Genomic DNA, 55,555 nt, shown 5'->3' on the forward strand with positions numbered 1-55,555 from the left:
GGGGGGGGGGAGGGGGGCGGGAGAGGAGCGGAGAGGGGGGCGGCGCGGGCCGGGGGGGGCCGGCCAGCGGCGCGGGGGGGGGGGCCGGGGGGGGGGGGGGGGCGGTGAGGCCCCAATCAGCCCCAGGGAATCGGCGGAGGGCGGCCCGCCGGTACGCCGGGCCGTCCTCGCCATGGATGTCGTCAGTCCGCGGTCTGCGCCGGATCGGCCGTCACTCTGCGCAGCAGGGGCCGGCTGCCGCTGATGGCGGCGAACATGGCCAGCGCTCCGACGGCCACGCACACGATCAGCTGGATGAGGCCCGACGTGTTGATCGTGGCCCCGACCAGCTTGTTGAGCTGATACGAGCCGTACATGCCCATCGCGGTGGTGCCGCCGGCCAGCACGACCAGGGGCAGCACCGTCTCGCGGACCCGGGCCCGGTCCAGCACCTTCAGCGGCGTGCCCGCCAGGCGCAGCAGGCCGTAGACGCGGCGCCGGTCCAGGACGTTCGCGGCGGCGGTGAGACCGGCGGAGGCGGTCGCCAGGACGAAGCTCATGGCCAGTGTCGCGGTGCTGACCTGGGCGATGCGGTCGGTGATCGTGCGGTCGCTCGCCGTCGCGTAGTCCTTGGTGTACGGCAGGTGGCCCGAGCCGAGGGAGGACAGGACGGTGACGGCGGTGTCCATCCGCTCCGTGCCGCCGGAGACATGGGCGACCACGCCGGGGCTGCCACCCAGCAGGCTGTCATAGTCGTCGGCGCTGACGACCGTGACCTTCGCGGTGACGCCCGCACGGTCCAGCAGAGTGCGGGCCTCGACGGCGGTGTGCCGGGACTCGGTGGCGTTCGCGGTGATCACGGCCACCTGGTCGCCGTAGTTCGCGTCGCCGAAGCTCAGCATGCTGACGGAGAAGAACCCGGCCGCGAAGCCGGCCAGCACCAGACCGCTGACGGTGCGCCAGGCGCCCCGCGGGTCGTCACTGAGCCTGCGGGCGGCCAGCAGGGTGGCCGGACGGCGGGCGAAGCGGCCCGCGAGCCGGCCCAGCTGGTCCACGACCCAGGGGCCGAACAGCCAGAACGCGCCGTAGAAGACGAGCAGCATGACCAGCAGCTGTCGGCTGGTGACCTCGCCTCCCGTGGACACCCAGATGTAGCCCAGGGCAGCCACGAAGGCGACCAGGCGGATCAGCCGGGTCCGCCGGGGGTTCGCCTGCTGGGCGACCCCCAGGGGTGAGGTCGCCACCTGACGCAGCATCGACACGGCACTGACCGTGATGAGTGCGGTGACCGCCAGCACGACCGCCGCGAACCACCCCGGTCCGACCCAGAGTTGGCCTGTGTACCAGCTGCCGACGCCGTACGGGATCTCGGCGAGGGCGGGCAGCAGGGCGACGTAGGCGAGCGCGCCCGTCAGCGCTCCGAGCGCACCGACGCCGGCCGCCTCCACGGCGGTCATGCCGATGATCTGCCGTGGGGTCGCCCCGGCCAGTCGCAGGGCGGCGAGCCGCTGTTCGCGCCGGGCCGCGCCCAGTCGTCCGGCCGCCGCGGAGAGCACCACCACGGGCATCGCCAGCAGAACCACGCCGAGCAGCGCGGTCGTCCTGTCCCCGATCGTGAAGAAGGTGGCCTTGATCCCGGAGAACCCGGAGATCACGGCCCGCCCGGCCTGGTCCTCGTCCCACCAGCTCGCGCCCTCCGCGGCGGCCTGCGACATCGCGCGGTCGGACGGCGCCCGGCCGACCACGGCGACCAGCTCGTCCGGCGAGGCGAGACCGGCGGCGCCGATCGTGCCGTAGGACTTCACCTCGGGGAAACGGTCGGCCAGTTGGTTCGCGGGCAGCTTGTGCAGCAGTTCGGCGAGGGTGGGGGAGACATACACCTCGCCCTGCTTCGGGAAGGTGTCGAGACCGGGCGGGGCCGGGGTCGCGGGGCGGCCGGGCAGCTGGGCGAGCGACACGACGGCGAGGGGTTCGCCGCGGACGTACGTCGTGGCGAGCGCCTGGACGGCCGTGCCGTTCCTGGCGGGCTCGGGGGTGCGCCAGGTGGTGTGGTCGGCGCGGGTGCCGGAGCCGACGGTGGCGGCGATCATCACCAGCATCACGAAGGCGCCGACGGCGGCGGCCCCGGCGGCCAGCAGATGGCTCTGCAGGCCGCGGCGACCGGAAGCCTTGGCCAGATGGAAGGTCAAGGGCAGGACGGGGGAACGCATTTCGGCATCTCCGCTGAGAAGAGAAGAGAAGAGAAGAGGGGGATCAGGCGACCGTGTACTGGCTGTGGCCGCTGACGCGGCCGTCGCGGACCTGGAGGACGCGGTCGCAGTGGGCGGCGACCTCGGCATCGTGCGTGACCATGACCAGGGCGGCGCCCTGGGCCCGGGTGACCGAGGTGAGCAGCTGGATGACCTCCGTGCTGGTCGCCTGGTCCAGGGCGCCGGTCGGCTCGTCGGCGAAGACCACGTCCGGTTCGACGGCCAACGCCCGGGCGATGGCGACCCGCTGGGCCTGACCGCCCGACAGCTGTCCGGGCCGGCGCTCTTCCAGACCGTCCAGGCCCAGCGGCGCGAACCAGCGCCGGGCCCGCTCGACGGCCTCCTTGCGCGGGGTGCCCTCCAGCATCAGGGGCAGGGCGACGTTCTCCTGGGCGGGCAGCTCCGGGAGCAGCTGGCCGAACTGGAACACGAAGCCGAACCGCTTGCGGCGCAGCTCACTGAGACGGTTCTCGCCCAGCTGGTCGATGCGCTCCCCACGCAGCAGCACCTGTCCGCCGTCGGGACGGACGATCCCCGCGAGGACATGCAGCAGCGTGGACTTGCCGGACCCGGACGGCCCCATGATCGCCAGCGAATCACGCTCGCCGACCTGAACGTCCACACCCGCGAGCGCGGTCGTGGCACCGTACTTCTTGACGAGGCCGTGCCCGGCCAGAACGGTTTTCATGATGTGAGTGGCTCCTCTGTTGTCGATCATCTGCGGCGCCGTCGTGGCTGGTCGCGCAGTTCCCCGCGCCCCTTCGGGGCGCTTCAGCGCTCGAACTTCCACGTGACGGAGTCCCCCGTGGCCCTGACCACGGAGACCGGTATCTCGACGGACGAGCCGTCCGACTTCTTCCCGGAGCAAGTGACCGTCGCGCCCGCCACCGCCTTCAGCCCGGTCGCACACCGCACGTCGTGGACCTTCACGCCGATGAGCGGAATCGGGTGGTACTTGCTCTGCACCCGGCCCGCGACGATGTTCGAGGACAGGGCCTTCTGCCCGTCCACCTGCACGGTGTTGTAGGTGTCCAGCGCGGTGGTCGACTCGGTGCCGGAGAGCGCGTACACACCGACACCGGCGACACCGAGCACGGCGGACGCGCCGCCGACGACACCGATGATGAACTTGCGCTGCATGAGAACTCCTGGGAGCTGAAGGGGAGGAAGTGGCTCCACCCTCGCCCGCGCACCCGGCCCCGCGCCTCGGCCATAAGGTCGGCGTCCGCGATGGCCCCCTCGGCCGATCGGCCGATGTCGTGCCGCGGGGGCACGCCCCACCGTGATCGGCAAGAAGGCACCCGGCAGGCCGCCCTGGCGTCACTCCCACTCACGGCTGTTCAATGAGGCTGCACATACGCCACCGGGAGAGGAGCCCTCAGTGTCACCAGCAGCCGCTCCGCCCGTCGGCGCCCGTATCCGGCAGGTGCGTCTGGAGCGCGGGATGAGCCTGCGGTCGCTGGCCCGCGAGATCGGGGTCTCGGCGAGCCTGGTGTCGCAGATCGAGACGGGCAAGAGCCAGCCGTCCGTCAGCACGCTGTACGCGATCACGACAGCGCTCGGCATCACCGTCGAGTCCCTCTTCGAGGCACGGGAGTCCGTGCCGCACATCGCGGCGGGCGCCGCCCCCGGCACCGTCCTGCACGCCCTCGCCGCCTTCGCCGCCGACCCGGGCCGGCGCATCGGCCCGCTGGTCACGCCCGGCGAGCGGGAGACGTTGGAGCTGGACTCGGGGGTCGTCTGGGAGCGTCTCGGCCATGTGCCCGGCACGGACGTGGACTTCCTGCTGGTGACCTACCGGCCCGGTGGCTCCTCCTCCGGCTCCGGCGGTCTGATGCGGCACACGGGCACCGAGTACGGCTTTCTCACCTCGGGTGAACTCGTCCTCACCCTGGGTTTCGACGAGTACCCGCTGCGCCCCGGCGACGCCGTCTGCTTCGAGTCGACGACACCGCACCGCTACCGCAACGATGGAGAGGAACCAGCCGTCGGCGTATGGTGTGTGTTCAGTAGCACTTGACACTTCCGGCGGGTGGTCGTTCACTCCGAATCGGGGGTGGTCGCCATGGCGATCCGCACTTTCGGACCCAATGCCGTCGACTGGGAAGAGCGCGTCGACCTGGACCGGCTGCGCAAGCAGCGCCTGGCCCGGCTCAACGAACAGCTGAACCGCTCCGAGCTGGGCGCGCTGCTCAGCTTCGACTTCGCCAACATCCGCTATATGACGGCCACGCACATCGGCACCTGGGCGATGGACAAGCTGATCCGCTTCGCCCTGCTGACCCGCGGCGGCGAGCCGGTCGTCTGGGACTTCGGCTCCGCGGCCCGCCACCACCAGCTCTACAACCCGTGGCTCGACTACAGCGACGGCAAGGGCGGCCCGCCCACCGGCGCCCGCGCCGGCATCTCCACCCTCCGCGGCGCCTTCCACCCGGACGCGGGCATAGCCGAGGACGTCGCCCGGAAGATCGCCGCCGAGCTGCGCGAGCACGGCCTGGCCCAGGAACCCCTCGGCATCGACGTCGCCGAGATGCCCATCCTCGCCGCCCTGCGCGCCGAAGGCATCGACGTCGTCGACGGCCAGCAGGTCTTCCTGGAGGCCCGCCGCATCAAGACCGGCGACGAGATCTCCCTGCTCACCCAGGCCTGCGCGATGGTCGACGCGGCCTACGAGGAGTTGTACGGCTATCTGCGCCCCGGCGTGCGCGAGAACGAGTGCGTCGGCGTCGTCAGCAAGGTCCTGTACGACCTCGGCAGCGAGTACGTCGAAGGCGTCAACGCCATCTCCGGCGAACGCTGTTCACCGCACCCGCACGTCTACAGCGACCGCCTGATCCGTCCCGGCGACCCCGCCTTCTTCGACATCCTGCACAGCCACCTCGGCTACCGCACCTGCTACTACCGCACCTTCGCCGTCGGCAGCGCCTCCCGCGCCCAGCGCGACGCCTACGTCCGCTGCCGGGAGTACATGGACGAGGCGATCTCCCTGGTCCGGCCCGGCGCCACCACCGCCGACATCGTCCAAGTGTGGCCGCGCGCCGAGGAGTTCGGCTTCGCCGACGAGACAGCGGCCTTCGCCCTGCAGTACGGCCATGGCGTCGGCCTGTCCATCTGGGAGAAGCCGATCTTCAGCCGGCTGGTCTCGCTCGACCATCCCGAAGTCCTCGAAGAGGGCATGGTGTTCGCGCTGGAGACGTACTGGCCCGCCGCCGACGGCTGGTCCGCCGCCCGCATCGAGGAGGAACTGGTCGTCACCGCCGACGGCTGCGAGGTCATCACCAAGTTCCCGGCGGAGGAACTGCTGGTGGCGGGACGCAAGTACTGGACGGTGGGCGGCGAGCTCAACACGCGCCGTGAGGCACAGTCCCACCTGAACACGGGGACGGCCGATGGACGGCACTGAACTCCTCGCCCGGTACGAGCAGATGGCCGTCATCCGCCGTACGGAGAAGGCCGCCCACGACCTGTTCCTGCACGGCCTGGTCAAGGGCACCACCCACCTCGCCGCCGGACACGAGGCGATCGCCGTCGGCGCGAGCGCCGCCCTGCACGCCGACGACTACGTGTTCGCCACCTACCGCGGTCACCACCACGCCCTGGCCCGCGGCGCCACCCCCGAGGAGTGCCTCGCCGAACTCATGAGCCGGGCCACCGGGCTGTGCAAGGCCAAGGGCGGCTCGATGCACCTCACAAAGGCGGCCACCGGCATGCTCGGCTCGTACGCCATCGTCGGCGCCCATCTGCCGATGGCGGTCGGCGCGGCCTGGTCGGCCCGGTTGCGCGGTACCGACCAGATCGCGGTGGCCTTCTTCGGCGACGGCGCGACCAACATCGGCGCCTTCCACGAGGCGCTGAACCTGGCGGCCGTATGGAAGCTGCCGGTGCTGTTCGTGTGCGAGAACAACCTGTACATGGAGTACACGCCGATCGCCGACGTCACGGCGGTGGCACGCCCCGCCGCCGACCGGGCGCCCGCGTACGGCATCCCCGGCGAGGTCGTCGACGGCAATGACGTCGTCGCCGTCCAGGAGATGGTCGAGCGTTTCGCCCGGCGGGCCCGGGCCGGAGACGGGCCCGCCCTCATCGAGGCGCAGACCTACCGTCACTTCGGGCACAGCCGCGCCGACCCGGCGACCTACCGTCCGGCCGAGGAGGTCGAACGCTGGCTCAAGCACGACCCGCTGGACCTCGCCCGCGGCAGGCTCATCGAACTGGGAGTGGCGCCGGAGACGGTCACCGCGGCGGACGAGCGCGCACGAGATGTCGTAGCGAAGGCGGTCGAGGCGGCGAAGGCCGCTCCCGGGCCCGATCCGGGTGAGGCGCTGACCGATGTGTGGGCCGACGGAGGTGCCGCATGGCGGACGTGACAGCCGAACGGGCCGCCGGCGCACGGGAGATCAGCTACCGGGAGGCGGTCGCCGAGGGCATCGCGCGGGAGATGCGGCGCGATCCGGCGGTGGTGTGCCTGGGCGAGGACATCGGTGAGGCAGGCGGGGTCTTCAAGACGACCGTCGGACTGCTCAAGGAGTTCGGGCCGGAGCGGGTGTGGGACACGCCCATCTCCGAACAGGCCATCGTGGGCGCGGCGATGGGCGCCGCGATGACCGGGATACGACCCGTCGCGGAGATCATGTTCTCCGACTTCCTGGCCTGCTGCTGGGACTACCTCGCCAACGAGATACCCAAGGTCCGCTATATGACGGGCGGTCAGGTGACCGTGCCCCTCGTCGTGCGCACGGCCAACGGCGGCGGACTCGGCTTCGGCGCCCAGCACTCCCAGGCCACCGAGAACTGGGCGCTCACGATCCCCGGCCTGAAGATCGCGGCACCGTCGACGCCCGCCGACGTGATCGGCATGATGGCGGCGGCGATCCGCAGCGACGACCCCGTCGTCTTCTTCGAGCACAAGGGCCTGCTGGCGAGCAAGGGCACGCCTCCGCCGCCCGGTCATGTGGTCGACCTGGGAAGCGCCACCGTCGTACGCGAAGGCGCCGACGTGACGCTCGTGGCGCTCGCCTCGATGGTGCCGGTGGCGCTGAAGGCCGCCGAACTGCTGGCGGCGGAAGGCATCCACGCGGAGGTCGTCGACCTGCGCTGCCTCGTCCCGCTGGACGTCGCCACCGTCCTCGCCTCGCTCGCCCGGACCTCGCGGCTCCTGACGGTCGAGGAGAACCCCTACCAGGGCGGCTGGGGCGCCACCCTCGTGTCGGTCGTCGCCGACGAAGGATTCGGTCTGCTGGACGCGCCCGTGCGCCGGGTGGCGGGGGAGTGCGTTCCGCTGCCGTTCGCCGACGCGCTGGAGGAGCAGGTCATCCCCACCGTAGAGAAGGTCGTGGCGGCGGTCCGCAGCCTCGCCGCGTATTGAACACCCCATGGGAGGAAGCACGATGACCGATCGGACACTCCTGCGCGCCGGGCACATCATCTCGATGGACCCCGCCATCGGAGACCTGCCCAAGGGGGACGTCCTCATCGAGGACGGCCGGATCGCGGCGGTGCGGCCGGAGATCGACGCGGACGCCGAGATCCTCGACATGACCGGCCGCATCGTGATCCCCGGCTTCGTGGACACCCACCGCCACACCTGGGAGGCGTCGATCCGCAACGTCGCCCCCGACGCCACCCTCGACGACTACTTCGTCGACATCCTCGACACCTTCGCACCCCTCTACACCCCCGAGGACGTGTACGCCGCCAACCTCGCGGGATCACTGGAGTGCCTGAACGCCGGCATCACGACCCTCGTCGACTGGTCCCACATCAACAACACACCCGCCCACCCGGACGCCGCGATCCAGGCCCTCACGGAGACCGGCATCCGCGCCCAGTACGCGTACGGCAGCGCCAACACCTCGCTCGCCGACTACTGGTTCGACAGCAAGATCGCGGTGCCGGGCGACGACGTACGCCGGATCCGCAGCACCTACTTCGCCTCCGACGACAGCCTGTTGACCATGGCCCTGGCCACCCGCGGCCCCGGCTTCTGCACCAACGACGTCGTCACCGCCGAGTGGGCCCTCGCCCGCGACCTCGGCATCCCGATCACCGTGCATGTGGCGATGGGCCGGCTGGCGGGCCGCTTCGGCATGGTCAAGCAACTGCACGACCTGGGGCTCCTGGGCGCCGACACCACCTACGTCCACTGCTGCTACTTCAGCGAGGAGGAGTGGCAGCTGGTCGCCGACAGCGGCGGTACGGTCTCGATCGCGCCGCAGGTCGAGGTGCAGATGGGGCACGGGTGGCCGCCTGTGATGAAGGCCATCGAGTTCGGGCTGCGGCCGTCCCTGAGCATCGACGTCGTCACCACCGTGCCCGGCGACATGTTCACCCAGATCCGCGCGGCCTTCGGCGCCGAGCGCGCCCGCGTCAACGCCGACTGCTGGAAGGCCAACCTCCCCGTGCCCGACACCATGTTGACGGCACGTCAGATGCTGGAGATCGCGACCCGCAACGGCGCCCACGTCGCGGGCGTCGAGGACCGCACCGGCTCCCTGACCCCCGGCAAGCGCGCCGACATCGTCGCGATCGACGCCACCGCGCTGAACGTCGCCCCGGTGCACGACGCGGCGGCCGCGGTGACGCTGTCGGCGGACGTCTCCAACGTCGACACGGTCATCGTCGACGGCGTGATCCGCAAGCGCGACGGCCGCCTCGTGGCCGACGTCGACCGGGCCCGCCGACTGGTCCAGGAGTCCCGCGACCGGCTCCTGGCCGCCAAGGAGGCGAAGAGCGCGGCATGACCATGCACCTGGTGCGCCGGGCCGCCGACGTCCCCGAGCCGCCGTACGACGAACTCGGCCATCGGCGGCGGACGTTGGTCGGTGAGGACGACGGCAGCGTGCACACCGGCTTCGGCCTCTGCGAGATACGGCCGGACGGCCGGGTCGCCGCCCATGTGCACTCGTACGAGGAGAGCTTCCACGTGCTCGACGGCACCGTGATCCTCGACGTGCCCGAGGGGTCCTGCCTCCTCGAAGAGGGCGACTACGGCCTCCTCCCCGCCGGCGTCCCGCACGCCTGGCGCGGCGCCGGGGACACGGGTGGACGCTGGGCCGACATGCTCGCCCCGGTGCCGCGGGCCCGCTACGGCTACGACACCCAGGCGGTGCCCGCGCTGCCGGCACGCGATCCCGTCCGCATCGACGTCCGTGACCCGCGCACCCGGTCGCTCGGACACTTCGAGCCCGGGCAGATGGACCCGGGAAAGCAGTCCCAGGACCTGCTCGCGGTCTCGGCGAGCATGCGCACCGCACTCCTCGTCTACAGCGGCATCACCGTGAAGATGATGGTCGACAGCGACCTGGGCGCGGTCGCCTCGACGATGTTCATGGTGCAATACGCGCCCGACGGCGTCGCGGGCAGCCACGACCACCCCTTCGAGGAGACGTATCTGATCCTCGAAGGCGTCGTGGACGCGACGTTCGACGGTCTGCGGTATCGGCTGGTTCCAGGCGACTGCGCCTGGGCAGGCGCAGGATGTGTGCACGGATTCTCCAACGCCGGTACGGGACCCGTGCGTTGGCTGGAGACGCAGGCACCGCAGCCGCCGGTGCGCCACTCCTACCGGTTCACGCGGGACTGGGACTATCTGAGGGAGGTATTGGGGTCATGAACAGCGTCCTCGTCGTCGGCGGTACGTCAGGCATCGGCCGCGAGTTCGCGCGGATGCGCGCGGAACGCGGGGACGAGGTCGTGATCACCGGCCGCGACGCCCACCGTTCCGACACGCTGGCCAAGGAGATCGGCGCGGCTCGCGGCCTCGCCCTGGACCTGTCGCGGCCGGGCGAGATCGCCGCGGCGCTGGCCGACGTCGGCCGCGTCGACCATCTGGTGCTCGCCGGGGTCACCCGCGACGACAACCTGGTGGACGAGTACGACATCGATGCCGCACTGAACCTGGTCACGCTGAAGCTGGTCGGCTACACGGAGGTCGTGCACGTCCTGCGGGGACGGCTGCACGACGACAGCGCCATCGTGCTGTTCGGCGGACAGGCCAAGGAACGCCCTTATCCGGGGGCCACGACGGTGGCGGCCGTCAACGCCGGGATGACCGGCCTGATGCGCGCCCTCGCGGTCCAGCTCGCCCCCGTCCGCGTCAACACCGTCCATCCCGGCGTGGTGGGCGACAGCCCGTACTGGCTGGCCAAGCCGGAGAAGGTGTTGGCGGCCCTGCGCACCGAGACACCCACCGGACGGCTCGCCACGATGGCGGACGTGGCGGACGCCGTGGACTTCCTGCTGCGCAACCGGTCCGTCAACGCCGCGGAGTTGAGCGTGGACGGGGGCTGGCTGCTGGGCTGAGGGTGACTGCCCTGCTCATGCCTTCAGCGGGTCGTGGCCGACGGACATCAGCCGATGCCGACGGCGGGTCTCCTCCGGCTCCGGCTCGTTCTCGAGATCCGCCTGCGTGTTCACCGTGTCCACCACCTCGTACATCACCTGGATGTCGTCGTCGGTGAGGTCGGTGCGGCGCTTCTGCAGGATCGCCAGCACATGCTGCCCGGTCGGTGAACCGGCGTGTTCGGGAAGCGGTTCGCTCTCCTCGGCGGCGTCACTGACCCGGAGCCAGGCGGCCAGTTCCTGCGAGGTCATGTTCACCACGCGGTGGAACTCGTCCCACAGCGTGTCGAGTTCAAGGGCGTCAGTCATCATGCGCCTCTTCCTTGCGTGCTCTCTCGCCCGTCTCTCGCCCGTCAGTCGCGCGGCCAGTTCTCGGCGTCGAACATCCACCGCTGCTTCTCCAGCTCGCGGGTGATGCCGATCAGTAGATCCTGGGTGACCGGATCCGCCTTCTCGGTCGCGTCGATACGCTCGCGCAGCCGTCCGATGGCGGACTCCAGCGCGTCGACGAGCAGTTGGACGACGTCCGTGTCCCGCAGCCAGCCGTCCTTCGGGCCGGGCAGCGTGAACGCCGAGGCGATCGTCTCGGGCCGGCCGTCCGGCGGCAGACCGAGCGCCGCGGCCCGCTCGGCGACCGTGTCGGCGTAGCCGCGTGCCGCCGTCACCACCTCGTCGAGCTGAAGATGGATCGAACGGAACCGTGGGCCGACGACGTTCCAGTGCGCCTGCTTCCCGATCAGTGAGAGCCCGAGCAGATCCACGAGCGTGCTCTGCAGCGCCTCCCCGGCGATCCCGCGGGCCGGTTCGGGCAGCGTGCTCTTCACGACGGTCATGACGTGCTCCTCCTTGCGGCGTGGCGTCTGCTTCTACGGAGCAGTCGACGGCGTTCGTCCTCACCGGTGCCGCCCCAGACGCCCGAGGTCTGGCCGTTGTCCAGCGCCCACGTCAGGCACTCCTCGGACACCGGACAGCGAGCACAGACGCGTTTGGCCTCCGCGACGTCCCGCAGCGCCGGTCCGGACGTGCCCACCGGGAAGAACAGCTCAGGGTCCTCTCCCGCACAGGCTGCATTGCCCAACCACTCCATGCGGGCGCGGGTGCCCAGGGCGAACTGGTGCAAAACACAAGGCCCGGTCTCCCGTGAGTTCGTGCTCGCCGGGACCATAAGGCGAGACGGTCCTTACGGCACCGGTTAGCTGCAACTAGCATCGGCCTCCGCATGGACACGATGACGCTCTGGCACATAACCGGCTGGGAGTTCGCCGCCCTCGCCGCCGCGGCCCTCCTCGTCGGCTTCTCGAAGACCGCGGTGAGCGGCGCCAACACGGTCAGCCTCGCGATCTTCGCGGCGGTGCTGCCGGCCCGCGCCTCCACCGGCGTACTGCTGCCGGTCCTGATCGCCGGCGATGTGCTCGCCGTCCTCACCTACCGGCGGCACGCCCACTGGCCCACGCTGTGGCGGCTGTTCCCCGCGGTCGCCGCGGGTGTCGTCGGCGGCACGCTGTTCCTGATGTGGGCGGACGACGGGATCGTCCGGACCTCGATCGGGGCGATCCTGCTGATGATGGCCGCGGTGACGGTGTGGCGGCGGCGCAAGGCCGACGCGGAGGCGGAACTGCCGGACTCGGTCGTCACCCGCTCCGGCCGGATCAAGGCCCGCTCGTACGGCGTCCTCGGCGGCTTCACCACGATGGTCGCCAACGCGGGCGGCCCGGTGATGTCGATGTACCTCCTCTCCGCGGGCTTCCGCAAACTCGGCTTCCTGGGCACCTCCGCTTTCTTCTTCCTGATCGTCAACGTGTCCAAGGTCCCCTTCAGCGTCGGCCTCGGCCTGATCGACGCCCACTCGCTGCTCCTCGACGCCGCACTCGTCGCGTTCGTCGTGCCCGGCGCGTTCATCGGCAAATGGGCGGTGGACCGCATCAACCAACGGCTCTTCGAGCAGCTGGTGATCGCGGCGACAGTACTGGGCGGCCTGCAACTGCTGCTGCGCTGAGCGCCCCGTAAGGGGCGCGGGGAACTGCGCGACCAGCCCCCACCGGCCCGCGGATTTGTCACCGTTCTTCCAGCGGAGCGCCCAGCACCCCCGTGAGCCCGGCCCGCTGCGCCGCCAGTACGTCGGACTCGATGTCGTCGCCGATCATCAGCGCCTCGCCCGCACCCGCCCCCAGCCCCGCCAGCGCCGACGCGAAGAACGCGGCCGACGGCTTCCCGGTCACCTCGGCCTCGACCCGCGCGGCCTTCTCCAGGCCGACCAGGAAGGCCCCCGCGTCCAACTGCAGCCCGCCCTCGGTGCGCCAGTACAGATTGCGGTGTATGGCGACCAGCCGCGCCCCGCGCTGGACGTACCCGAAGGCCCGGTTCAGCGCCGCATAGCCGAACTCGGGACCGGCGCCGCCGACGACATCCGGGACGGTGTCCGTGTCCGCCTCGTCCAGCACCTCCACACCTCCGAGGTCCTCCCGGATGTCCCCGCTGTTGAGCAGCGCGCACCGTGCCCCCGGACAGTGCTCGGCGAGATACGCGGCGGTGACCGCGGGCGCGGTCAGGATGTCGTCGGCGGACACCGGAAACCCGGCCTCCACCAGCGTCCCCGCGATCGACGCCCGGGTCCTGGACGTCGTATTGGTGACCAGCGCGACCGGCAGACCCGCCGCCCGGATCTCCCGCAGCGCCTCGACCGTCCCCGGCAGCGGCTGCCAGGAGACGGTGAGGACTCCGTCGATGTCGATGAGCACGGCGCGTACGGATGCCATGTCCGTGACGATAGCGATCGAGCCGCCGGGCGCATCTCAGGGAGCGATCCCGACACCCTCGACCTTGCTCCAGGCATTCTCCCGCGCGGCCGTCATAGCGGGCCAGCGCAGCCCGCCGGGCCGGGGCTCGACTCGTGAGGCGTACGGCGAGGGGCGGAAGTCCGGATCGTAGAAACAGCCGGTGCCATACGTCCGGTCGAACGCGGCGCACGTCGCCGACACCGACCCCGGGCTCGGCTTCCGCCCCGAACGCACCCAAGTATCCAGCACGGCAAGGGAGTTGGCGTACTCCGCGGCACTCAGCTCGCTGTGCTCCTGCTCCCGCGTGAACGTCTGCACCAGATAGCGGTCCCGGCCGGCGCCCTGAAGCGTCGCCCGGTACGCCGCCTCGTGCTCGACGAACGCCGTCGGGTCGTCGATCGCGTGCAGCGTCAGCACGGGGATCGTGACCTTGCCGGTGAGGTCGCTGTCGTACGACAGATCGCGTACGGCGGTCGGGTCGGCGCCGAACCGCTCGACTCCGGCGTTCAGCGCCACGTCGTCATGCGACCCGGAGTACCGCACCCCCCGGTTGCCGAACGGGTTCCGGCCGCCGAGACGGTCGTGCACGATGTCGCGGAAGGTGAAGGTCGCGAACCGCAGATGCGACTCCAGGGCGCGCTCCGGGATCTTCGTGACGCCCAGGATGTCGTCGAGATTGCGCTGCTGCTCCGGGGTCCGGTCGGGCGGGGCGGAGGCGTAGCCGGTGCACTCCTGCAACCGCGCCCGCAGCCCCGCGGCCGTCATGGCCGAGTCGGCGCGCAGCCCCTGCCACAGCGGATACCCGGGTTCGCTGGGGCGCGGATGGTTGCGGCAGTAGTACTGGTAGACCACGCGCAGGTCGACGCGGTAGTCGTAGCCGCGGGAGCCGCCCGCGAGAACGCCGTTGGTGAGCAGCGCACCGTCGTACGGCCCGCGCCGGGTGCCGTACGTCTCCACCACCTTGGCGGCCACGTTCCCGCCCCACGACTGACCGTGCACATACGTCCGCCGCGGCTCGCCGAACTCCCCGACGAACAGCCGCCGTACGTTCTCGGTGTCGGCGGCGGCCATCCGGGTGCCGTAGCCGCCGCGGCGGTACGACGACCCCGCCCACGCGTACCCCTCGTCGACCAGCACCGACCAGCGGCCCAGGTCGTCGAGGCTGCGGGCGGGGTCGGAGCCGGTGCCGAGGTCCGGGCCGCCGTGGGAGTGGACGACGAGCGAGCCGTTCCAGTCGTCGGGGACGGCGATGGCGTAGTGGGCGCCTTGGGTGTCCTGGCCGCTGTAGCAACGCGCCCGGTCGGCGAGGCCGTCCGGGCAGGCGACGGCGGCCGGGCGGGGCGGGCCCGCCTGGGCGGACGGGGCGGCGGTGAGCGTGCCGGCGGCGACCAGCGCCAGACAGGCGGTGAGTCCCGCCCCTACACAGGACCAGCGGCTGCACGTTCTCGACCTGTACAAGGCACGGCTCCTTGTCCTAGCCGGCGCATCGTCGCGCCGTGCGCCGAGATGCTAGGAAGGCGAGCGGAGCAGGAGAACGGTCCGATCGGTTCTGTTCATAGTGTTCGCACAGGAAGTGGAGTCAGGACGGGAGTTACAAGTGGAGTCAGGACGGGAGTTACGGGGGGCGCGGCCTCGACCGTCCTCGACCGTAGGCTCACCCCATGTCCCCGCACATTCTCGTCCTCGGCGGCACGACAGAGGCCCGCCACCTGGCCGCTGACCTGGCGGCACGACCCGGCGTCCGCGTCACCACGTCGCTCGCGGGGCGCGTGTCGAAGCCGGGCGCGGTCGAAGGGGACGTACGCATCGGGGGTTTCGGCGGCGCGGCCGGCCTGGCCGACTGGCTGCGCGCACACCACGTGGACGCCCTCGTCGACGCCACACACCCGTTCGCCGAGTCGATCACGGCGAACGCGGCGGAGGCGGCAACGGCGACCGGGCTGCCGCTGCTAGTCCTGCGCCGCCCGGGCTGGCAGCAGGGCCCGGAGGACCGCTGGCACCAGGTCACTTCGTCGGCCGCGGCGGCCGACCTGCTGCCCCGCCTCGGCCACCGCGTCTTCCTCACCACCGGCCGACTCGGCCTGGCGGCCTTCGCCCACCTCGCCGACCTGCACTTCGTCGTACGGTCGGTGGACCCGCCCGAGCCACCCATGCCCCCGGACACCGAAGTCCTGCTGTCCCGCGGCCCGTTCACGGTCCCCGACGAGAAAGCCCTGCTGCACGCCCACCGCATCGACGTCCTCGTCACCAAGGACAGCGGCGGGCAGGCCACCGCGGCAAAACTCACGGCCGCCCGCGAACTAGCCCTGCCGGTCGTGGTCGTACGACGCCCGCCCTTGCCGCGTGGCGTGGATGCGGTGCGCGATGTGGCGGGGGTGTTGGAGCGGTTGGGTTTGGGCGGGGGGTGACGGAGGTCGGGAGAGGTGCTGTTGGAGTGGGGGCTGATGGAGTGGGGCCGCGTCTTCTCAGCGCGCCGTTGGGGTGGCTGGGGCTTCGGGAGGTTGCCGGCCCGGCCCGGTCAGGCCCGGCCCGGTCAGGCCCGGCCCGGGCCGGTCAGGCCCGGTCAGGCCCGGTCAGGCCCGGCCCGGCCCGGTCAGGCCCGGCCCGGCCCGGTCAGGCCCGGCCCGGCCCGGCCCGGTCCGGCCCGGTCAGGCCGTCCCCGCTCGGCGTTTGCCGTTTGCCGTTCTCCGTGTGCCGTTCGCCCTACGACTCCTTCGGTCCCCGGCGCCGCAGCAGATACGTGTCCATGATCCAGCCCTTGCGCTCCCTGGCCTCGGCACGCAGCCGCTCGATGCGGGGGGCGGCCTCGGCGATCGGGCCGGAGGCGAGGATCTCGTCGGGTGTGCCTATGTAGGCGCCCCAGTAGATGTCCATGTCCTGGTCGGCGTACTGCCGGAAGACCTGGTGGGCGTCGAGCATCACGACCACGTCGTCCACGCCGTCCGGGAAGCCCTCGGCGAGCCGCCGCCCGGTGGTGATCTGCACGGGCCGCGCCACCCGGTTCAGCCCCGTCCGGTGCCGGGCGACGAGCGCCGAGACGCTGCTGATGCCCGGCACGACGTCGTACTCGAAGGCCACCGCGCCCCGCTCCAGCACCTCCTCGAGAATCCCGAGCGTGCTGTCGTACAGCGCGGGGTCGCCCCACACCAGGAACGCGCCGCTCTCGTCCTCGCCCAGGTCCTCGACGATCATCCGCTCGTAGATGTCGGAGCGGGCGCTGCGCCAGTCACCGACGGCGGGGGAGTACGCCGACCCGCCCGCGGACCGGTCCCGCTCCGGGTCGCGCGCCGCCACCACCCGATACGTCCCCTCGGGCACATGTGCGTCGAGTATGTCCCGGCGGAGCTGGACCAGGTCGGACTTCACCTCGCCCTTGTCCAGGACGAAGAACACGTCCGTGCTCCGCAGCGCCTTGACGGCCTGCAGGGTCAGCTGGTCGGGGTCGCCAGCGCCGATACCGATGACATGAATCTTTCGCACGCCCCCGAGTCTGCCGCACGCCACTGACAACGCATGCGGCACCTCCTACGAGCCCCTGCTGACCCCTGCTGACCCCTGCTGACCCGTGAGGAACCCCTGCTGAGCCCCGGCTACGAGCCTCCGCGCAGCCGAGGCGCCCGCGCCCCGGCGTCGACGGCCACCCCGTCCCGCTCCACGTCGCCCGCCAACTGCCGCGCCCAGGCCACGACACCGGCGAGATCCATCCCGTGAGGCCGCGGCTCCCCGGAGCCCGACGCCCACTCCTCGACGGCCCCGGCCCCACGCCGCAGCAGCCGCACCCCGCCCGTGAGATTCCCGCGGGCCGTGTGGGTGAGCCCGACGGCGAGCTGGGCCAGCCCCCGCCACAGCGCGCGCTCCGACGCGGGACCCGATTTCCAGGCGTCCTCGAATACCTCGTGCGCATGGAACGGCTTCCCCGCATCCAGCAGCTCCTGCGCCTCGGCGACGGTCCGCGCCGGGCTGCGCACGACCCCCTCCGGCTGCCGCGCCACCCCTTCCGCGCCGTACGGCAACGGCCGCCCGAGCCCGTCCCGCGGCCGGGCATTACGTGCCCGCCCCTCATGATCCCGGTCCCGCGCCCCGACCGGTCCTCCCGAAGATGTACTGCCCATACCTCGATTCTGCCCCGCCCCATCCCCTTTCGGCGCCACCCCCGACGTGCGGTAAAGTTCTGTCTCGCGCGCTCACGCGGATCACCGCGAGACAGCGCACCGGGACGTGGCGCAGCTTGGTAGCGCACTTGACTGGGGGTCAAGGGGTCGCAGGTTCAAATCCTGTCGTCCCGACCAGCTTTGATGCAGGTCGGAGGCCGTTCTCTCGTTTACGGGAGGGCGGCTTTTCGCGTGCCCGGAGGGCTGGTGGTCGCAGGCCGAATCTGGGGACGGCAAAGATCGCTACCGCTGAGCTCGAGGACTACGCGTGAAAATTGATGTTAGGGATGCGGTGTGAGGGGGGCTTCAGTGCTGTTGGCCCATGTGGTGTCGAATTGTTGGAGGGCGATGGCGTAGAGGAGGCCGGGTGCCCGTGCGTACAGGCAGGGCGAGTTCCGGCCGTGCGCGTTGTCGCTGTAGAAGGTGAGGTAGGCGGCCTTGTCGGTGGCGACGACGCGGCATGTGTGGGGGAGGTTGTAGCGGCGCAGTCGGATGCCGGGTTGTGTGTGAGCGGCTTGGGTGAGGTAGTCGATGTTGGCTCGGACCTGGCTTCTGAGGAGGTCAGGGGTGAAGCCCGGGTCGAAGTGAGCGACATTGTGGGAGCGGCGGTCGAGCCAGGAATCGTGGGGTGTGTCGGGGTCGGGGAGCAGGATCTGGACGGATGCGGGTGAGATGGTGCCCGACCACAGGGGAGCGAAGGCTTCGCGGGTGAGTATGTTGCCGCGTCCTGCCATGACTTTGACCCATTGGGCGCGGGCGAGGTCCTGGCGCATGGACTGCTCTGCGGAGGCTTGGCGGCGGTAGAGACGCTGGAGTCCCGTGCCGGTGAACCAGGAACAGGCGGCGGTGAGCCACCACAGAGGGCGTGCGGCGCGCAGGAGGCTGAGGGCGAGCAGGAGGGAGCTGGTGGCGAGGGAGCTGAGGATGCCGAGCAGGAAGACGTTCATGCTGGGGCTCCGGTGGTGGGAGGTCTCCTTGGGCTGTGCCGGCGCTCGGAGCTGGGTCTTCAGAAGTAGGGGAGCAGTCGGCTGAGGACGTGGGCGGCGTTGCGTGCGGCAAGTTCGTGGTGGCTGTGGCCCTTGTGTTCGTCTGCGTTGTCGGATACGCCGCGGATGACGATCCAGCCGGGGTTGGTTGTGCCGTGGACGGAGTTTTCCTGCCAGTACTGGCTGAGGCCGCCGGCTTCCATGTCGACGGCGAGGACTTTTTCGTGGTACGTGGTGAGGTAGGTGCGGATGTCGCTGGCCCGGTCGGCGATGACGGCTTCGCCGGACCCGATGACTCCGGGGTAGACCTCGTACTGGTCGCCTGCGTGAGCGGTCATTTGGCCGTTGATGCGAGCCGGTGTCCCGTGGTCGGTGAAGTAGGCGTTCACGGCGTGGACGATGTGCGCCGGCGCTTGTCGGTGTTCTCCGCGGCGGCTGGTGTCTTGAGGATTGATCTTGCGGTTTTCGTAGTAGACGACGTCGGTGGAGACGATGACGTTGCCGATTCGGGCGTGGTCATCATGGATGCCTCCGGCGATGCCGACGAGGGCCCACAGACGGGGTTTGTAGTGGCGGCGTAGGTTTTCCAGGGCGGCCATGGTGGATCGCTGGCCCTGGCTTTGGGTCTGCGTGGCCACGATGCGCAACGTGGCGTCCGAGACGGTGCGTTCGCCCTCGTAGAAGTAGAGGCCGCTGGGTGTCTTGTGGCGGTGGAGTTTTAACGCGTCGATGACGGAACGGAGTTCCTCACTGAGGATGGTGACGATCCCGAGGTCCCACGGGATGCCTGCTTCGGTGGTGGGCTCGGCCGAGGGCAGAGGGGCGGTAGTGGAGGCTTGCGCCTTCTCTCCGATGGCGATGGTGCTGAAGGTGTTGTTGTTGCCGCGGCTGATGATGCCTTTGTTGATGGTCATGTGGCTGCTCCGTTGTCGGCCTGTGCGGGCTGGTTCGCGGAGACGTTGACCTGAGCTGCGTCTCCTACGGCATTGTTGGTGAAGCTGTTGTTGTCGCCGAAGTTGAAAATTCCGCTGTTGATTATCTTGAGTGCGCGGTCGTTGAAGCCGGACGTATCGACGCCCCTGTCCTGGAGGAAGTCGCTGGCCGCGCTGAGAAGGCGCTGCTCTATGGTTTTCATGCGTCCGAGGATGTCGCTCTTTTCCAGTTGGACCTTGGTCCAGGTCTGGGACGACTCCTCCCGTATGCTCACGCGGCTGCCGATGAGGATGTTGCGGATCCGGGTCCTGGTGAGGTCCCGGGGCAGGACGGCGGCCTTGGCCACCCTGTAGAGGTATCGCAAGACCCGCCATGAGTACTGGATGTCGGTGGGGAGCGCGCCCAGTTCGTTGAAAGCTGCCCAGATGACGGCCGCAGCACCGTGGTGGCCGAACTCTTCACCCCGCTGGAATGAGCGCGGTGTGTGGGCGAGTACGCATGCTGCCGTGGACAGGCTCAGGGTGCGTCCCTGCAGGCTGACGTGCAGCAGGACGGTCGCGACGAATTCGGACCCGTCGGCGGGTGTGATGATTTCGAGGAAGTGGTGCTGCTTCGATTCCGGCGTGTCGATGATGGAGCGCAGGTCGCTGCGGGTGAAGTGGTGTGGAAGGAGCGACCGGTCGACGGCGACATCGGTCTCGGCGACGTAAACACGGTCCCGGACCTCGGCAGGCAGCCGGACGTCGCGGCTGTCGGCGTTCAGCGGCAGAACGGCTTCGCGTAAGTATTCGACGAGTTCGTGTGCCTTGAAGGGTGGCACCGCGTGCTCACGCTCGTGCAGCGGTTCGTCGTCGGACTCGGCCCGCAGCAGTTGGATGCTCATCGGCGGGTTCCACTGGTAGACGAGTTCGCCCGCTCCGATGAACGGCGATTCGTCACCGAAGAGCGTGAACTTGGTGAGGTCGTCGTCCTCGTCGTCGCTGTGTCGGGTTCGGCGGTACACGGCGCACATGTGGTGCTGCTGGCGGTCGGCTGCCCGCTGGCGGCCGGACAGGCGGGAGGGGCGCAGGGCAGGTGTGCGCAGTATGCGGTTGAGGATCAACTGGCGTGTGGCGCCGACAGCCAGGTAGACGAGTGTGAGCGCCGCCGTCAGCAGGAGCGCCGCCAGTGCCTGCCGGGGATAGAGGAGGCCGATGGCCAGGATGGTCAGGGCCAGCCACAGTGCGGCCGTGGTGACGCGTTTGACTACGCGTGCTTTGGGCGTGGTGACGCGCGGGAGGAGAAACCTGAGGAGATAGCGATGAGCTCGTAAGGGATCCGGGATGCGACGTCGGGACCTGCCGGCCGCCATCGACTGGCTGTCGACGCCTCGCAGTATTACGGCCAGACGCAGCAGCAACAGGAGACCGAAACCGCTGGCAATGAGGATGGCCGCAGGAACGCTTCCGGTGAACAGGGGACCGGCTATCGCGGCGATGACCGTGGTACGGGCGAGGGCTCTGAGCGTGGCAGCACGCCATGCGTGCTGCATGACCGGGACAATGTCGAAGCCGTGGGAAGGGGCGACCCTGCGGTGCGGCGCGGTGCAGACCTCGTCGATCACAAGGTCACGGAAACGTTCGTCCACGTACACGCCGGCACACAGATGACGGGTGGCGGCCGTGGGTTCGAGCGTTGTCTCCTGTGCTGGTGGCGCGTCGGACGTGGTCATGTCCTACCCCCGGCTTCTACAGTTATGGTTGCTGTGACCATAAGTGTCGGCGGAGTTTAAGTCAATGAGACCTTTAGGGGTGCGGGTGGACGACTGGCTGAAAGACTCAGACGAGGTCGGACCCTCCTGGCTGACCGTGGATCTCGCGATCTTCACCCTCAGAGACGACCAGCTGATGGTCCTCTTGGTCGAGCGCGGCCTGGAGCCCTTCCAGGGCATGCCCGCCATGCCCGGAGGATACGTACAGAAGAACGAAACTCTGCGTGACGGCGCCCTGCGCGAGCTGGCGGAAGAGGCCGGCATCGACGGCAGCCGCCTGCACCTGGAGCAACTCGGCGCCTACGCGGACCCAGGACGGGACCCACGGGGCAGAGTGGTGACGGTCGCTTACCTCGCACTGGGGCCGAACTTGCCGGCCCCCGTCGGAGGGACCGACGCCGCACGTGCTTTCTGGGCCCCCGTGGCGCGCCTGGAGGATGGCACGCTCGGCTTGGCGTTCGACCATCAGGCCATCCTGGAGGAGGCCCTGGAAGAGATTCGCCGGAAGATCGAGTACACCGCTGCGGCCACCGCCTTCTGCGGGGAGACGTTCACGCTCAGAGACCTGCGCACGGTGTATCAAGTGATTTGGGGCCAGCAATTGGATCCGAGCAACTTCCGCCGCAAGGTGCTCAACACCACGGGATTCGTGCAGCCCACGGGAGATCAGTGGCTGCCCCCCATCGGCCGTCCAGCCGCCCTCTACCGCCGTGGACAGGCATGGCTGCTCAATCCGCCCCTGTTGCGTGCCGCAACCTTCGGTCAACGAGACTGAGGCCGCTCCGGTCGCGAAGGCGGCCAGACGCCAGTCAGTCGCGAGCTTGGCCAGCGTTCGACAGAAGCCCCATCTCTCGACGATGCGCTGACCGAGATGGGACTACTGATCTCTTCGGGGTGTTGTCGGGGGTGACGTGTGCTGATCCCTGCGGTAGACCGGTGGTAAGTGGTATGCGCAGGGTGGCGGGCTGACCGCAGAGCGGCGGCGGTTTCGGGAGCGGATCCGGTAGGGGGCGGGTGAGCGGTTCGCTCGTGGTGAGAAGAACGTGGTGATCGCGAAGGATCCGCGGGTCAGTGAGCGGTCGGTGGAGCGCTGGCGGCGGGCTTGGCGGCGGGGCGGGATGGATGCCCTGGCCTCTGCGGGGCCGCCGAAACTGCCCAAGCTCTCCGATGGTCAGTTCGCCGAGTTGGAGAAGGAGTTGGCGCGCGGGCCGGCCGTGCATGGCTGGAAGGACCAGCGGTGGACCGTGGCGCGGATCAGAGCGGTGATCGCCTTCAAGTTCCAGGTCGCCTGCTCGATGGTGGCGGTGTGGCGGAAGAAGGATGTGTGGCCGCAGGTGGAATGACTGCGGCGGCGCTGGGGGCTTACCTGGTCTTCGAGGACGAGGCCGGGTTTGCGATGAGGGCCCTGTTGTCGTACGACGAGAACTCTCTTTTGTTGTGCAGCGATCTGCGGCGCGCGCGCCTCCCAGAAGGTCATGGGTTCGTTCAGCAGGGTGCCGTCCCCGTCCGCGAGACGTCCGCGCAATCCCTCCGGCTCCACCCCTTCGACCAGGACGAACCGGTAGAACGTGCGGTTGTTGCCCGGGGCCGGCTCCGCGAACTACGCCAGGTCGCCCGGGTCGAGCCCGGCCGTCGGACTGGGTGCCTCACCCGCATGCCCGCCCCTCGGCGTGGACAGTAGCTCCCGGCCCCGCTCCGGGGTCAGCAGTGGCCCGAGCACGGGGTCGGCCACCCACCCCAGGGGCGCCAGGTGGTCCGGTCCCAGCGGCTCCCACAGGGGCAGAGCACTTATCAGTGTCCGCCATGCCTCGTCGGTGTCTCCCCACCGCGCAAGCTCCCGCGCCCGCTCGACCGCTTCCCCGAACGGTCCGGCCGCCGTGTACCGGTACGTTCCGTCCCTCACCTGGTCCAGCGTCGCGTAAGCCAGTGACACCAGGTCGTCGTCGGCGCCCCGCAGATGGAACGTCAGCGTGGAGTCGTCCCGGTACGAGTGCGTCGCGTGCTCGGCGACCAGCGGTGGCAGCAGCTCGGGAGCGTACTGCGGATCCGTCACCATGCCGTCGAAATACACCATGTAGGTCTGTCCGAGCAGGCGGCGGATCTGGTCGCGCAGCCCGGCGGCCCGCGGTCTGCCGAACTCCCTGGCCTCGTCCAGCGTCTTTGCGGCCCGTTCCCAGCCACCGCGCAGCGCCTCCAGCCGGGTCGCGTCCACCTGAGCGTCCAGCTTTCGCGTCGTGTCGTTGGCGAACACCGGCTCCCCGTCGCTCGGATGCGCCTGCAGGCTGTGGAACTCCCGGTACATGTCCCGCATGAACTCAAGGAAGTTCGCGTGCCGCTCGGGTGGCGCGGCCCGCCAGCTCGCCCACGTGTAGACGGCCCACTCACCGTCCCCGTCCACGTCCTCGGGATCCATGAGCACGTGGGTGATGTCGGACTCGACGTCGAGCTGCAGCCCGCGACGCCAGATGTCCACCTCCCGCCGCTCCTCGGGCCCAGCGTCGTCGTCCAGGTACTCCTCGAACATGTCCGCGAGTCCCGACTCGTTGTTGTGTCAGCGCGCATCCTCGGTCCCCGCCAGCAGCCACACGAACCCGCCTGCGTGCCGCCACCCGTCGCTGACCTTGAGGAACTCCCGGTACGACGGGGGCATCCGACAGCCGAGGCGCCGTTCCATGGCTGCGATCCGCTCCGCGGATGCGGGCGGGAACCCCAGCCACCTTGTCCGCCGCGCGGTCTCGTCGTCCTCGCTCTGTGTCTTGTTGTCCGGCAGGGAATCCGCCCACTCCCCGCTCCACCTGAGCAGGAAGGACCGCCAGTCGAATGCCGTGGTCTCCGTCATGCGCCCGATGGTGTCACCCGCCACTGACAGTGCTCCGCTGCTTGCTGCGGCCAACGGGACTCTCGCACGCGCCCGGCACGGCTGGTTGTGCCGGCATGCGTGCCCCAGTGCACGGGCGAGGATCGCTATCTCGTAGCGCACGATCTGCCCATGCCGGAAGCGGTAGAGCCGACGGTGGTCGCTCACGTCGAAGCGGTTCTCGAAGCCGTCCGCGAAGGACCGAGGGCGCCCGTCCAGTGCGGTGGCCACGAAGAGGGTTACTGGCTGAGACGTGCGGGTTGCGCGGCCGGCCTCGCCAGGGCCATGTCGCTCACGATTGAAGTCGGATCCCGCGACGCTGCTGGGTGGCGGTTCGCGCGCCGCCCAGTGCGCATCAATCTTCGTCGGCCGCGGGGTCGTATCCCGTGCCCTCGTCGCTGGTGTCGGAGTCGGCGTCGGTTGCCAGCGTGATGACGCCGTGAGCGTCGAAGTGCTCGGCGATACGCTTCAACATCGGAGCGGTGTAATCGGGGACGTCGAAGCCCGCTGCCAGGACGTCGCCGTCGTACACGGCGCGCAGCAATTCCTCCGGTGCGCCGTCGATGAGACCAAGCTCGTGGAGGCGGCGGGCGGCGGTGGCGACTGGTCACGTGAAACCGCGCAACATGCGATTCGCTTCGTAGCCGCCGAGTTTGTAGACGGTCTCCCGGTCGGCGAAGCCGTTGTTGCGGCCGGCGTGGAGCAGCACTGGCCCTTGTCCGGTTGTCACCGGCTGGGTTCGTCGTGGAGGATCAACGGCGTTTGCGGCGCACGGAACCGCTGTGCGCGGTGGGGGCGCGAGGGGGCGACGATCTTTTCCGTACTCGTCAATGTGCTGGTCGGTCTGGTGACCAGTCTCATCGGTGGTGGGTGCGTCTGGCTCTGGGAGCGCGGCAAGCGTGCCCGCGTGTTGCGGCGCAAGGCGGACTTCTTCGGCCTTGTTCCGGGGGAGACCTGTTTCATCGTCATCGGCAACAAGCACGGCGTGCGGGGAGTCGCGACGCACAAAGAGATTCGAGCCATGATCGAGCTGGCGACCCTGGCCGGCCAGCTCGGCTGTGGCGTGGCCACCGAATCCGTCGACGACTTCCGTGGCAGTAACGACGACCGCACGGAGTTCTGCATCGGCGGTCCGCTCGGCGAGGCCAACCTCCGTACGGGCGGCCACCTCGCGGCCCATGTGCCCGGCGTCAGCATCCTGCCGTACGGTCCGGGGCCTGAGTCGGTGGCGTTCGTCGTCGGCGGCAGGCGCTACCTCTTCCGGAAGAGCGAAGTGGAGTATGCGCTGGTGGCCAAGTTCATGCCGCCCCAGGCGACTCGCCCAGTCGTGCTGGTCTGCGGCCAGAGCTCCCTGGCGAACCAGGCCGCGATCCACTTTCTCAAAAGGAATCACCGCCAAGTGGCCGACACCATCGACTCGGTCGACCGCTATTGCCTGCTGATCAAGGTCGCGGATATCGGTACTTACGGCTTCCAGGGCGCGAGCCTCGAACGCGACGTGACTGGTGACGCGTTCACCGTGTCCTGATGTCAAGGGCGTGCCAGGCCTGGCCCTGTCTCAGGGTGGGGCGGCGCCTCGCCCAGCACAGCGCGCCCGCAGCCGCCCAGGTCGCGCGTGCGGACAGGCGGCTGCGCACGTCGGCCGTCCGCCCCTGAACAGTCCCTCGGTTGATGAGTAAACGTTCGACCCGTTCGACGGCCACCATGGTGTTGTCGAAGCCTTCTTCGGTCAGCGGTCACATGGTGGCTCTGGTCGGCCAACCGGGCTGATGGGGCTGTCCGCTATCGCACTCGAGCCTCGGCTATGTGCCGGTGGGCCTGAGGAAACCGTCGGAGATACGGGAGTTGAAGGCCGGCGCAGGGCCGGCGAGCCGGCCGGTGACGAAAGCGCTGATGTGCCGGTGCCTGAGTTCGTCCAGCTTGAGGCTGCCGAAGGCGGAGACGAGATCGTTGTGCACGTAGTCCCGGCAGCGGGCCTACACCTCGTCGTCAAAGGTGACGACCACCTTCTCGGCCGCTCCCGGCGTCATGGCCAACTCGAAGGCACGGTCGGCCTCCCTGAACGGGACCCGGTGGCTGATCAGCTTGGCGAACCGCTCGTGGTGCTCCACGATCTCCGGCGTGACCTCGAAGATCTCGGTCGGGTAGCCCTGCGAGGCGATGAGGGTCAGCTCGCTGCGCAGCATGCCGCCGAGGTCGATGTCGGCGCCCTTCTTCTGTACGGCGACCATGACCAGCTTGGCGCCCCACTTCGCGGCATCGACGGTGGCGTTGAAGACGGCGGCGACGCCGGCCGCGTCGATGTAGATGTCGGTGCCCGCTCGCGGCTGGCCCAGCGCGTTGGCCGCCTCGCCGTGCAGCTCGGTCAGCCGGGCGGTGACGTCCTCCTCGGCGGAGTTGATGACAGCGTCGGCGTCGATGGCCAGCGCCGTCTCCAGCCGCTCGGGGATGACGTCGGCCACCACGACGTGCTTCACAGCGCGCAGCTTCAGCCAGATCGTGGCACCCAGCCCGATGGGACCGGCGCCGAAGACGACCACCTTGTCGCCCGGCTTCGCCTCGGAGCGGTTGACACAGTGACGGGCGACCGCCATCGGCTCGTTCAGCGCGGCCACGTCGAAGGGCACCGCGTAGGGGAACACCGCGACGCTCTTGCCGATTTCAGCGTCCTCGATGAGCAGGTACTCGCTCATGCCGCCCAGCTCGCCGCCGCAGCCGATGATGCCGGACGGGGCGCCCTGCGGGTTGACGACCACACGATCGCCGCCGGCCGGTTCGTGGCCCAGCGGTATGGAGCGCATCGAGCCGTCGGCCCCGGTCGGCATGCCGCCGAGGCCCCGACGGGGAGCCGCGGGCTACACCGTCCGGCCTGTTCGCCGCGGGGGCGTGAACAGGCCGTCGACCACGTCGCGCAGCGGCCGAGGAGCTCGTCGGACGTTGTGTCGTCTACGGTCACGCCCGGACGGTGCCGTTCTCCCTGCAGAAGTACTTCGCCAAGGGCATGCTCACCGGAGCCATCAAGGGGTGAGGCGATATGCCCCGTGCGCCGTGAGATGAACAGCATCCCGTGTGGGAACATCACCGCACAGCCGCTGCCCTTCGGCGTTCCGACCTGATGCCGGCTCGTCGGCCGTCCCATGCGTGATCGGTACGGTGGTACCGGGACGACGGGAGGGGCGGCGCGGCCGTGGGTGAGGAAGCGGAGATCAGGACGGCGAAGGACGCCGCCGACCACGAGCTCATCCTGGCGTTCGGGCGGCTGCAGGGGGCGGCGAACCGGCTGGAGTACATCCTCGGCCGGGCGCTCGAGGTGGAGTGCGGGATCAGCCATCTGATCTTCGAGGTGCTGCTGATCCTCGGGCGAGCGGGTGAGCCGGGGCTTTCCATGCGGGCCATCGCGCAGGAGCAGGTCCTGACCACCGGCGGCGCCACCCGGCTGGTGGACCGGATGGAGACGGCGGGCCTGGTGACGCGCGCGGAGTCCCCTGACGACCGGCGCGGCAAGCTGGTGCGACTGACCCCGCTGGGCGAAGAGACGGCCGTACGCGCGTCACTGGTGCACCTGGAGAACATCAAGCGGTACTTCGTGGAGCCCCTGCCCGTGGCGGACCGCGAGCGGTTCTCGGAGGACCTGCGGATCCTCAGCCACACGGCTCGGGACGTGCTGCCCCGGCTGCCCTGAACACGCTCGTGTGTCCCAGTTCACACGGGTCGGGAAATATCTGACGAGTCAGTTACTGTTTGGTCAGATGAATCGCTCGCAACCGGCGGGCGCCCCTCTCTGCCGAGGTCATCGATGAAGCTCGTCTACGTCTTCGACGCCTACTGCGGCTGGTCGCACGGATTCTCCGGAACCCTGCGCGAGGTCGCCTCCCGTCATCCCGGGCTGCCGGTCGAGGTGCTCTCCGGCGGTCTGTTCACCGGGCGGCGCCGGGTGCCGATCCGCGAGTTCGGCTACATCCAGGGCGCCAACGCCAAGATCGCCGAACTGACCGGCGCCGAGTTCGGCCAGGCGTACGAGGAGTTGCTCGCCGACGGGTCGTTCGTGATGGACTCCGAAGCCGCCGCCCGTGGCTTCGCGGCCCTGCGTCAGGTGGCCCCCGACCGGGCGGCGGAGCTGGCCACGGCCCTCCAGTCCGCCTTCTACGTCGACGGACACAGCCTGTCCGAGGCGGCCACCTACCGGACGGTCGCCCAGGCGGCCGGGCTCGACGCGGATGCTGTCGTCGCCGCCTTCGAAGCGCCCGACGCGCAGGCCGTTGTTCGCGCCGACTTCCGCCGGGCAGCCGAACTCGGCGTCACCGGGTACCCCACTCTGCTGGCCGGCGACGGCGGCGGCGACTCCGTCGCCCCGCTGGCCTACGGCCACGCCACGGCCGACGAGGTCGACGAACGCCTCGCCGCTCACTGATCTTCCCCCCGTCCCCACCCCACCCCTTGCGCAAAGGAACCCGCGATGAGCACGCTCTCCTTCAAGATCCTCGACCTCGACTTCCCGGCCGGCAGCAAGAACAAGACCGCCACCCTCGTCACCGGTGAGAACGAGGCCCTGCTGGTCGACGCCGCCTTCACCCGCGCCGACGGCCACCGCCTCGCCGCCGAGATTCTCGACGCCGGCAAGCAGCTCACCACCGTGTTCGTCAGCCACGCCGACCCCGACTTCTACTTCGGCGCCGAAGTGATCGCCGACGCCTTCCCCGATGCCGTCTTCGTCGCCACGCCGATCGTCATCGAGCACATCCGGCACTCCTACGAGGGCAAGCTCAAGGCGTGGGCGGCCCTCGGCCCGAACCTGCCCACCCGCCTGGTCGACCTCACCCCGTTGACCGGCGACCTCACGCTGGAGGGCCACCGCTTCGAGCTCAAGGGCGGCCCGGCCGGCCTGCCCGACCGCCACTACCTCTGGCAGGCCGAGCACCGCGCCCTTCTCGGCGGCGTCCTGCTCTTCCAGCAAGAGCACGTCTGGGTGGCCGACACCCCCACCCCCGGCGACCGTGCCGCCTGGATCGACCTGCTGGACGAGATGGCCGCCCTCGACCCGCAACTGGTCGTCCCCGGCCACCGTCTGCCCGACACCGCCGCCGACGCCTCCGCGATCGCCGCCACCCGCGACTACCTGCTCGCCTTCGAGGAGGAGTTCGGCAAGGCGGCCGACGGTGCCGCGCTGACCGAGGCGCTCGTCGCCCGCTACCCCGGCAACGGCATGGTGATCGCCGCCCAGATCGGCGCCAAGGTCGCCAAGGGCGAGATGAAGTGGGGCTGACCATGGCCGAGTTCGCCACATCCACCGCTCCCGCGGATGTCGTACGCCGCCAGTACCTGGCTTCCGCGGCGGGGGACCTGACAGCCCTGCGGGCCACTCTCGCCCCCGACGTGGAGTGGACCGAGATGGCCGGCTTCCCCCTCGCCGGCACCTACCGCACCCCCGACGGGGTCACCGCCAACGTGATGGAGAAGCTCGGCCAGGACTGGGACGGCTGGGCCGCCCATGACGACACCTACGTCGTCGACGGCGAGAATGTCGTCGTCCTGGCCCGCTACACGGCCGTCAACCAAGCCACCGGCAAGCCGATCGACGTCCGTGTCGCCCACCACTTCGTCGTACGTGGTGGACTCATCGTCCGCTTCGAGCAGTTCGTCGACACCGCGCTCGTCCGCGAGGCGATGGCCGACTGACGCGTTCCGTACCACCGCAAGGCAGGAGATCCGCAGGTCCGCTGACGACAACGAGGCGCTCGTGATCGCCTGCTACGAGCAGGCGTTCAACGACGACCAGCCGGAACAGGCCGCCGAAGCCCACCTGGGTGAGCGCCACACCCAGCACAACCCCGAGGCGCACGACGGCCCGCAGGCGTTCGACGGCGTTCTGAGGGCTGCGGCGGCATCCGTGCCAGGACCAGGTGCGGAGGCCACGTCGTGGGACGCCCCGCCGTTCAACCGCTGCGCACCACTGGCGGTGCTGAGCGCCCGCGCCGAGCCGCTGACGGACGTCGTGATCACCCGCAGCACGGTCAACAGACGGCGCTTCTTCGAGAAGGGGAGACCGGGCCGCGCGGCATCACGTCGCGCTGCGCTCGCTCGCCTCTCTCATGTCCCGCTCCACGGCCCGGTTCTGCGCGGTGTCCGGCTGTCCCGCCGTGCTGCCCGGACGTCCGGCGCGGAGCAGTCCGCTCCAGTTCTCCCGGCTCCAGTCGGCCGGGCCGGTGGTACTCGTGAACTCCTCGACGAGGGAGAGGAACCGCGCGGGGTCGGTGTGGAACGGGAAGTGCCCGGCCCCCTCGAAGATCTCCAGGCGGCTGCCGGGCATCGCCTCGTGCGCCCCGTACGCGTGCCGTACGGGCACCACGCTGTCCCGGTCGCCCCATATCAGCATCGTGGGCATGCCCTCGGTGAGGTAGCAGCGGTCGAGCATGGTCACCACCTGGCCGCGCCAGTCGACCACGGCGCGCAGGGTACGGATGAAGGCGCTGCGCGAGGTCGCGTCGGGAAGCGCGTCCACGAGGGTGAGCAACTCCGGTGCGTCCTGGCCGAGATCGGTGTCGAGGAGTCGCATCAGGTGGGCGAACAGGCGTGCTTGCACACCCATGCCTGGCAGGCGCAGCGCGGAGAGCATCAGATGGGCGCCGGGCAGCGACACCGCCCGCAGGACCGGATTCACCTCGCGGCCGACGCCGCCCGCACTGACCAGGATCAGCCGCTCCGTGCGTTCCGGGAACTGGTACGCGAACTGCATGGCGACGCCGCCGCCGAGCGAGTGCCCGACCAGCGTGGCCTGTTCGATGTCGAGCGTGGACAGCAGGTCGCGCACCCCGTTCGCATACGCGGCGACCGAGTAGTCGGCCCTGGGCTTGTCCGAGGCGCCGTGGCCGAGCAGGTCGGGGGCGATCACCGTGTGGGTGCGGGCGAGGTCGGGGATGAGCTCGGCCCAGGTCGCCGAGGAGTCGCCGATGCCGTGGATCAGAACGAGTACCGGGCCCTGGCCGGCCATGCGGTAGGCACGGCGGTAGCCGTGCACGATGCGGTGGTGCAGCCGTAGTTCTCCGTCGCCCACCGGGCGCAGCCGCTTGATGGGCAGCGGGCGCTGTCGTGGGTCGTCGACCACCGGCTCACCTCCCGTTCCGGGCCGCAGGAAATGCGGCTCCAAACGCTCGGTTACAGCGTAGGGCTCTTGTCCCACAAGGGATTTCCGTGAGGTTTCGCCTCCGCTAACCGGGCGAACCGACACGTACGGAAAGGGCATTGTCAGTGGCGGACGGCAAGCTGGATCCAGTGCCACCGCTGTGCGGCGGCGTGGAACCGCTGACCCTTGTGGCGCTGTAGCGCCACAGCCGAGCCGAACCGGGAGAGCCGTCTGTTGCAGACGGTACGGGCCGCGCTGGACGGCCCGCCCGGTTCGAGCCGAGCCCCCGTCGTGCCGCCCACCGCTCTCGCGGAGGCGGAGCGAGTGCCGACCGCTGCAGGGTCACAGACGGACCACGACGAGAGCGATGTCGTCGTGGCTGCCGCCGGTGACGCCCAGGTGGTCCAGTAGTCCGTCGGCGAGTTCTTGCACCGGGAGGGTGCTGCACCGAGCGAGGGCGTCGGTCAGCCGGGCCAGGCCGGCGTCGATGTCTTCGTCGCGGCGTTCGATGAGGCCGTCGGTGTAGAGCACAAGGGTGTCTCCCGGCGTGTAGGACAGGCCGGCCTGAGGGCGGGGGACATGCTCCGGACGTGCGCCCAGCGGCGGGTCGGTGGCCTGGTCCAGCATCTGCCAATTGCCGTCCGGACGGAGCAGTACCGGCGGAGGGTGACCGGCGTTGCTGTAGATGATCAGTCGGCTGCGCGGGTCGATGAGCACCTTGACCACGGTGGTGGCCAGCGCGCCGTCGACCGCCCGGGCGTACAGGCCCAGTACCTCCAGGGCCTGGGCCGGGCTGGGAACGGCCCGAATGGCTGCGCTCAAGGCACTGCGCAGCATGCCCATGACGGCAGCAGCCTCAAGGCCGTGGCCGACCACGTCCCCGACGGCGATGGAGTAGCGGTCGGGCGGCAGATCGACCACGTCATACCAGTCGCCGCACACGTTGAGTGATCCGAGGGCAGGCAGGTAGCGCACAGCGATGTCCCGGTGCCTGTCCAAGTCGGGCGAGCGCAGCATCACCTCCTGCAGGGCGACGGCGACTTCACGTTCACGGGCATGCGCCTGGCGCAGCCGCTCGTTCAGCTGCTCCAGATCATGCGACCGGGCATACACCAGGGCCGCGATCCCTGTTGCCTGGTTGCTCAGTGGCGAGGTGAACTCACGGATGACAGGGGAATGCATGAACTCGGTGACATCGTCGGCCCGTGCGATGATCCACTTCACGGTGCCGTCCGGCCGGAGGACGGGGCTGGACATCCCGCACCACCACCGCTCCTCGAGTTCACCTGGGCGGTCGGCGACGGGAATGTCGAATCGCTGTGGAGCCACCACGTCGGGCTCTCGGGAGTCCAGCACGCGCTGGAGTGAGGCGCCGAAGTCACGCGCCGCGGCCGGCGCGGCCGGTGTGACTGGAAACGCCTCCAGGATGTACTGCCCGGCCAGTTCTTCGCGGGTCCTTCCGGTGGCCTGAAGGTAGGCGCGGTTGGCGTAGCGGATCACCAGGTCGGCGTCCAGCACCAGGTACGGATTCGGTGCGGCGTCGAACAGCTCCTCGAAATTGATCTCCGCTGGCGTCACGCGCGTGACCTGCCGATCTTTACGAGCGCGACCGATTCACCTCTCAACCTACGAGGTCTCCGCCAGCTGCGCCCGCCGGACGGAGGAGAAGAGGCTCGTCAAGCACCCTCGGCGTGTCGCCAGGGAGTGTGCGGATTTTTCATATTAACGTCCCGTGACTGTACGAAGTCGATCTCTTACAGATCGCGCACACCGCACTCCATCGGAGAGAACATGCACAAGCTTCGCAAGGCCGCCGTCGTGGTCGTCGCCCTCGGCAGCGTCGGAATCCTGGGCGCCGGTACCGCCAGCGCCAACGGCCAGGACGGTCACGGCGACAAGGGCAAGGGGCACAAGGTCATGCAGAGCTCCGAATGCAAGTCGCACGACCTGAACATCGACATCCTCGGCCAGGTCGGCATCCTCAACGGCCTGCTGGGCAACGCGCTCAACGGCGAGGGCAACGCCGGTGGGCAGAGCAAGCACATCGGCTCGACCATGGGCTGCAGCAACAGCGTTGGCCACTAAGGGCGCGCTCTAGAACGTGGTGGTCTGCTGGGTTGGCCGTCCGGTGAAGTCACGGGCGGCCAACCCAACTCTTTTCTGCGCATCCGTGCCGTACACCGCGGATTCCTCTTCAAGGAGGCACCGTGAATCCCGGACCGGTGGCGGCCAGTCGTCCCCGGCCGCCACCGACCACCGGATCCGGGGTGCTTCACCGACCGGGCCGGACGCACCGCCGCTTCAGGCGCGTCCGGCCCGGCGGCTGTCACTCGCCCGGGTGGGAGAGCTCGATGTCGTGGCTTTCCACTCCGGAGCCGTGCACGGTCAGGTGGGTGGCCATCGGCGGGTAGCCGGCCGCCGTGACCGTGTACTCGCCGCCGTCCAGGTCGGTGAAGGCGTAGCCGCCGTCCTCGCCAGTGGTCGCGGTGGCCACCACGTTGCCGGCCGCGTCGACGAGCGTGACCCGCGCGTCGTTGAGCGGTCGGCCCGCGGCTTGGATCACGCCCTGCACCTGCAGGCCGGAGGACAGTTCGACCTCGGTCCTGGTGACGCCCTGCGGGGCGATCTCGACAGGCAGCGCGATCGGCCGGTACCCGGCCGCGGTCACCGCTAGGGTCAACTGGCCGGCCACCAGCTCGGCGAAGCTGAAGGCGCCGTCCGTGTCGGTCAGCCCGGCGGCGAGCACGTCGCCGCGCACGTCGGCCGCGACCACCATGGCGCCGCCGATCGGCTCCTTGTGGTCGGCCGAGGTGACTGTGCCGACCAGGCCGCTGGTGCCGGAGAGCAGGATGTCGTACGAGGCCGACTCGTCGCCGAGCACCACCGTGGAGGCCTGTGGCTGATAGCCGTTGGCGGAGGCGATGAGCACGTAGCTGCCCGCGCGCGGCGCGTCCACCGTGTACGAACCGTCCGTGTGGGCCAGCACGCGGCCCAACTGACGCCCGCCCAGCGAGATCAGAGTGACAGCCGCCCCGGGAACGGGTGCCGACTCGGCGCCGATGACGTAGCCGCTGACCGGGACGCCGTCGGAGGAACGGACCTCGGGCATCGTCGGCGCGGCGGACTGGCTCGGCACCTTCCCGTCGGTCTCCTCGGTCTCGTCGGCCTCGGTGTTCTCGATGTTCTCGTCGTGCCCGTCCTTCCGGCCTCGGAGGCCGAACGCCGCTAGGGCGGCGCCCACGAGGGCGAGGATGCCGGTGACCAGGACGGCGGTGTGGACGCCGTTCATGAAGGCGGTGTGGCTGCCCTCCACCACGGCCGCCCTGAGCTGTGCGGGCATCGCGTCGGAGACCGGGGCGACGCCCATCGCGACCGCGTCCTTCGCCTCCTCGAGACGAGCGGCGACCGAGCCGGGCACGCCCGCGTCGGTCAGCGAGTCGGTGAGCGTGGAGCCGACGCGGCTGCTGATGATCGAGACGAGCACCGAGGTGCCGAGCGCGCCGCCGATCTGCAGCGAGGTGGCCTGGAGGCCACCCGCGACGCCGCCGTCCTTGACGGGCGCGTTGCCGACGATCGCGTCGGACGACGCGGCCATCACCATGCCGACACCGAGGCCGAGCGCGGCGAACGGCGGCCACATGGTGGCGTACGAGGAGTCGGCGCTCCACGCGAGCATCGCGAACGCGGCGCCGGCCTGCAGCACCATCCCCAGCGGCATGGTCAGACGCGGGCCGAACCTCTCGGTGAGCTTCGCGCCGAGCGGCGAGGCCACCATGGAGACGAGGCTGAGCGGCAGGGTGCGCACCCCGGCCTCGACGGGCGTGAAGCCGCGTACGTTCTGCAGGTACAGCATCACGAAGAAGATCACGCCGAGCAGGATGAAGAAGTTCAGCGCGGTGACGACCGTACCGATGGTCAGGGCCGGGTTGCGGAACAGGCGCATGGGCAGGAGAGGGTGCGCGACGCGGGTCTCGTACCAGCCGAAGAGGACCAGGACGACGACACCGCCGACGATCGCGCCGAGCGTGCCGGCCGAAGTCCAGCCCCACGTCTCGCCCTTGACGACGCCGAAGACGACGGCGAGCAGTCCGAGCGCGAGCAGCACGACGCCAGGCACGTCGAACTTCTCGCTCGCGGCGGCCTCGTTCCTGGACTGCGGCAGCACCACGAGGCCGAAGACGAGGGCGATGACGCCGATGGGGGCGTTGATGTAGAAGACGGACTCCCAGTTGACGTGCTCGACGAGCAGTCCGCCGACGATCGGGCCGAGCGCAGTGGAGACGGACGAGATCATCGCCCAGATGCCGACCGCCATGCCGAACTTCTTCGGCGGGAACACGGCGCGCAGCAGCGCGAGGGTGTTGGGCATGAGCAGCGCGCCGAAGAGACCCTGTACGGCGCGGAAGGCGATGACGCCCTCGACCGTGCCGACGAGGCCGATCGCGACGGACGCGATGGTGAATCCGACGACGCCGACGAGGTAGAGGGTGCGGCGCCCGAAGCGGTCGCCGAGCTTGCCGCCGAGGATGAGGGCGGCGGCGAGGGCGAGCAGGTAGGAGTTGGTGACCCACTGCAATTCGGCGGTGGTGGCGTTGAGGTCGCGGGCGATCTCCGCATTGGCGATCGAGACGACCGAGCCGTCGAGGCCGACCATGAACAGGCCGAACGCGACGGCGACCAGCGTCAGCCAGGGGTTGGCGCGAAGACCGCGGGGGTGGGGGTCGGAAACGGGAGTGGACGCTGTGGAAACAGCGGTGACAGACATGTGTGAGCTGTCCTCGGGACGTGCGGCGCGCGACTGTTGGCGCGTGGACATGTGCGGGGGAGCTGTGTAGGCGAGCAGCGCAGCCGGCCCTGCCGCCGTGGTGGCAGTGGCAGGGGCAGTAGGCGTACGGGAAGCGGGATCGACCGGTCAGGCGGAGTGGTCGCGCAGGCGCCGGGCGAGAGCTTCGAGGGCGCCGAGCGCCGAGCCGAGGGCGTCGCGGTCGCCGTCGGTGAGGGTGCGGAGCGCGGACGCGAGCTGCGCCGCCGCGATGTTCTCGACCTCGCCGATACGTTGACGCGCCGTGGCGGTGACGCACAGGTGCGCCACACGCTTGTCGCTGTCGTCCTGACGCCGTTCCAGCAGGCCCGCTTCGGTGAGGCGGGTGACCAGGGCGCTGACGTTGTTCGGCATCATCCGCAGCGCGTCGGCCGCCTCGTGGACGGTCGCGCCGTCGTGCTCGGCGACGTACTGAAGCAGGGCCAACTGCCGCTCGGGGAGCTTGGGATAGGGCAGCCGCCGGTCGATGCCCTGTTTGATGTACCGGTTCAGCGCGGGCAGACACGCCACGAGGCCTGCGGCCACATGGTCGACGCCCTGGCTCGGGCGAGCCTCGCTGGTTCCGGTCACGGCGCCACGTTATCTATGGCGAGAAACCTATGTCAAAATACTCATTGAGGCCGACGAGCATCACCGACGAGCATCGCCATCGACTGAGCGATGTCAGGGGGTGAGCTGCTGGTGGCCGATGACGGAGAGCAGTTCGAGTTTGCTGTGGCTCTCCGTGCCGGGGCGTGTGGTCAGCACCACCAGGGTCTGGGCGCGGTTCTCGGTGAACAGGAGCTGGGCGTCGACGTCGATGCGGCCGAGTTCGGGATGGAGGACGGTCTTGCAGTCGTCGTAGCGCTGCGCGACCTCCTGGAGTTCCCACATGCGGACGAACTCGGGGCTGTGTTCATGGAGTTCGGCGAGGATGCGGGCGGCTCGGGGGGTGTCGCTGCCGGCTGTCAGCGCGGCCCGCAGGCGCGCCGCATTGGCACGGCCGTGGTGTTCGTGGACGTCCTCGGGATACACCAGACGTTCGGCCGGGTCCATGAACCAGCGGTAGTAGCCGCTGCTGGCCAGACCGGTGTGGCGGGTCAGGTCGCCGACCAGCGCGACGGCCAACGGGTTCATTGCGAGGGTGTCGAGCAGGTCCGTCTGCACCAGGGCCGGGGAGTCGTCCAGGCGGTCCAGGACCCGCATCAGCGTCGGGCTGACGTGCTCGGAGCGGTGGAAGCGGGCCGGGGCGTTGTGGCCGATGAGGACGAAGAGATGGTCGCGTTCGTCCGGGGTCAGCCGCAGCGCCCTGGCGAGAGCCGATGTGATCTGGACGGAGGGCTGCGGAGCACGCTGCTGTTCCAGCCGGGCGTAGTAGTCGGTGGACATACCGGCGAGTTGCGCGACCTCCTCGCGGCGCAGCCCCTGCGTACGCCTGCGCCGCCCCTCGACCAGCCCGACATCGCGGGGGCGCAACACATCCCGCCTGCGGCGCAGGAATTCCGCCAGTGCCTTCTTGTCCATGCCCCCATCCTCGCCGCATCCCGCCCCCCTATCCAGAGACCGCCGATCCATGGCTGAGCAGCACCCTCCAGCCCACGGCCTGACCGCGCTCGCGTGTCCGCCGGCACTCAGGGCGGAGCCGGTCGCCTCCGGTCCGACGACCGGGGCGCGTTCGTCCGTGTTTCGCGACGGTCGTTCCAGATCGGTCAGCTGCCGCTGATCATGGCGAGGACGTCGTCGTAGGAGCCGGTGGCCACCGCGTCGCGGATGAACCTGGCGCGCTCGACGACCAGTTCCTTCGCGTCAGGCTTCTCGCGCAGCAGATCGAGGGCCTCGGTGAGGAAGTCGTCCAACGGCATGGCCTGGTCGCTGTCCTGCTGGCCCAGCAGCGTCGTACGCACGCCCGGCGGGACCACCTCGATCACCTGGACGCCGGCGTCGGCACCGGCGAGCTGGATGCGCAGGCTCTCGGAGAAGGAGTGCAGCGCGGCCTTGGTCGCGCTGTAGGTCGGGGTGACCTGGAACGGTACGAACGCCAGCGCGGAGGTGACGTTCATGACGACCGCGTCGTCCTTGCCCACCAGCAGCGGCAGGAAGGCGTACGTCATCCGGATCGTGCCGAGCAGATTGGTCGTGACGTGATCCTCGGCGACCTGGAGTCCGGCCGGGTCGAGGAGGTTCTCCAACTGCATGATGCCGGCGTTGTTGACCAGGACGTTCAGCCCCGGGTGGCTCGCCGCCACGGTCTCGCGGGCCCGGGCGATCGAGTCGGGGTCCGCGACATCGAGGACGAGCGCGTCGATGCCCGGGTGCTCGGCCGTGATCTCGTCGAGGAGTTCCTTGCGCCGGCCGGCGACGATCACCTTGTTGCCGGCCTCGTGCAGGCGCAGGGCCAGGCCGAGGCCGATGCCCGAGGTGCCGCCGGTGATCAGGATCGTGTTGCCGGTCATCTTCATGGGGTCTTGCTCCTTCGGTACGGCGGGCCGGTGAGCGCCCGCAGCCCCGACCGTAGGAGCGCCCGCGCAGGGGTGGGAGAGGAAGGTTTATCCATGGATCGGCGGTCTCTGCCTGGCGGAGTGGTCCCGTCCTGGTTGGTCGTCGGTACGTCACGCTGCGGCAGGCGGCGGGAATGAATCCGGCGGGGGGCGGGTTGTACGGGGCGGTCGTAGTTTTTGTGTCTGTGTTTCACCGCACGCTCGCGAAGAACGATGTCGCGGGCGCCGCCTTCTTTCAGGGAACTGGAGAAGTAGCGTCCAGGCCGGCCCGGGGCACCGCACGGTGCGGGTCCCGTACCCCAGCCCCTGCAAGGAGCAACAAAATGACTCAGGGAACCGTCAAGTGGTTCAACGCCGAGAAGGGCTTCGGCTTCATCGCCCAGGCCGAGGGCGGCCCGGACGTCTTCGTGCACTACTCGGAGATCGACAGCTCCGGCTTCCGTAGCCTCGAGGAGAACCAGCACGTGGAGTTCGAGATCGTCCAGGGCCCCAAGGGCCCGCAGGCCTCGCACGTCCGCGCCATCTGAGACCTGGCGGGCAATACCTGCCGGACATCTCTTGATGCCAGGGCCGGCGCCACACGGCGCCGGCCCCAGTCTTACGCCTCCGCGGGAGTGGTCGGTCGTGTCGCATATCGATGGCGCATGGCGTCGCTGGCCGCAGGGCCCGCGGTGAAGACGTAGGTGTCGCTGTCGTCGAGTCGGCGGCCCGTCCTGGCGTCGACGACGACGGGCTCGACTTCCTCGCCGCTGTGCGCGTCGATGAGGATCATGCTGCGTTCGGCCGGTGTCAGGCGGGAGTTACCCCACGCGGCCAGGGCGACGATCACCGGTCGGAGGGAGCGCCCGAGTTCGGTGAGGACGTACTCGTGGCGTACGGGGTTGGTCTGGTAGGGCCGGCGCTCCAGTAGTCCGTCGGCGACGAGGGTTTTCAGCCGGGTGGTGAGCATGCTGGAGGAGATGCCCAGGCTCTCCTGGAACTGGTCGAAGCGCGTGTAGCCGTCGAAGGCGTCGTGGAGGATCAGCAGCGTCCACCACTCGCCTACGTGTTCCACCGTCGTGGACAGCGGGCACTCCCGGTCTTCCAGCCTGATCCGGCTTGCCACGGCGACCATCCCCTCAGTTACTGCTAAAGTCGAAGTTAGTAGCTTCCATTTTAGCAGTAACGACGGGGGCGGTGCCTTTGGTGTGCCTTTGGCGCCCGCAGCCCGGGATCGGAGCACACCGTGACCACACCCATCAGCGAATCCCTCGAAGGCCGACGCGCTCTGGTCACCGGCGGCACCAAAGGCACGGGAGCCGCCATCGCCCGACGTCTCGCCCAGGCCGGCGCGACCGTCCTGGTCACCGCCCGCAGCCGCCCCGACGACGTCGAAGAGAAGACGTTCATCACCGCCGATCTGTCCACGGCCCAGGGCGCCGCCCATGTCGCCGCCGAGGTGGACGCCCGTGTGGGAGGCGTCGACATCCTGGTCAACACCCTCGGCGGATCCGAGGCGCCGGCCGGAGGGTTCGCGGCGCTCGGCGAGGACGACTGGGCCAGGGAGCTGAACACCAATCTGCTGGCCGCCGTCCGCCTGGACCGCGCGCTCCTGCCCCACATGATCGCCACGGCCAAGGGCGTGATCGTGCACGTCACCTCGATCCAGCGCCGCATGCCGCTGTGGAACGGCACCCTGGCCTACGCCGCCGCCAAGGCCGCCCTGACCACGTACAGCAAGGGCCTGGCCAACGAGGTCGCCTCGCACGGCGTCCGCGTCAACACCGTCTCGCCCGGCTTCGTGCAGACCTCGGCCGCCGACCACCTCGTCGCCCGGATCGCCCGCGACGCGGACATCACCCAGGAAGCGGCGCTGGGCCGGCTCATGGACTCCCTGGGCGGCATCCCGCTGGGCCGTCCCAACCGGCCCGATGAGGTCGCCGAACTCGTCGCGTTCCTCGTCTCCGACCGCGCCTCGGCCATCGTCGGCGCCGAACACGTCATCGACGGCGGCACCACCCCCACCGTCTGAACCCGCCACCACCCCAAGGAGCGTCATGCACGACAACCAGTCCCGAACCAGCACCCAGGACACCCTGCCCGAGGTGATCACCCGCTACCTGAACGCGCACCGCGCCCACGACACCGCCGGCGCGATCACGGCGTTCACCCGCGAAGCCACAGTGATCGACGACGGCCACACCTACGAGGGCGCCGAGGCGATCGGGGAGTGGCTCGACCGATCGGCCACCGAATTCAGCTACACGATCCACCTCACCGGCGCCCAGCAGACCGACGCGACCCGCTACATCGCCACCCACCACCTCGAGGGCGACTTCCCCGGCGGGACCGTCGATCTGCGCTACCAGTTCACACTCCACGACGGCCTCATCGAACGCCTCGTCATCGAACCCTGAGTCCCTGGCGACGCCACCCGTTGCCGCCTATGTGGTCAGAGCACTGGCGGCCAGCACTGCCGCGAGGCCCTCTCGCAGGTCCTTGACGAAATACTCGGGAACCTCCAGCGACGGGAAATGTCCCCCGGTCTCCGGCGATCCCCAGTGGACGATCTGTCGGTACCGCTCCTGTGCCCAGGGGCGCGGGCACTTCTCGACGTCGCGGGGATACATGGTGATTGCTGACGGGACGTCGACCCGGAGTTCGGGGTCCAGGGAGTTGTGGCTCTCGTAGTAGATGCGGGCCGCCGACGCGCCGGTCCGCGTCAGCCAGTACAGGGTGACGTCGTCGAGAACGCGGTCTTGGGAAATCGTCTCGAACGGGCTGTCCTCCGTGTCCGACCACTCGGCGAACTTGTCGAGGATCCAGGCAAGAAGTCCGACCGGCGAGTCGACGAGCGAGTAGCCGATGGTCTGCGGTCGGGTCGCCTGCTGTTTCGCGTACGCCGCGCGGTGGCGCCAGAAATCGCGGGTTCCCTCGGCCCACTCGCGCTCGACCGCCGTCAGCCCGTCCGTTGTCAGCCCGGGCGGCCCCTCCGCGAACGTGGTGTGGATGCCGAGTACGTGCGCCGGGAACCTGCCCGCGAGAACCGTGGTGATATTGCCGCCCCAGTCGCCGCCGTGGGCCACGAACTTGCTGTAGCCGAGCCTTCCCATCAGTTCCACCCATGCGGCCGCGATCTTTTCGGTTCCCCACCCGGTGGTGGCCGGCTTGTCGCTGTAACCGAAGCCCGGCAGCGACGGGACCACGACGTGGAACGCCGGCGCGTCCGCGTCTTTCGGATCTGCCAGCTCGTCCACCACATCGATGAACCGAGCGACGCTGTCCGGCCAGCCGTGCGTCAAGATCAGCGGAGTGGCATCCGTGCGCGTGGATCGGCGGTGCAGGAAGTGGATTCCCAGGTCGTCAATGGTCGTGCGGAACTGGCCGATCTGGTTGAGGCGCTCCTCGAACGCCCGCCAGTCGTACCCGGTGCGCCAGTAGTTCACGACATCGACGAGGTCGGCGAGCGGAACGCCCTGGTCCCATCGGCGAGGGTCGGGCGCGGGGCGATGGACCGTTTCGGCTTCCGGCAGCCGCGCCGCGGCCAATCGCGCGCGCAGTTCGTCGAGTTCGGCATCAGGTGCGTGGGCTTCAAATGCTTGCACGTCGCTGGTCGGACGGGGCATGAGACCTCCTGGCCATCGCGGAACCGGCTAAGACGGTTCTACTATGCCCTCGCGTCGGCGTGCAACCGGCTAAGGTGGTTCCATGCCTACCGGGTTCCCTGACTTCCGTCTCGGCAATGTGCTGGCGACCAGCTTCACGGGGACTCTCTCGGAGCGTCATGGCGACGCTGTCGAGCGGATTCCCACACCGCGCCGACTCGTCGACTGGCTGGCGGTGAACGGCCTCGCCGTGGACTCCTGCACCACCGCCCAGCTCGAACTCGCTCGGGAACTGCGGGAGTCGATTCACGCCGCCGCGACCGCGGCCGCGCTCCATGAACCTCTCTCCGCCTCCGCTGTCCAAGTCATCAACGACCGCAGCGTTCAGGGTCGGGCCGCGGCGATCCTGACGCCCGACGGCAAGCGGCGATGGCGGCTCAGCTCGGCTTCCTGCGTGGAAGACGCCCTCAGCGTGATCGCCGCCGACGCGATCAGCATCATCGCGGGCGAACGAGACGGAAAACTGGCCTTGTGTGCATCGCCGACCTGCCGAGCCGCCTTCTTCGACACCAGTCAAAGCCGCACCCGCAAATGGTGCGACATGAACACGTGCGGGAATCGTCAGAAGAAGGCGCGCTTCCATGCCAGCCGGCGCAAGAACCTCAGCTCGGCGGAGTGACCGTCACCTCGAACGGACCGACAGCAGATGGAACTTGGTGACACTGCCGTTGAACCCGAAGTTGTCGTCCGTGACGAGGACGAGCGAGCGGGAGCCGTCGGGCAGCCTGGGCCCCCAGGTGATGCCCTCGACGTTGTCGGCGTCCGTGCCGGAGGTGGTGAAGTCGTACAGCAGCTTCTTCCGCATCGGCTTCTCGTCGCCGGACAGGGCGTACTCGCCGTTCACGTTCGTGGCGCCGATGGTGCTGGTCCAGTACAGCCGGATGGCGAAGCCGACACCGGAGGCGAAGGAGCGCTCCACGGTGAGGTAGTCGGTCTCGTTGATCGCGAGGATCTCGGTGACCCCCCGGTCTGCCGAGTACGTCCCCACCGGGGGCGGCAGCGGTGCGGTGGGGGCGTCGGAGATCGGGTCCACCTCGTAGACGTGCTCGGCCTTCGGCTTGCCCGTCGCCCGGTCCGCCACCAGCAGCCTGGACGGGCTTTTTGTCGTCAAGGAGGCTGCGGGGCCGTCCTGGATGAGCGCGTTCTCCGTGACCGTGACGACCTTGCTGCCGTCGGGGGAGAGGGTGAGGCCTTCGAGCGCCTGGTTGTTGCGGACGCCGGCGGTGAGCGTGCCGGACGCCGACCTGACGGGCGCGTACGCCTTGGGCAACGGCAGTTCGCGTTCGTAACCGCCCGAAGTGGCCGCCTCCCGGACGAAGGCAGGCTGCCCGGACGACGAGGCTCCCTCGCTGGTCCACAGCAGGCTGTTGCCGTCCGGCGTCCAGCGGATCGCCTCGGGGTCGACCGCCTTTGCGGTGAAGGGTTCGCCCGTGGTGTCGTCGAGCACGGTCAGGCCGTCGAGTACGGGCTTGTCACCGGCGAAGGCGGCCCCGTCGAGCGGCAGTCGGAGAGTGTAGAAGCGGGCCTTGCCGTTCTCCGAGCGGTCGTCGCTGAGGGCGACGTATCGGCCGGACTCCCGGTCGTAGTCGATCCCGGAGAGCCCGCCGAACGGCATGCCGAACTCCGTGGTCCCGGCGGGCACGGTGATCGTGTCCAGCAGCCGTACGTTCCGCGGCTTTGCCGCCGCCGCGGGCTCCGCGGCGAAGCCGCTCACGAGAGCCACGCTGCCGAGGAGTCCGACGGCGGTGAGGGAACCGAGGAGCGCGTGTCCGCAGTGCACTCGGTGTCTGTGTCGTCGCATGGGTGACCTTCCAAACCTTCCAAAAGGACTGACCAAAAGGACTGATTGCACGGGAAGTCGGGGCCGCGTCAGAGGGAGGCGGCGACCTCCCCGGTGGCGCCGCGTCGCTTGCGCCGCCACGCGTAGAGCGCGAGGGCCACCAGCGTCAGGGCGTACGGGATCGTCGACACCAGTTGCGGCGGTACGTCGAGCGTCCCGAGCTGTACGGCCAGGGCCTCCGCCGCGCCGAAGCCGAGCGCGGCGAGGAAGACGCCCCACGGGCGCAGCCCGCCCAGGAAGACCGCGGCGAGGGCGATGAAACCGCGGCCGGCCGTCATGTCCCGTACGAAGAAGGACACATAGCCCATGCTGAGGAAGACCCCGGCGAGGCCCGCGAGCGCGCCGCTGAGGGCGAGGCCGGCGTACTGGACCCGTCGGACCGGAATCCCTACGGAGGCGGCGGCGTCCGGCATCTCGCCGACCGCACGCAGATGGAAGCCGAAGCGGGTGCGGAAGAACAGCCAGGCGACGAAGGGCGCGGCCAGGAACGCCAGCCAGGTGATCATGTTCTGACCACTCACCACATCACCGAGTACGGGAACGCTCTCCACGCCCGGCAGGGTGACCGTCGGCAATGTGCCGCTCTTCAGCCCTGACGTGCCGCCCTTGTCGTCGAGGAGGGTGTAGACCGCGAACGCGGTACCGCCGGAGGCGAGGAGGTTGAGGCCGATGCCCGCGATGATCGCGTCGGCGCCCAGCTCCAGCCGCAGAGCCGCCAGCAGCACCCCCATCAGCGCCGCCACCGCGACCCCGCACACCGCGCCCAGGGCGACGGAGTGGCTGTATCCGGCGACCAGCGCGCCCGTGCAGGCCGCGCCGAGCATCTGGCCCTCCAGGGCGATGTTGCTGATGCCGGCGCGTTCGGCGACCAGTCCGCCGAGCGCGGCGAGCAGGTAGGGGGTCGCGACCCGGAGCACCGCCGCCAGGAAGGCGCTGCTGAGGACGACGTCGAGCAGGGAACTCATCGGACGCCCACCTGCCTGCGCGCGAGCCGGCGCTTGAGCAGGTCCGGCAGGGCCTGGGCGGTGACCAGCAGCACGATGACCGCCTGGATGACCACCACGATCTCGGTGCCCACGTCCGTCTGCTGTTCCATGATGTCGCCCCCGGCGCGCAGATAGGAGTAGAAGAGCCCGGCGACCACCACGACGAGCGGGTTGTTCCTGGCCAGCAGGGCCACGACGATCCCCTCGAAGGCCAGGCTGCCGGCGAGACCCGGTTCCAGGCGCCCGTAGACGCCCTGGACGAGGTGGGCTCCCGCGAGGCCCGCCACCGCGCCGCCGATGACGAAGCTCCACTCGATGACGCGGGGCACCTTGATGCCGCCGTACTCGGCGAAGCCGGGGTTGGAGCCGGTCATGCGGATGCGGTAGCCGAGCGGGGTGCGGGTGAGGAGCAGCCACAGCGCGACCGCGGTGAGCAGCATGACGCCGAACCCGACGTTGGCGCGGCCCATCGGGGTGCCGAACCAGTCGGTCAGCGGCGTGAGCGCGGCATCGTCCTGGATGGACTTCGAGTGCACGGCGCTGCTCCCGGGTTCCTTCAGCGGACCGTTGACCAGGTAGTCGTAGACGCGGACGACGATGGCGTTGAGCATCAGCGTGGCCACGATCTCGTTGGCGCCGAGGCGGGCCTTCATCGATCCCGGCACCAGACCCATTCCGGCGCCCGCGCCGGCGGCGGCGACCATGGGCACGATCACGGCGGCGACCGGCGGCAGCGGCAGGAAGATCGCGACCGCGCCGGCGGCCAGCGCACCGGCGTAGAGCTGGCTCTCGGCGCCGAGGCTGATCTGCCGGGCGCGGAAGGGGATGGCGACCGAGAGGCCGAGCAGGGTGAGCGTGGTGGCGTCCTCCAGCCAGCGGCCGACCCGGAAGGAGCGGTCCAGCGGGCCGGTGAGCATCACCTCGTACGCCCGGATCGGGTCCTTGCCGGTGGCGAGCATGACGAGGAAGCCGATGGCGAGGGCGGCCAGGATGGTGGCCAGGGCCATGCCGATGTCCACCGCGAGATCGCGGCGACGGGTCGCTCGGTACTCGCGCCGGTCCTCGGTCTCGATCAGGGTGCCGGTCACGGGGCGTCCCCCAGGTCGGTCAGGCCGGCCGTGAGGTGGTCGCGGTCGTGGTGCTCGATGCCGAGCATGTAGAGTCCGACGCGCTTTTCGGTGAGGCCGGTCGTGTCGTCGAACCGGGCGGTCAGGCGGCCGTCCTTGAGGACGAGCAACCGGTCGGAGAGGGCGAGCAGTTCGGTGAGGTCGGCCGAGACCAGGAGCACGGCGGTGCCCGCGTCGCGCGCGGCGACCAGTTGCTCGTACATGAACCGCATCGCGCCGACGTCCACCCCGCGGGTGACCTGAGAGGCGATCAACAGCCTTGGTACAGCGGACAGTTCACGGGCGACGATCACCTTCTGCAGGTTGCCGCCGGACAGCGCGCGCACCGGGACCGACGGGTCGGGGGTGCGGATGGCGTAGTCGGAGATCAGCCGCTCGGCGTGGGCACGCACCGCCTTCGGGCTGAGCATGCCGTGGCGGGCGAGGGGTGGGCGGTCGTGGCGGTCGACGACGAGGTTGTCGGCGATCGACTCGTCGAGCGCGGCGCCGTTCGACAGCCGGTCCTCCGGTACGTAGCCGATGCCGGCCCCGCGGTGCGCGGCCACGTCCAGACCGGCCGTGTCGGTGCCGCCGACGTGGACCGTGCCCGTCGTCGGCCGGCGCAACCCGGCGAGGATCTCGGCGAGTTCGCTCTGGCCGTTGCCCTCGATGCCGGCCACACCGACGATCTCCCCGGCGGCCACGTCGAAGTCCACGCCGCGCAGGGACTGCCCGGTCGGCGCCTCGTAGCCGAGGCCCCGTACCCGCAAGGTGACTCCGGTGGGGCGGGCGGGGGCGCGGTCCACGTCCAGGGAGACCTCGCGGCCGACCATCATCGAGGCGAGCGACCGCTCGGTGGCGTCCGCGGTGGCGACCGTCCCCACCAGCGAACCGGCCCGCATCACGCTCACCTTGTCGCTGATCTCGCGCACCTCGCGCAGCTTGTGCGAGATGAACAGCACGGTCATTCCGTCGTCGCGCAGCCTTCGTACGGCGGCGAACAGGTCCTCGGTCTCCTGCGGAGTGAGCACGGCGGTCGGCTCGTCGAGGATCAGTACGCGCGCTCGGCGGTGGAGGGCCTTGAGGATCTCGGCGCGCTGCCGCATGCCGACCGACACCTCGTCGACGCGCGCCTTCGGGTCGACGGCGAGTCCGGACTCCTCAGCGAGCCGGGCGGTCGTCTCCATGGCCGCCTTCGGGTCGACCAGACCGCGGCGGCCCGGTTCGACGCCGAGGACGACGTTCTGCGCGATGGTGAAGGAGGGCACCAGCATGAGGTTCTGGTGCACCATGCCCACGCCGAGGGCGATCGCCGAGGCCGGGCCGCGCAGCACGCGGGGCCGGCCGCCGACCAGGAGCTCCCCGGAGGAGGGCTGCTCCAGGCCGTAGAACAGCTTCATCAGCGTGGACTTGCCCGCGCCGTTCTCGCCCACGACCGCGCGGATCTCGCCGGGCGGGACCTCCAGGTCCACACCGCGCACCGCGCGGACTCCGTTGGCGTACGTCTTGGTGATGGCGCGGGCGGCGACGGCGGGGCCGTCCTCGCCCCATGGCTCGTTCATCATCGAGGCCGTCCGGCTAAAAGGCGCTGGGGACCGTGACGGAGCCGGACTTCACCTGGTCGGCGGCTTCCTGGAGCTCCGTACGGATCTTCTCGGGGACCAGCTGAGCGAAGTGGTCGTCGTTCACATAGCCGACGGCGTCCTCGGCGAGACCGACGGAGTCGACGGCGCCGTACTTGAGAGAGCCCTTCTGGTCCGCCTGCGCGGCCTTGTACAGGGCGTTGCCGACGTTCTTGAGGATGGAGGTGACGACGGTGTTCTTCTGCGCCTGGTCGGTGAGGGTCTGGTACTGGTCGGAGTCGACGCCGAAGGTGTACCGCCCGGCCGCGACCGCCGACTCGAAGGTGCCGAGGCCGGAGAGCCCGGCGACCGGCCACACCAGCGCGGCGCCCTGGCCGTACATGGCGGTGGAGATCTCCTTGCCCTTCGCGGGATCACTGAACGGCTTGTCGCCGCCCACGTACTGCACGAGCACGTCGGAGTTCTGTCCGCCCGCGTCCTTGAATCCCGCCTTGAAACCGACCACGAAATCCTCGATCAACGGGATCTTCACTCCGGGCATGACGCCGACCTTCTTCAGGGATTCGGCGCCCTTGAGTGATTTCCCGGTCACCAGCTTCTCGGCGAGGAATCCGGCGAGATATCCGCCCTCGTTCTGCTTGAAGGTCACGGAGTAGACGTTCTCGCACTTGTTGGAACAGGTGCCGTTCTTGCCGCTGTAGTCGACCGGGGCGTCGAAGAGCCAGAACTTCTTGTCCGGGAATTGCGGGGCGAGTTCGCCGATGTAGTCGGTGACCTCGAAGGTCCCGGCCGCCAGGATGTCGTAGTCGTCGGCCGAGGCGGCGTCCTCGAATCCGGGCTCCCACTTGGTGCGGTCGGCACCCAGCTCGACCACCTTGAGCTCGTAACCGAGGTCCTTCTGAGCCCTCTTCAGCCCCTCGTGGGCGGAGTCGAAGAACGACTTGTCGCCCAGCCCGCCATTGATCACCAATTTGACGCGCGGCTTACCGGAGGCGGCCGCTCCGAAATCGTCCCCGCCCGATCCTCCGCACGCGGTGAGCGCGAGCATGCCGGTCAACGCGAAGGCGGCGGTTCTTCCGTATCGCATCATGGACCTCCTGATCATTGTGTTGCTGAGTGAGCGGCTGCGTCGACAGTAGGAAGTGCAAAACGTTTTGGCTACGTCGGCCGGTTTCTGTGTGATTTCCGGTGTGGGAATTTCAGACATCGCCGAGCGGCGCGGCACCTCACCGCTCCGCCCCGGCCAGCCAGCGCACCAGCCGGTCCCACAACTCCGCGTATCCGTCCCAGGCCAGGAACGGCGGCGGCGCCCAGTGCGGTGCCACGTCGGAGGTGAACGCGGCCGACCTGCCCGTGCCGTGTCCGCCGACGACCAGCAGCGGATGCCCGGCGCACTCGGCCAGCAACGACGCCTCCGGCCGTACCGCGACCTCGTTGAGGCCGAGCAGCGCCGGCCAGGACCGGTCCAGCCCCCGTACGAGCGGGTGCTCGCCCACCACCTCGGGCACGGCCCCGGCCGGCAGCTCCACCCGGTCGTCCCGATCGACCATGACCACCGGCAACGCGGCGGCCAGCGGCGTACGCCCCCACCGCGCGCGGGCGTCGATACCGCTGAAGCTCAGGTAGCCGCCGATCATCAGCACCCCGCCGCCTCGCTCGACGAAGCCGCGCACCAGCTCCGAGCGGTCGGGCGCGGCGACGGACCGGCCGAAGGTCTCGGGCGGCAGCTGGAAGCTGTTGGCGCCGACATCGCTGATGACCACGACGTCGTACGCGTCGAAGCCCGCCGCCGAGTGGGGCACCCGGGTGGGGATCTCGTGCGCGGGAACGTAGGTCACGTCGTGGCCCTGGGAGCGGAGGGCGTCGAGGAAGACGCCTCCGCCCTCGGTGTACTCCGCGGTGTGGAAGGCGTCGAAGCCCTTCTGATGCACCGTGTACGTGAACCAGGACTCGCCGATGACGAGCACTCTGGGCATGGCGAACCGCCTTTCGGGAAGGGCGCGTTGAGGCAGCCGGGCACGGGGACATGGCCGCGTGGCGCGGTTGTCGAGCAGGGGGGATGCGCGGGTCAGCGGGTGGTGGGAGGCGCCGTGCTGCCCCGCACCTTCAGTTCGACGGGGAGGGTGTGCCGTGAGGCGGGCGGGATCTCGCCCCGGGAGACGTACTGGAGAAGCTGGGCGGTGGCGGTGCGGCCCACGTCGTAGGCGGGCTGGTGGACGGTGGTCAGGGACGGATGGGCCAGCGAGGCCGCTCGGATGTCGTCGAAGCCGACCACCGAGACGTCCTGAGGCACCGAGAGACCCGCGTCCCTGAGCGCCGTGAGGGCGCCGAACGCCATCAGGTCGTTGGCCGCGAACACGGCGGTGCAGCCGAGGCCGCCGTCCTGGAGGAGCTTGTCGACCAGGACGTAGCCGGATGCTTCCTTGAAGTCGCCGACCCGCTCGACGACTTCGCCCCGGAAGGCCTCGACGAAGCCGTTCGCACGGGCGACGCTGCTCCGCAGGGCCCCGGGTCCGGTCAGCATCAGGACCCGGCGGTGACCGAGGGAGCGCAGGTGTTCCCCGACCAGCCGCCCGCCCGCCTCGTGGTCGGCCGTGGCGATGAGGGCGCCCTCCAGACCCTCGACCTCCTCATCGGCGAGCGCGATGGGGAACTTGCCCATCAGAGCCTCCAGCCGGCGCCGGGACGGCGGGGACCCCGAGGCGTACACCATCCCGTCGATGAACCGGCTGCGGATCATGCCGAGATAGCGGTCCTCGCGATCGGCGTCGAACTCGGTGTTGCACAGGATCAGGCCGTAGCCGAGGTCGTGGGCGGCGTCCTCGGCGCCCTTGGCGAGCTCGGCGAAGAAGGTGTTGCTGATGTCGGGGATCAGCAGGCCGATCACCGAGGTGGAACCGGCCTGCAGGCTGCGCGCCAGCGACGCGGGGACGTAGCCGAGCCGGTTGACGACACCGCGCACCCGGGTGGCGGTCTCCTCGTTGACCGGCCGGTTGCCGCTGAGCACGTGCGAGACCGTGGTCGGGCTGACCCCGGCCGCCGCGGCCACGTCCTTGATGGACGCCGCACCGCGGACGGGGGCCCTGTCGGGCTCAGGGGTCATAGTGCTGCACCGCCCTTCCGTGGGAGGTGTCGAGAATCCGCGCCACCCGTGCGTCGGCCTCCGCGAGGAGCGCCGGCTCGTCCACGGTGAGCAGCCGCCCGTCGCGCATCAGGACGCGGCCGTCGACGATCACCGTACGTACGTCACTGGCGCGGGCGCTGTAGACCAGGGCGGCGCGCGGGTCGTGCAGCGGACGGCAGTGCGGTCCGGACAGGTCGGTGAGGACGATGTCGGCCCGCATGCCCGGCTCGAGAGCGCCGATCCGGTCCGCCAGATCCAGGGCGCGGGCGCCGCCCCGCATGGCCAGGCGCAGGGTGTCGGAGACGGTCATCCAGGTGGCGTCGCGCACCGCCTGCTTCTGGGTGAGCGCGACCAGCCGCAGCGCCTCCCACACGTCGAGGGTGTTGTGACCGGCGGCGCCGTCCGTGCCGACCGCCACCGTGACCCCCGCGCCGAGCAGCTCGCGGACCGGGGTGAGCGGCGACAGCGCGTGCTTGAGATACACCTTGGGGCAGCAGGCCACGGCGGTCGTGCTCGCGTACTCGGCCAGCAGCGGCAGGGCCTGTTCGACGATGCCGCAGCCGTGCGCTATCAGCACACCCGCCTCAAGCACCCCGGTCTCGTACAGCACCCGGATCGGGGTGATGCCGCGCCGCTCAAGACTGGACTGCGTCTGCTCCACATGCTCGGCGGCGTGGATGTGCGTCCGCAGGCCGAGCTCCCGGGCGTGCCCGGCCAGGGTCCGCAGGTCCGCGTCGTTCACCGTGTACGGGGCATGCGGCCCGAGCGAGACGGTCACCCGGCCCGCCGCCCGCCCGTGCCATTTCTCGGCGAACTGCACTCCGGCCTCGAGGGATTCCCGGCCCCCGCTGCTGAAGTACGTGGGCGCGATATCGGCCCGCAGGCCGGTCTCGGCGACCGCCTCGGCGATCTGCTCGGGGAAGAAGTAGTGGTCGGCGAAGGCGGTGACGCCGGAACGGATCATCTCCGCGCAGGCGAGCCGCGCCCCGGCCCGCACGTCCGCCGCGGTGAGGTTGGACTCCATCGGCCAGACGCGCTCGTTGAACCACCCCTCGACCGTCACGTCCTCCGCCGCACCGCGCATCAGCACCATGGGACTGTGCGTGTGCGCGTTGACCAGGCCCGGTACGGCGAGCAGCCCGCGCCCGTCGACGACCTCCGCGGTGTCGTCGGCGGGGGCGGCGCCGGTCGGCCGCACCTCCTCGATGACACCGTCCGCGACCACGATGTCCCGCGCCGGGAGGATCTCGCACGCGCCCTCCGGCGGAACACGCAGCACATCGCAGCCGCTCACCAGGAGACGGCCCGCGGGCGGAGGCGTTCTGTCGCTCATGCGGCACAAGCTAGATATCCAAAACGTTTTGCACAACAGGCGAACGCTCGCAACTGGTAGAAGACGGGCATGACCACTTCACTCCACCCTCATGGCGCCACCCGATGACCGCCGGTATCGACACCCCCGACCGCCGCGGCCGCACCGGACTCGACCGGACCGGCCTGGACCTGACCGGCAACCCGCGTGTGAAGGTGCGGGAGGTGACTCTGCTCTCCAGTCACTGGTACGTCGAGCGCGCGACGACCTTCGACCTCCAGCGTGCCGACGGCACCTGGAGCACCCAGCAGCGGGAGACGCACGACCGCGGCAACGGGGCCACCATGCTGCTGTACGACACGGAACGCGAAACGGTGCTGCTCACCCGTCAGTTCCGCTACCCCGTCTACGTCAACAACCACCCGGACGGGATGCTGATCGAGACGCCGGGGGGACTGCTCGACGACGATGACGAGCACCCGGAGATCGCCGTACGGCGTGAGGTGGTGGAGGAGACCGGCCACACCATCGGCGCCGTCCGGCATGTCTTCGACGTCTATATGAGCCCCGGCTCGGTCACCGAACGCGTCAGCTTCTACGCCGCCGAGTACGGACCGTCGACCCGCACCCACGAGGGCGGGGGACTGGACGAGGAGGGCGAGGACATCGAGATCCTCGAAGTGCCCTTCCGCCGAGCCCTGGAGATGATCCGCACCGGGGAGATCGCCGACGCCAAGACCATCATGCTGCTCCAGTGGGCCGCTTTGGAGGGGCCGTTCGCGGGCTGAACCCGCGTACTCCCTTGACTTGAAGAGCACTTCAAGCTGAAGACTCCCGTTCACGTGCCCCGAACGCGGGCGCGGAACGGGAGGCATCCACCATGAAGTACCGCACGATCGGCACCGACCCGAAGACCCGCCGCGAGGTGAGCGTGCTCGCCCTCGGCGCCATGCTGTTCGGCTCACGCACGGACGAGGCGACCTCCTTCGCGGTGCTCGACCGCTATGTCGAGGCCGGTGGCACGTTCATCGACACGTCCGACAACTACGCCTTCTGGGAGGACGGAAGCCAGGGCGGGCAGAGCGAGGAACTGCTCGGCCGGTGGCGGCGCAGTCGCGGTGTCGGCGACGAGATCGTCATCGCGACCAAGCTGGGCGCCCGCCCCCTCGCTCCCGGCACCAGCTATGTCGACAACCCGGAAGGCCTGTCGGCGAAGGTGATCCGGGAGTCGGCCGAGCGCAGCCGGGAACGGCTGGGCGTCGCCAAGCTGGATCTGCTGTACGCGCACATCGAGGACCACAAGGTCCCGCTCCAGGAGACCGTCGAGACCTTTGCCGAGCTGGTGGCCGAGGGCACGGTCGGAATGCTCGGAGTCAGCAATCACGCCATGTGGCGGGTGGAGCGCGCCCGCGGTCTCGCCGCCGCGGCCGGACTTCCCGGCTACGAGGTGCTCCAGTACGCGCACAGCCATCTGCGGCCCCGTACCGACGTACCGAGTGACCTCTTCCCCGACGGCAGCCTCGGCCACGCCGGCGCGGAGCTGCTGGGCTATCTGCGGGCCGAGCCCGGACTGACCCTGGTGGCCTACTCGCCGCTGCTGAGGGGGGCCTACACCCACCCGGACCGGCTGCCCGCGGACTTCGACCACCCTGGGGTCCCGGCCCGTCTGAAGGTGCTGCGGGAGGTCGCCCGGGAGACCGGCGCGACCGTCAACCAGGTGGTGCTGGCCTGGCAGATCGGCGGCGAGCTGCCGATCCTGCCGCTGGCGGGGGCGTCGTCGGTGGCGCAGCTGGACGAGAACCTGGCCGCCGTCGATCTGGAGCTGAGCGAGGAGCAGCGGGCCCGGCTGGACGCCGCTCACTGACCGAGACGGTGGTTCGGCTGCGCAGTAGGCTGCTGGGAGAGCCGAAGGAGAGCGGGTCATGCCCATGCTGCCCACCGAGCGATCCATCCGGACCACCCCCGAGGGCCTCCTGTGGGAGCCCGGCGAACGCTGGGTGCGCGGCGTCAAGGGTGATGTGACCGTGGTGAACAGCCGGCATCCCGTCCTCGTCTGGGAGCCCGAACTGCCCGTTCCGCAGTACGCCTTCCCGCGGGAGGAGGTCCGCACCGACCTCCTCCGCCCGGCCAAGAACCCGCCGACCGGCACGCACACCGGCTCGCAGGTCTTCTACGACATCGAGGTCGACGGCGAGGTGGTGGAGAACGCGGCGTGGACCTTCCCCGCCGAGGATCTGGCCGGGCACATCGCCTTCGCCTGGTTCCTGCGCTGGGACAGGGGTCTCGACCACTGGTACGAGGAGGACGAGGAGATCTTCGTCCACCCGCGTGACCCGCACAAGCGGGTGGACGCGCTGCCCAGCAGCCGCCATGTCCAGGTCGAGATCGACGGCACGCTGGTCGCCGACACCCTTCGCCCGGTGCTGCTCTTCGAGACCTCGCTGCCGACGCGGTACTACATACCGCCCGAGGACGTCCGCCGCGATCTGTTCGTCCCCACCGACCACCACACGTCATGCCCGTACAAGGGCACCGCCGACTACTGGTCGTGGCGGGGCGAGGCCGACGTACCACCGAACCTGCTCTGGAGCTATCCGGACCCGCTTCCCGCGGTGGCCGCGATCAGGGGGCGCTTCGCCTTCTACAACGAGGCGATCGACATCACCGTGGACGGCGAACGCCTCGAACGCCCGGTCACCCCGTTCAGCGCGTCGCTCGGCACCCGGCCACGCCCGTAGCGCGGGGCCGGTCAGGGCCTGACCAGCAGACGGAAGTCGAAGGCGTACCGGGAGGCGCGGTAGATGTGCGTTCCGTACTCGATCGGCCGGCCGGTGTCGTCGTAGGCCGTGCGCTGCATGGTGAGCAGGGCCGCGCCCTCCTTCTCGTCGAGGCGGGCGGCCTCGTCGGGGGTGGCGGAGCGGGCGCCGATGGTCTGGCGGGCGCTGTGCAGGGTGATGCCGGCGGAGCGCAGCAGACGGTACAGGCCGGTCGACTCGAGCCGGGGGGTGTCCAGGTCGAGCAGGCCGGCCGGCAGGTGGTTGCAGAGGAACGCCACCGGCTGGCTGTGCGTGCGGCGCAGCCGCTCCAGGACGACGACCTCGGCGCCCTCCGCGAGACCGAGGGCAGCCGCGACATCGGCGGTGGCCGCCATCCGCTCGTTGCGCAGCACCTCCGTGGTGGGGCCCTGCCCCGCCGTCTCCAAGTCGTCGTAGAGACTGCTGAGTTCGAGCGGGCGCTTGACCTGGCTGTGCACGACCTGGGTGCCGACGCCGCGGCGGCGGACCAGCAGCCCCTTGTCGACGAGGGACTGGATGGCCTGGCGGACGGTGGGCCGGGACAGGCCGAGGCGGATGGACAGGTCGATCTCGTTGCCGAGGAGATTGCCCGGGGCGAGCACGCCGTGCTCGATCGCCGCCTCCAGCTGCTGGGCGAGTTGGTAGTACAGGGGCACCGGACTGCCCCGGTCCAGGGCGAAGTCCACCGCGTCGAGCCCGGGGGAGGGCACGGCGCGCGCGGCGC

Annotated in this window: 56 protein-coding genes, 1 tRNA gene and 2 pseudogenes (1 of these 59 cut by a window edge); 25 read left to right on the top strand and 34 right to left on the bottom strand. The window is 69.8% G+C overall.

The features are described 5' to 3' along the window. Positions 1-182: 182 nt before the first annotated feature. The 3 genes from KCH48_RS00005 to KCH48_RS00015 all read right to left on the bottom strand — a co-directional run bounded on the left by KCH48_RS00005 (position 183) and on the right by KCH48_RS00015 (position 3,368). The gene (locus KCH48_RS00005; protein ID WP_210569067.1) at positions 183-2,189 is read right to left on the bottom strand and encodes an FtsX-like permease family protein; all 2,007 of its coding nucleotides are present in this window, start codon (positions 2,187-2,189) and stop codon (positions 183-185) included. Positions 2,190-2,232: 43 nt separating this feature from the next. Further along, positions 2,233-2,916: an ABC transporter ATP-binding protein gene (locus KCH48_RS00010; protein ID WP_210569069.1), complete on the bottom strand. Its 684-nt coding sequence runs from the start codon at positions 2,914-2,916 to the stop codon at positions 2,233-2,235. 83 nt (positions 2,917-2,999) lie between these two features. Further along, a complete protein-coding gene (locus KCH48_RS00015) occupies positions 3,000-3,368 on the bottom strand; it encodes a DUF4333 domain-containing protein (protein ID WP_210569071.1) in 369 nt (122 codons plus the stop codon). 241 nt (positions 3,369-3,609) lie between these two features. Between KCH48_RS00015 and KCH48_RS00020 the strand changes: the two genes are divergently transcribed. From KCH48_RS00020 to KCH48_RS00050, 7 genes are read left to right on the top strand one after another with little or no spacing between them, the layout of a single operon-like run. Continuing rightward, entirely contained in the window at positions 3,610-4,248 is a 639-nt protein-coding gene (locus KCH48_RS00020) for a helix-turn-helix domain-containing protein (RefSeq protein ID WP_210569072.1), read from the top strand. 45 nt (positions 4,249-4,293) lie between these two features. Then, positions 4,294-5,631: a Xaa-Pro peptidase family protein gene (locus KCH48_RS00025; RefSeq protein ID WP_210569074.1), complete on the top strand. Its 1,338-nt coding sequence runs from the start codon at positions 4,294-4,296 to the stop codon at positions 5,629-5,631. After that, positions 5,618-6,595, top strand: coding sequence for a thiamine pyrophosphate-dependent dehydrogenase E1 component subunit alpha (locus KCH48_RS00030; RefSeq protein ID WP_210569080.1), 978 nt, complete (start codon positions 5,618-5,620; stop codon positions 6,593-6,595). Before KCH48_RS00025 ends, KCH48_RS00030 begins: the two co-directional genes overlap by 14 nt. Further along, positions 6,583-7,593, top strand: coding sequence for an alpha-ketoacid dehydrogenase subunit beta (locus KCH48_RS00035; RefSeq protein WP_210569082.1), 1,011 nt, complete (start codon positions 6,583-6,585; stop codon positions 7,591-7,593). Before KCH48_RS00030 ends, KCH48_RS00035 begins: the two co-directional genes overlap by 13 nt. Positions 7,594-7,615: 22 nt before the next feature. Further along, positions 7,616-8,968 (top strand): amidohydrolase family protein, encoded by a 1,353-nt coding sequence (locus tag KCH48_RS00040; protein ID WP_210569084.1) that lies wholly within the window; start codon positions 7,616-7,618, stop codon positions 8,966-8,968. Then, positions 8,965-9,840, top strand: a complete 876-nt coding sequence (locus tag KCH48_RS00045; protein WP_210569085.1) for a cupin domain-containing protein — start codon at positions 8,965-8,967, stop codon at positions 9,838-9,840. The genes KCH48_RS00040 and KCH48_RS00045 overlap by 4 nt, the downstream gene beginning before the upstream one ends. Next, complete coding sequence (locus KCH48_RS00050) at positions 9,837-10,529, top strand: SDR family oxidoreductase (protein WP_210569087.1); 693 nt, start codon at positions 9,837-9,839, stop codon at positions 10,527-10,529. Before KCH48_RS00045 ends, KCH48_RS00050 begins: the two co-directional genes overlap by 4 nt. 15 nt (positions 10,530-10,544) lie before the next feature. On the opposite strand, the gene KCH48_RS00055 is transcribed toward KCH48_RS00050, so the two are convergent. Genes KCH48_RS00055 through KCH48_RS00065 form a run of 3 tightly spaced genes read right to left on the bottom strand, consistent with a single transcriptional unit; the run spans position 10,545 to position 11,655 of the window. After that, positions 10,545-10,877, bottom strand: a complete 333-nt coding sequence (locus tag KCH48_RS00055) for a DUF3140 domain-containing protein (protein WP_210570827.1) — start codon at positions 10,875-10,877, stop codon at positions 10,545-10,547. A 44-nt stretch (positions 10,878-10,921) separates the two neighbouring features. Continuing rightward, positions 10,922-11,401: a Dps family protein gene (locus KCH48_RS00060; RefSeq protein ID WP_210569088.1), complete on the bottom strand. Its 480-nt coding sequence runs from the start codon at positions 11,399-11,401 to the stop codon at positions 10,922-10,924. Further along, complete coding sequence (locus tag KCH48_RS00065) at positions 11,398-11,655, bottom strand: WhiB family transcriptional regulator (RefSeq protein WP_210570829.1); 258 nt, start codon at positions 11,653-11,655, stop codon at positions 11,398-11,400. Before KCH48_RS00065 ends, KCH48_RS00060 begins: the two co-directional genes overlap by 4 nt. 132 nt (positions 11,656-11,787) lie before the next feature. On the opposite strand from KCH48_RS00065, the gene KCH48_RS00070 reads away from it, so the two are divergent. Further along, on the top strand, positions 11,788-12,564 hold the full coding sequence (locus KCH48_RS00070; RefSeq protein WP_210569089.1) for a sulfite exporter TauE/SafE family protein: 777 nt from the start codon (positions 11,788-11,790) through the stop codon (positions 12,562-12,564). A gap of 58 nt (positions 12,565-12,622) precedes the next feature. Here the strand turns inward: KCH48_RS00070 and KCH48_RS00075 are convergent, their stop codons facing one another. Both KCH48_RS00075 and KCH48_RS00080 read right to left on the bottom strand, forming a co-directional pair. Continuing rightward, a complete protein-coding gene (locus KCH48_RS00075; protein WP_210569090.1) occupies positions 12,623-13,324 on the bottom strand; it encodes an HAD-IIA family hydrolase in 702 nt (233 codons plus the stop codon). 36 nt (positions 13,325-13,360) lie between these two features. Beyond that, positions 13,361-14,803, bottom strand: a complete 1,443-nt coding sequence (locus KCH48_RS00080) for a hypothetical protein (protein ID WP_246884657.1) — start codon at positions 14,801-14,803, stop codon at positions 13,361-13,363. 203 nt (positions 14,804-15,006) lie between these two features. On the opposite strand from KCH48_RS00080, the gene KCH48_RS00085 reads away from it, so the two are divergent. Continuing rightward, entirely contained in the window at positions 15,007-15,753 is a 747-nt protein-coding gene (locus tag KCH48_RS00085) for a cobalt-precorrin-6A reductase (RefSeq protein ID WP_210569091.1), read from the top strand. A 295-nt stretch (positions 15,754-16,048) separates the two neighbouring features. Here the strand turns inward: KCH48_RS00085 and cobF are convergent, their stop codons facing one another. Further along, positions 16,049-16,825, bottom strand: a complete 777-nt coding sequence (gene cobF / locus KCH48_RS00090; RefSeq protein ID WP_210569092.1) for a precorrin-6A synthase (deacetylating) — start codon at positions 16,823-16,825, stop codon at positions 16,049-16,051. A 110-nt stretch (positions 16,826-16,935) separates the two neighbouring features. Beyond that, positions 16,936-17,457 carry a DUF309 domain-containing protein gene (locus KCH48_RS00095; RefSeq protein ID WP_210569093.1) on the bottom strand — a complete coding sequence of 174 codons (522 nt, stop codon included), beginning with the start codon at positions 17,455-17,457 and terminating at the stop codon, positions 16,936-16,938. Positions 17,458-17,557: 100 nt separating this feature from the next. On the opposite strand from KCH48_RS00095, the gene KCH48_RS00100 reads away from it, so the two are divergent. Then, positions 17,558-17,634 (top strand) — tRNA-Pro (locus tag KCH48_RS00100). 143 nt (positions 17,635-17,777) lie between these two features. Here KCH48_RS00100 and KCH48_RS00105 read toward each other — a convergent pair. From KCH48_RS00105 to KCH48_RS00115, 3 genes are read right to left on the bottom strand one after another with little or no spacing between them, the layout of a single operon-like run. Beyond that, complete coding sequence (locus tag KCH48_RS00105) at positions 17,778-18,443, bottom strand: hypothetical protein (protein WP_210569095.1); 666 nt, start codon at positions 18,441-18,443, stop codon at positions 17,778-17,780. Positions 18,444-18,502: 59 nt separating this feature from the next. Beyond that, positions 18,503-19,396, bottom strand: a complete 894-nt coding sequence (locus tag KCH48_RS00110) for a hypothetical protein (protein WP_210569097.1) — start codon at positions 19,394-19,396, stop codon at positions 18,503-18,505. Beyond that, positions 19,393-21,126, bottom strand: coding sequence for a hypothetical protein (locus tag KCH48_RS00115; protein ID WP_246884659.1), 1,734 nt, complete (start codon positions 21,124-21,126; stop codon positions 19,393-19,395). Before KCH48_RS00115 ends, KCH48_RS00110 begins: the two co-directional genes overlap by 4 nt. A gap of 85 nt (positions 21,127-21,211) precedes the next feature. On the opposite strand from KCH48_RS00115, the gene KCH48_RS00120 reads away from it, so the two are divergent. Then, entirely contained in the window at positions 21,212-21,940 is a 729-nt protein-coding gene (locus KCH48_RS00120; RefSeq protein WP_307840752.1) for an NUDIX domain-containing protein, read from the top strand. 268 nt (positions 21,941-22,208) lie between these two features. Next, entirely contained in the window at positions 22,209-22,508 is a 300-nt protein-coding gene (locus KCH48_RS00125) for a helix-turn-helix domain-containing protein (protein ID WP_246884660.1), read from the top strand. Between the two features lie 49 nt (positions 22,509-22,557). Here the strand turns inward: KCH48_RS00125 and KCH48_RS00130 are convergent. Further along, positions 22,558-24,004, bottom strand: a pseudogene (locus tag KCH48_RS00130) (SMI1/KNR4 family protein); the annotation flags it as partial. A gap of 457 nt (positions 24,005-24,461) precedes the next feature. Between KCH48_RS00130 and KCH48_RS00135 the strand changes: the two are divergent. Then, entirely contained in the window at positions 24,462-25,550 is a 1,089-nt protein-coding gene (locus KCH48_RS00135; RefSeq protein ID WP_246884661.1) for a hypothetical protein, read from the top strand. Between the two features lie 274 nt (positions 25,551-25,824). Here the strand turns inward: KCH48_RS00135 and KCH48_RS00140 are convergent, their stop codons facing one another. Together KCH48_RS00140 and KCH48_RS00145 are read right to left on the bottom strand one after the other, a co-directional pair. Then, positions 25,825-25,980 carry a hypothetical protein gene (locus tag KCH48_RS00140; RefSeq protein WP_210569100.1) on the bottom strand — a complete coding sequence of 52 codons (156 nt, stop codon included), beginning with the start codon at positions 25,978-25,980 and terminating at the stop codon, positions 25,825-25,827. Between the two features lie 18 nt (positions 25,981-25,998). After that, positions 25,999-26,847, bottom strand: a complete 849-nt coding sequence (locus KCH48_RS00145) for a zinc-binding dehydrogenase (RefSeq protein ID WP_246884662.1) — start codon at positions 26,845-26,847, stop codon at positions 25,999-26,001. A 362-nt stretch (positions 26,848-27,209) separates the two neighbouring features. On the opposite strand from KCH48_RS00145, the gene KCH48_RS00150 reads away from it, so the two are divergent. The 4 genes from KCH48_RS00150 (at position 27,210) to KCH48_RS00165 (ending at position 29,698) form a co-directional block, all read left to right on the top strand. Next, the gene (locus KCH48_RS00150) at positions 27,210-27,704 is read left to right on the top strand and encodes a MarR family winged helix-turn-helix transcriptional regulator (RefSeq protein WP_210569102.1); all 495 of its coding nucleotides are present in this window, start codon (positions 27,210-27,212) and stop codon (positions 27,702-27,704) included. Positions 27,705-27,818: 114 nt separating this feature from the next. After that, positions 27,819-28,433 carry a DsbA family protein gene (locus KCH48_RS00155; RefSeq protein WP_210569104.1) on the top strand — a complete coding sequence of 205 codons (615 nt, stop codon included), beginning with the start codon at positions 27,819-27,821 and terminating at the stop codon, positions 28,431-28,433. A gap of 45 nt (positions 28,434-28,478) precedes the next feature. Continuing rightward, positions 28,479-29,285: an MBL fold metallo-hydrolase gene (locus tag KCH48_RS00160; protein ID WP_210569106.1), complete on the top strand. Its 807-nt coding sequence runs from the start codon at positions 28,479-28,481 to the stop codon at positions 29,283-29,285. A gap of 2 nt (positions 29,286-29,287) precedes the next feature. After that, positions 29,288-29,698: a nuclear transport factor 2 family protein gene (locus KCH48_RS00165; protein ID WP_210569108.1), complete on the top strand. Its 411-nt coding sequence runs from the start codon at positions 29,288-29,290 to the stop codon at positions 29,696-29,698. Positions 29,699-30,080: 382 nt separating this feature from the next. Here the strand turns inward: KCH48_RS00165 and KCH48_RS00170 are convergent, their stop codons facing one another. Both KCH48_RS00170 and KCH48_RS00175 read right to left on the bottom strand, forming a co-directional pair. After that, complete coding sequence (locus KCH48_RS00170; protein ID WP_210569110.1) at positions 30,081-31,124, bottom strand: alpha/beta fold hydrolase; 1,044 nt, start codon at positions 31,122-31,124, stop codon at positions 30,081-30,083. A gap of 360 nt (positions 31,125-31,484) precedes the next feature. Continuing rightward, positions 31,485-32,720 carry a PP2C family protein-serine/threonine phosphatase gene (locus tag KCH48_RS00175; RefSeq protein WP_210569112.1) on the bottom strand — a complete coding sequence of 412 codons (1,236 nt, stop codon included), beginning with the start codon at positions 32,718-32,720 and terminating at the stop codon, positions 31,485-31,487. A 213-nt stretch (positions 32,721-32,933) separates the two neighbouring features. Here KCH48_RS00175 and KCH48_RS00180 point away from each other — a divergent pair, with 213 nt between their 5' ends. After that, positions 32,934-33,227, top strand: coding sequence for a hypothetical protein (locus tag KCH48_RS00180; protein WP_210569114.1), 294 nt, complete (start codon positions 32,934-32,936; stop codon positions 33,225-33,227). Between the two features lie 241 nt (positions 33,228-33,468). Here KCH48_RS00180 and KCH48_RS41885 read toward each other — a convergent pair whose 3' ends face one another. The 5 genes and pseudogenes from KCH48_RS41885 to KCH48_RS00200 form a co-directional block, all read right to left on the bottom strand. Then, complete coding sequence (locus KCH48_RS41885) at positions 33,469-34,251, bottom strand: collagen binding domain-containing protein (RefSeq protein WP_246884731.1); 783 nt, start codon at positions 34,249-34,251, stop codon at positions 33,469-33,471. A 99-nt stretch (positions 34,252-34,350) separates the two neighbouring features. Further along, a pseudogene (locus KCH48_RS00185) lies at positions 34,351-35,907 on the bottom strand (MFS transporter); the annotation flags it as partial. Between the two features lie 147 nt (positions 35,908-36,054). Next, a complete protein-coding gene (locus tag KCH48_RS00190) occupies positions 36,055-36,534 on the bottom strand; it encodes a MarR family transcriptional regulator (protein WP_307840753.1) in 480 nt (159 codons plus the stop codon). Positions 36,535-36,627: 93 nt separating this feature from the next. Then, positions 36,628-37,467, bottom strand: coding sequence for a helix-turn-helix transcriptional regulator (locus KCH48_RS00195; RefSeq protein WP_210569116.1), 840 nt, complete (start codon positions 37,465-37,467; stop codon positions 36,628-36,630). A 185-nt stretch (positions 37,468-37,652) separates the two neighbouring features. Continuing rightward, positions 37,653-38,402: an SDR family oxidoreductase gene (locus KCH48_RS00200; RefSeq protein ID WP_210569119.1), complete on the bottom strand. Its 750-nt coding sequence runs from the start codon at positions 38,400-38,402 to the stop codon at positions 37,653-37,655. 362 nt (positions 38,403-38,764) lie between these two features. Between KCH48_RS00200 and KCH48_RS00205 the strand changes: the two genes are divergently transcribed. Then, positions 38,765-38,968 (top strand): cold-shock protein, encoded by a 204-nt coding sequence (locus KCH48_RS00205; protein ID WP_210569121.1) that lies wholly within the window; start codon positions 38,765-38,767, stop codon positions 38,966-38,968. Between the two features lie 71 nt (positions 38,969-39,039). On the opposite strand, the gene KCH48_RS00210 is transcribed toward KCH48_RS00205, so the two are convergent. Beyond that, positions 39,040-39,555 carry a helix-turn-helix domain-containing protein gene (locus tag KCH48_RS00210; RefSeq protein WP_210569123.1) on the bottom strand — a complete coding sequence of 172 codons (516 nt, stop codon included), beginning with the start codon at positions 39,553-39,555 and terminating at the stop codon, positions 39,040-39,042. Positions 39,556-39,666: 111 nt separating this feature from the next. Between KCH48_RS00210 and KCH48_RS00215 the strand changes: the two genes are divergently transcribed. Both KCH48_RS00215 and KCH48_RS00220 read left to right on the top strand, forming a co-directional pair. Beyond that, the gene (locus KCH48_RS00215) at positions 39,667-40,452 is read left to right on the top strand and encodes an SDR family oxidoreductase (RefSeq protein ID WP_210569125.1); all 786 of its coding nucleotides are present in this window, start codon (positions 39,667-39,669) and stop codon (positions 40,450-40,452) included. Between the two features lie 25 nt (positions 40,453-40,477). Continuing rightward, positions 40,478-40,837 (top strand): nuclear transport factor 2 family protein, encoded by a 360-nt coding sequence (locus KCH48_RS00220; RefSeq protein ID WP_210569127.1) that lies wholly within the window; start codon positions 40,478-40,480, stop codon positions 40,835-40,837. 27 nt (positions 40,838-40,864) lie between these two features. On the opposite strand, the gene KCH48_RS00225 is transcribed toward KCH48_RS00220, so the two are convergent. Beyond that, the gene (locus KCH48_RS00225) at positions 40,865-42,046 is read right to left on the bottom strand and encodes an epoxide hydrolase family protein (protein WP_210569129.1); all 1,182 of its coding nucleotides are present in this window, start codon (positions 42,044-42,046) and stop codon (positions 40,865-40,867) included. 82 nt (positions 42,047-42,128) lie between these two features. Between KCH48_RS00225 and KCH48_RS00230 the strand changes: the two genes are divergently transcribed. Beyond that, positions 42,129-42,704, top strand: a complete 576-nt coding sequence (locus tag KCH48_RS00230) for an ABATE domain-containing protein (RefSeq protein ID WP_210569131.1) — start codon at positions 42,129-42,131, stop codon at positions 42,702-42,704. Positions 42,705-42,707: 3 nt separating this feature from the next. Here the strand turns inward: KCH48_RS00230 and KCH48_RS00235 are convergent, their stop codons facing one another. The 8 genes from KCH48_RS00235 to KCH48_RS00270 form a co-directional block, all read right to left on the bottom strand. Beyond that, a complete protein-coding gene (locus tag KCH48_RS00235) occupies positions 42,708-43,886 on the bottom strand; it encodes an esterase-like activity of phytase family protein (protein ID WP_210569133.1) in 1,179 nt (392 codons plus the stop codon). Positions 43,887-43,954: 68 nt separating this feature from the next. Beyond that, positions 43,955-44,890 (bottom strand): ABC transporter permease, encoded by a 936-nt coding sequence (locus KCH48_RS00240; protein WP_210569136.1) that lies wholly within the window; start codon positions 44,888-44,890, stop codon positions 43,955-43,957. Beyond that, positions 44,887-45,999: an ABC transporter permease gene (locus KCH48_RS00245; protein WP_307840754.1), complete on the bottom strand. Its 1,113-nt coding sequence runs from the start codon at positions 45,997-45,999 to the stop codon at positions 44,887-44,889. The genes KCH48_RS00240 and KCH48_RS00245 overlap by 4 nt, the downstream gene beginning before the upstream one ends. Beyond that, entirely contained in the window at positions 45,996-47,582 is a 1,587-nt protein-coding gene (locus tag KCH48_RS00250) for an ABC transporter ATP-binding protein (RefSeq protein ID WP_210569138.1), read from the bottom strand. Before KCH48_RS00250 ends, KCH48_RS00245 begins: the two co-directional genes overlap by 4 nt. Positions 47,583-47,595: 13 nt before the next feature. Then, positions 47,596-48,690, bottom strand: a complete 1,095-nt coding sequence (locus KCH48_RS00255) for a BMP family protein (RefSeq protein ID WP_210569140.1) — start codon at positions 48,688-48,690, stop codon at positions 47,596-47,598. Between the two features lie 136 nt (positions 48,691-48,826). Further along, positions 48,827-49,576, bottom strand: coding sequence for a glutamine amidotransferase (locus tag KCH48_RS00260; RefSeq protein WP_210569142.1), 750 nt, complete (start codon positions 49,574-49,576; stop codon positions 48,827-48,829). A 92-nt stretch (positions 49,577-49,668) separates the two neighbouring features. Beyond that, positions 49,669-50,703 (bottom strand): LacI family DNA-binding transcriptional regulator, encoded by a 1,035-nt coding sequence (locus KCH48_RS00265; protein WP_210569144.1) that lies wholly within the window; start codon positions 50,701-50,703, stop codon positions 49,669-49,671. Further along, positions 50,693-52,057 (bottom strand): amidohydrolase, encoded by a 1,365-nt coding sequence (locus KCH48_RS00270; RefSeq protein WP_210569146.1) that lies wholly within the window; start codon positions 52,055-52,057, stop codon positions 50,693-50,695. Before KCH48_RS00270 ends, KCH48_RS00265 begins: the two co-directional genes overlap by 11 nt. A 104-nt stretch (positions 52,058-52,161) precedes the next feature. Between KCH48_RS00270 and KCH48_RS00275 the strand changes: the two genes are divergently transcribed. The 3 genes from KCH48_RS00275 (at position 52,162) to KCH48_RS00285 (ending at position 54,774) form a co-directional block, all read left to right on the top strand. Next, a complete protein-coding gene (locus KCH48_RS00275) occupies positions 52,162-52,824 on the top strand; it encodes an NUDIX domain-containing protein (RefSeq protein ID WP_210569148.1) in 663 nt (220 codons plus the stop codon). Positions 52,825-52,916: 92 nt separating this feature from the next. Beyond that, a complete protein-coding gene (locus KCH48_RS00280; protein ID WP_210569150.1) occupies positions 52,917-53,900 on the top strand; it encodes an aldo/keto reductase in 984 nt (327 codons plus the stop codon). Positions 53,901-53,958: 58 nt separating this feature from the next. Continuing rightward, complete coding sequence (locus KCH48_RS00285) at positions 53,959-54,774, top strand: DUF427 domain-containing protein (protein ID WP_210569152.1); 816 nt, start codon at positions 53,959-53,961, stop codon at positions 54,772-54,774. 11 nt (positions 54,775-54,785) lie between these two features. On the opposite strand, the gene KCH48_RS00290 is transcribed toward KCH48_RS00285, so the two are convergent. Continuing rightward, a protein-coding gene (locus KCH48_RS00290; RefSeq protein WP_210569153.1) for a GntR family transcriptional regulator crosses the window boundary here: on the bottom strand, positions 54,786-55,555 show its 3' portion. 16 nt of this gene lie beyond the right edge of the window; the window shows 770 of its 786 coding nt (coding positions 17-786); its start codon lies off the right edge, out of view; its stop codon occupies positions 54,786-54,788.

Source organism: Streptomyces sp. GESEQ-4, from assembly GCF_017948455.1.
GTDB lineage: Bacteria > Actinomycetota > Actinomycetes > Streptomycetales > Streptomycetaceae > Streptomyces.

Coding starts and splice junctions, on each gene's coding strand:
- KCH48_RS00005 (WP_210569067.1), bottom strand. CDS start 2,189: ATGCGTTCCCCCGTCCTGCCCTTGACCTTCCATCTGGCCAAGGCTTCC.
- KCH48_RS00010 (WP_210569069.1), bottom strand. CDS start 2,916: ATGAAAACCGTTCTGGCCGGGCACGGCCTCGTCAAGAAGTACGGTGCC.
- KCH48_RS00015 (WP_210569071.1), bottom strand. CDS start 3,368: ATGCAGCGCAAGTTCATCATCGGTGTCGTCGGCGGCGCGTCCGCCGTG.
- KCH48_RS00025 (WP_210569074.1), top strand. CDS start 4,294: ATGGCGATCCGCACTTTCGGACCCAATGCCGTCGACTGGGAAGAGCGC.
- KCH48_RS00030 (WP_210569080.1), top strand. CDS start 5,618: ATGGACGGCACTGAACTCCTCGCCCGGTACGAGCAGATGGCCGTCATC.
- KCH48_RS00035 (WP_210569082.1), top strand. CDS start 6,583: ATGGCGGACGTGACAGCCGAACGGGCCGCCGGCGCACGGGAGATCAGC.
- KCH48_RS00040 (WP_210569084.1), top strand. CDS start 7,616: ATGACCGATCGGACACTCCTGCGCGCCGGGCACATCATCTCGATGGAC.
- KCH48_RS00045 (WP_210569085.1), top strand. CDS start 8,965: ATGACCATGCACCTGGTGCGCCGGGCCGCCGACGTCCCCGAGCCGCCG.
- KCH48_RS00050 (WP_210569087.1), top strand. CDS start 9,837: ATGAACAGCGTCCTCGTCGTCGGCGGTACGTCAGGCATCGGCCGCGAG.
- KCH48_RS00055 (WP_210570827.1), bottom strand. CDS start 10,877: ATGACTGACGCCCTTGAACTCGACACGCTGTGGGACGAGTTCCACCGC.
- KCH48_RS00060 (WP_210569088.1), bottom strand. CDS start 11,401: ATGACCGTCGTGAAGAGCACGCTGCCCGAACCGGCCCGCGGGATCGCC.
- KCH48_RS00065 (WP_210570829.1), bottom strand. CDS start 11,655: ATGGAGTGGTTGGGCAATGCAGCCTGTGCGGGAGAGGACCCTGAGCTG.
- KCH48_RS00070 (WP_210569089.1), top strand. CDS start 11,788: ATGGACACGATGACGCTCTGGCACATAACCGGCTGGGAGTTCGCCGCC.
- KCH48_RS00075 (WP_210569090.1), bottom strand. CDS start 13,324: ATGGCATCCGTACGCGCCGTGCTCATCGACATCGACGGAGTCCTCACC.
- KCH48_RS00085 (WP_210569091.1), top strand. CDS start 15,007: ATGTCCCCGCACATTCTCGTCCTCGGCGGCACGACAGAGGCCCGCCAC.
- KCH48_RS00095 (WP_210569093.1), bottom strand. CDS start 17,457: ATGGGCAGTACATCTTCGGGAGGACCGGTCGGGGCGCGGGACCGGGAT.
- KCH48_RS00105 (WP_210569095.1), bottom strand. CDS start 18,443: ATGAACGTCTTCCTGCTCGGCATCCTCAGCTCCCTCGCCACCAGCTCC.
- KCH48_RS00110 (WP_210569097.1), bottom strand. CDS start 19,396: ATGACCATCAACAAAGGCATCATCAGCCGCGGCAACAACAACACCTTC.
- KCH48_RS00115 (WP_246884659.1), bottom strand. CDS start 21,126: ATGACCACGTCCGACGCGCCACCAGCACAGGAGACAACGCTCGAACCC.
- KCH48_RS00145 (WP_246884662.1), bottom strand. CDS start 26,847: ATGCCGACCGGGGCCGACGGCTCGATGCGCTCCATACCGCTGGGCCAC.
- KCH48_RS00155 (WP_210569104.1), top strand. CDS start 27,819: ATGAAGCTCGTCTACGTCTTCGACGCCTACTGCGGCTGGTCGCACGGA.
- KCH48_RS00160 (WP_210569106.1), top strand. CDS start 28,479: ATGAGCACGCTCTCCTTCAAGATCCTCGACCTCGACTTCCCGGCCGGC.
- KCH48_RS00165 (WP_210569108.1), top strand. CDS start 29,288: ATGGCCGAGTTCGCCACATCCACCGCTCCCGCGGATGTCGTACGCCGC.
- KCH48_RS00180 (WP_210569114.1), top strand. CDS start 32,934: ATGCACAAGCTTCGCAAGGCCGCCGTCGTGGTCGTCGCCCTCGGCAGC.
- KCH48_RS41885 (WP_246884731.1), bottom strand. CDS start 34,251: ATGCCCGAGGTCCGTTCCTCCGACGGCGTCCCGGTCAGCGGCTACGTC.
- KCH48_RS00195 (WP_210569116.1), bottom strand. CDS start 37,467: ATGGACAAGAAGGCACTGGCGGAATTCCTGCGCCGCAGGCGGGATGTG.
- KCH48_RS00200 (WP_210569119.1), bottom strand. CDS start 38,402: ATGAAGATGACCGGCAACACGATCCTGATCACCGGCGGCACCTCGGGC.
- KCH48_RS00205 (WP_210569121.1), top strand. CDS start 38,765: ATGACTCAGGGAACCGTCAAGTGGTTCAACGCCGAGAAGGGCTTCGGC.
- KCH48_RS00210 (WP_210569123.1), bottom strand. CDS start 39,555: ATGGTCGCCGTGGCAAGCCGGATCAGGCTGGAAGACCGGGAGTGCCCG.
- KCH48_RS00220 (WP_210569127.1), top strand. CDS start 40,478: ATGCACGACAACCAGTCCCGAACCAGCACCCAGGACACCCTGCCCGAG.
- KCH48_RS00225 (WP_210569129.1), bottom strand. CDS start 42,046: ATGCCCCGTCCGACCAGCGACGTGCAAGCATTTGAAGCCCACGCACCT.
- KCH48_RS00230 (WP_210569131.1), top strand. CDS start 42,129: ATGCCTACCGGGTTCCCTGACTTCCGTCTCGGCAATGTGCTGGCGACC.
- KCH48_RS00235 (WP_210569133.1), bottom strand. CDS start 43,886: ATGCGACGACACAGACACCGAGTGCACTGCGGACACGCGCTCCTCGGT.
- KCH48_RS00240 (WP_210569136.1), bottom strand. CDS start 44,890: ATGAGTTCCCTGCTCGACGTCGTCCTCAGCAGCGCCTTCCTGGCGGCG.
- KCH48_RS00250 (WP_210569138.1), bottom strand. CDS start 47,582: ATGATGAACGAGCCATGGGGCGAGGACGGCCCCGCCGTCGCCGCCCGC.
- KCH48_RS00255 (WP_210569140.1), bottom strand. CDS start 48,690: ATGATGCGATACGGAAGAACCGCCGCCTTCGCGTTGACCGGCATGCTC.
- KCH48_RS00260 (WP_210569142.1), bottom strand. CDS start 49,576: ATGCCCAGAGTGCTCGTCATCGGCGAGTCCTGGTTCACGTACACGGTG.
- KCH48_RS00265 (WP_210569144.1), bottom strand. CDS start 50,703: ATGACCCCTGAGCCCGACAGGGCCCCCGTCCGCGGTGCGGCGTCCATC.
- KCH48_RS00270 (WP_210569146.1), bottom strand. CDS start 52,057: ATGAGCGACAGAACGCCTCCGCCCGCGGGCCGTCTCCTGGTGAGCGGC.
- KCH48_RS00275 (WP_210569148.1), top strand. CDS start 52,162: ATGACCGCCGGTATCGACACCCCCGACCGCCGCGGCCGCACCGGACTC.
- KCH48_RS00280 (WP_210569150.1), top strand. CDS start 52,917: ATGAAGTACCGCACGATCGGCACCGACCCGAAGACCCGCCGCGAGGTG.
- KCH48_RS00285 (WP_210569152.1), top strand. CDS start 53,959: ATGCCCATGCTGCCCACCGAGCGATCCATCCGGACCACCCCCGAGGGC.